45 protein-coding genes (2 of these 45 cut by a window edge) are annotated in these 57,671 nt (G+C 66.7%); 18 read left to right on the forward strand and 27 right to left on the reverse strand.

Going from position 1 to position 57,671, the window contains the following annotated elements; genetic code table 11:
• On the forward strand, positions 1-280 hold the end of the coding sequence (locus OZ403_RS08500) for an ankyrin repeat domain-containing protein (protein WP_268783883.1). The gene continues 692 nt to the left of window position 1, outside the view; the window shows 280 of its 972 coding nt (coding positions 693-972); the start codon falls outside the window, past its left edge; the stop codon is at positions 278-280.
• A 41-nt stretch (positions 281-321) separates the two neighbouring features.
• Here OZ403_RS08500 and OZ403_RS08505 read toward each other — a convergent pair whose 3' ends face one another.
• Positions 322-1,356: a DUF3592 domain-containing protein gene (locus OZ403_RS08505; RefSeq protein WP_268783884.1), complete on the reverse strand. Its 1,035-nt coding sequence runs from the start codon at positions 1,354-1,356 to the stop codon at positions 322-324.
• A gap of 682 nt (positions 1,357-2,038) precedes the next feature.
• On the opposite strand from OZ403_RS08505, the gene OZ403_RS39650 reads away from it, so the two are divergent.
• From OZ403_RS39650 to OZ403_RS08520, 4 genes are all read left to right on the forward strand, one after another.
• Complete coding sequence (locus OZ403_RS39650) at positions 2,039-2,263, forward strand: hypothetical protein (RefSeq protein WP_442929764.1); 225 nt, start codon at positions 2,039-2,041, stop codon at positions 2,261-2,263.
• 481 nt (positions 2,264-2,744) lie between these two features.
• Positions 2,745-5,168: a TonB-dependent siderophore myxochelin receptor MxcH gene (mxcH, locus tag OZ403_RS08510; protein ID WP_268783885.1), complete on the forward strand. Its 2,424-nt coding sequence runs from the start codon at positions 2,745-2,747 to the stop codon at positions 5,166-5,168.
• Positions 5,169-5,226: 58 nt separating this feature from the next.
• Positions 5,227-6,516, forward strand: a complete 1,290-nt coding sequence (locus OZ403_RS08515; RefSeq protein ID WP_268783886.1) for a hypothetical protein — start codon at positions 5,227-5,229, stop codon at positions 6,514-6,516.
• A 78-nt stretch (positions 6,517-6,594) separates the two neighbouring features.
• Positions 6,595-7,659 carry an alpha/beta hydrolase gene (locus OZ403_RS08520; RefSeq protein ID WP_268783887.1) on the forward strand — a complete coding sequence of 355 codons (1,065 nt, stop codon included), beginning with the start codon at positions 6,595-6,597 and terminating at the stop codon, positions 7,657-7,659.
• Positions 7,660-7,786: 127 nt separating this feature from the next.
• Here the strand turns inward: OZ403_RS08520 and OZ403_RS08525 are convergent, their stop codons facing one another.
• The 4 genes from OZ403_RS08525 to OZ403_RS08540 all read right to left on the reverse strand — a co-directional run bounded on the left by OZ403_RS08525 (position 7,787) and on the right by OZ403_RS08540 (position 10,770).
• The gene (locus OZ403_RS08525) at positions 7,787-8,326 is read right to left on the reverse strand and encodes a GFA family protein (protein WP_268783888.1); all 540 of its coding nucleotides are present in this window, start codon (positions 8,324-8,326) and stop codon (positions 7,787-7,789) included.
• Positions 8,323-8,964: a TetR/AcrR family transcriptional regulator gene (locus OZ403_RS08530; protein ID WP_140788896.1), complete on the reverse strand. Its 642-nt coding sequence runs from the start codon at positions 8,962-8,964 to the stop codon at positions 8,323-8,325. The genes OZ403_RS08525 and OZ403_RS08530 overlap by 4 nt, the downstream gene beginning before the upstream one ends.
• A gap of 160 nt (positions 8,965-9,124) precedes the next feature.
• Positions 9,125-9,463, reverse strand: coding sequence for a winged helix-turn-helix transcriptional regulator (locus OZ403_RS08535; RefSeq protein WP_268783889.1), 339 nt, complete (start codon positions 9,461-9,463; stop codon positions 9,125-9,127).
• A gap of 260 nt (positions 9,464-9,723) precedes the next feature.
• Positions 9,724-10,770 carry a hypothetical protein gene (locus tag OZ403_RS08540; RefSeq protein WP_328285513.1) on the reverse strand — a complete coding sequence of 349 codons (1,047 nt, stop codon included), beginning with the start codon at positions 10,768-10,770 and terminating at the stop codon, positions 9,724-9,726.
• A 273-nt stretch (positions 10,771-11,043) separates the two neighbouring features.
• Here OZ403_RS08540 and OZ403_RS08545 point away from each other — a divergent pair, with 273 nt between their 5' ends.
• Positions 11,044-12,084 carry a hypothetical protein gene (locus OZ403_RS08545; protein ID WP_268783891.1) on the forward strand — a complete coding sequence of 347 codons (1,041 nt, stop codon included), beginning with the start codon at positions 11,044-11,046 and terminating at the stop codon, positions 12,082-12,084.
• Positions 12,085-12,187: 103 nt separating this feature from the next.
• Here OZ403_RS08545 and OZ403_RS08550 read toward each other — a convergent pair whose 3' ends face one another.
• The 4 genes from OZ403_RS08550 to OZ403_RS08565 all read right to left on the reverse strand — a co-directional run bounded on the left by OZ403_RS08550 (position 12,188) and on the right by OZ403_RS08565 (position 19,505).
• Positions 12,188-14,647 carry an ABC transporter permease gene (locus tag OZ403_RS08550; protein WP_268783892.1) on the reverse strand — a complete coding sequence of 820 codons (2,460 nt, stop codon included), beginning with the start codon at positions 14,645-14,647 and terminating at the stop codon, positions 12,188-12,190.
• A gap of 193 nt (positions 14,648-14,840) precedes the next feature.
• Complete coding sequence (gene rph / locus OZ403_RS08555; RefSeq protein ID WP_268783893.1) at positions 14,841-17,525, reverse strand: rifamycin-inactivating phosphotransferase; 2,685 nt, start codon at positions 17,523-17,525, stop codon at positions 14,841-14,843.
• Positions 17,526-17,942: 417 nt separating this feature from the next.
• Positions 17,943-18,308 (reverse strand): hypothetical protein, encoded by a 366-nt coding sequence (locus OZ403_RS08560; RefSeq protein ID WP_268783894.1) that lies wholly within the window; start codon positions 18,306-18,308, stop codon positions 17,943-17,945.
• 378 nt (positions 18,309-18,686) lie between these two features.
• Complete coding sequence (locus tag OZ403_RS08565; protein ID WP_268783895.1) at positions 18,687-19,505, reverse strand: AadA family aminoglycoside 3''-O-nucleotidyltransferase; 819 nt, start codon at positions 19,503-19,505, stop codon at positions 18,687-18,689.
• 371 nt (positions 19,506-19,876) lie between these two features.
• On the opposite strand from OZ403_RS08565, the gene OZ403_RS08570 reads away from it, so the two are divergent.
• Positions 19,877-21,346, forward strand: coding sequence for a serine hydrolase (locus OZ403_RS08570; RefSeq protein ID WP_140853425.1), 1,470 nt, complete (start codon positions 19,877-19,879; stop codon positions 21,344-21,346).
• Positions 21,347-21,440: 94 nt separating this feature from the next.
• Here the strand turns inward: OZ403_RS08570 and OZ403_RS08575 are convergent, their stop codons facing one another.
• On the reverse strand, positions 21,441-22,571 hold the full coding sequence (locus tag OZ403_RS08575) for an alpha/beta fold hydrolase (RefSeq protein ID WP_174258695.1): 1,131 nt from the start codon (positions 22,569-22,571) through the stop codon (positions 21,441-21,443).
• Positions 22,572-23,251: 680 nt separating this feature from the next.
• On the opposite strand from OZ403_RS08575, the gene OZ403_RS08580 reads away from it, so the two are divergent.
• From OZ403_RS08580 to OZ403_RS08590, 3 genes are read left to right on the forward strand one after another with little or no spacing between them, the layout of a single operon-like run.
• Positions 23,252-24,409, forward strand: a complete 1,158-nt coding sequence (locus OZ403_RS08580; protein ID WP_268781588.1) for an IS4 family transposase — start codon at positions 23,252-23,254, stop codon at positions 24,407-24,409.
• Between the two features lie 4 nt (positions 24,410-24,413).
• Positions 24,414-24,590 (forward strand): hypothetical protein, encoded by a 177-nt coding sequence (locus tag OZ403_RS08585; RefSeq protein WP_268783896.1) that lies wholly within the window; start codon positions 24,414-24,416, stop codon positions 24,588-24,590.
• 55 nt (positions 24,591-24,645) lie between these two features.
• Positions 24,646-26,070, forward strand: coding sequence for a hypothetical protein (locus OZ403_RS08590; protein ID WP_140853426.1), 1,425 nt, complete (start codon positions 24,646-24,648; stop codon positions 26,068-26,070).
• Positions 26,071-26,257: 187 nt separating this feature from the next.
• Here OZ403_RS08590 and OZ403_RS08595 read toward each other — a convergent pair whose 3' ends face one another.
• The 10 genes from OZ403_RS08595 to OZ403_RS08645 all read right to left on the reverse strand — a co-directional run bounded on the left by OZ403_RS08595 (position 26,258) and on the right by OZ403_RS08645 (position 41,231).
• Positions 26,258-27,712 carry a dihydrolipoyl dehydrogenase family protein gene (locus OZ403_RS08595; RefSeq protein ID WP_268783897.1) on the reverse strand — a complete coding sequence of 485 codons (1,455 nt, stop codon included), beginning with the start codon at positions 27,710-27,712 and terminating at the stop codon, positions 26,258-26,260.
• The gene (locus OZ403_RS08600; RefSeq protein WP_268783898.1) at positions 27,709-29,022 is read right to left on the reverse strand and encodes a Dyp-type peroxidase; all 1,314 of its coding nucleotides are present in this window, start codon (positions 29,020-29,022) and stop codon (positions 27,709-27,711) included. Before OZ403_RS08600 ends, OZ403_RS08595 begins: the two co-directional genes overlap by 4 nt.
• 1 nt (position 29,023) lies before the next feature.
• The gene (locus tag OZ403_RS08605) at positions 29,024-29,728 is read right to left on the reverse strand and encodes a hypothetical protein (protein WP_237081060.1); all 705 of its coding nucleotides are present in this window, start codon (positions 29,726-29,728) and stop codon (positions 29,024-29,026) included.
• Positions 29,729-30,049: 321 nt separating this feature from the next.
• Positions 30,050-30,583, reverse strand: a complete 534-nt coding sequence (locus OZ403_RS08610; RefSeq protein WP_140788914.1) for a hypothetical protein — start codon at positions 30,581-30,583, stop codon at positions 30,050-30,052.
• Between the two features lie 847 nt (positions 30,584-31,430).
• Positions 31,431-32,747, reverse strand: coding sequence for a Kelch repeat-containing protein (locus OZ403_RS39655; protein WP_442929765.1), 1,317 nt, complete (start codon positions 32,745-32,747; stop codon positions 31,431-31,433).
• On the reverse strand, positions 32,744-33,421 hold the full coding sequence (locus OZ403_RS08625) for a hypothetical protein (protein WP_237078142.1): 678 nt from the start codon (positions 33,419-33,421) through the stop codon (positions 32,744-32,746). The genes OZ403_RS39655 and OZ403_RS08625 overlap by 4 nt, the downstream gene beginning before the upstream one ends.
• A 254-nt stretch (positions 33,422-33,675) precedes the next feature.
• On the reverse strand, positions 33,676-34,590 hold the full coding sequence (locus OZ403_RS08630) for a hypothetical protein (RefSeq protein ID WP_268783899.1): 915 nt from the start codon (positions 34,588-34,590) through the stop codon (positions 33,676-33,678).
• Positions 34,591-34,855: 265 nt separating this feature from the next.
• A complete protein-coding gene (locus OZ403_RS08635; RefSeq protein ID WP_268783900.1) occupies positions 34,856-35,749 on the reverse strand; it encodes an RNA polymerase subunit sigma-70 in 894 nt (297 codons plus the stop codon).
• On the reverse strand, positions 35,746-38,892 hold the full coding sequence (locus OZ403_RS08640) for a tetratricopeptide repeat protein (RefSeq protein WP_268783901.1): 3,147 nt from the start codon (positions 38,890-38,892) through the stop codon (positions 35,746-35,748). Before OZ403_RS08640 ends, OZ403_RS08635 begins: the two co-directional genes overlap by 4 nt.
• Before the next feature lie 1,316 nt (positions 38,893-40,208).
• Positions 40,209-41,231: a LysR substrate-binding domain-containing protein gene (locus tag OZ403_RS08645; RefSeq protein ID WP_237078144.1), complete on the reverse strand. Its 1,023-nt coding sequence runs from the start codon at positions 41,229-41,231 to the stop codon at positions 40,209-40,211.
• A gap of 74 nt (positions 41,232-41,305) precedes the next feature.
• Here OZ403_RS08645 and OZ403_RS08650 point away from each other — a divergent pair, with 74 nt between their 5' ends.
• Positions 41,306-41,671, forward strand: a complete 366-nt coding sequence (locus OZ403_RS08650; protein ID WP_237078145.1) for a cupin domain-containing protein — start codon at positions 41,306-41,308, stop codon at positions 41,669-41,671.
• A gap of 68 nt (positions 41,672-41,739) precedes the next feature.
• Positions 41,740-42,606, forward strand: a complete 867-nt coding sequence (locus tag OZ403_RS08655) for an MBL fold metallo-hydrolase (RefSeq protein ID WP_237078146.1) — start codon at positions 41,740-41,742, stop codon at positions 42,604-42,606.
• 381 nt (positions 42,607-42,987) lie between these two features.
• Here the strand turns inward: OZ403_RS08655 and OZ403_RS08660 are convergent, their stop codons facing one another.
• The gene (locus OZ403_RS08660) at positions 42,988-43,341 is read right to left on the reverse strand and encodes a VOC family protein (protein WP_140788924.1); all 354 of its coding nucleotides are present in this window, start codon (positions 43,339-43,341) and stop codon (positions 42,988-42,990) included.
• 169 nt (positions 43,342-43,510) lie between these two features.
• Positions 43,511-44,335 (reverse strand): helix-turn-helix domain-containing protein, encoded by an 825-nt coding sequence (locus OZ403_RS08665; RefSeq protein WP_268783902.1) that lies wholly within the window; start codon positions 44,333-44,335, stop codon positions 43,511-43,513.
• Between the two features lie 228 nt (positions 44,336-44,563).
• Here OZ403_RS08665 and OZ403_RS08670 point away from each other — a divergent pair, with 228 nt between their 5' ends.
• Positions 44,564-45,169: a hypothetical protein gene (locus OZ403_RS08670; protein ID WP_268783903.1), complete on the forward strand. Its 606-nt coding sequence runs from the start codon at positions 44,564-44,566 to the stop codon at positions 45,167-45,169.
• A gap of 231 nt (positions 45,170-45,400) precedes the next feature.
• On the opposite strand, the gene OZ403_RS08675 is transcribed toward OZ403_RS08670, so the two are convergent.
• The 4 genes from OZ403_RS08675 to OZ403_RS08690 all read right to left on the reverse strand — a co-directional run bounded on the left by OZ403_RS08675 (position 45,401) and on the right by OZ403_RS08690 (position 51,690).
• Positions 45,401-46,873: a S28 family serine protease gene (locus tag OZ403_RS08675; protein ID WP_237078148.1), complete on the reverse strand. Its 1,473-nt coding sequence runs from the start codon at positions 46,871-46,873 to the stop codon at positions 45,401-45,403.
• Positions 46,874-47,358: 485 nt separating this feature from the next.
• A complete protein-coding gene (locus OZ403_RS08680) occupies positions 47,359-48,411 on the reverse strand; it encodes a hypothetical protein (protein WP_268783904.1) in 1,053 nt (350 codons plus the stop codon).
• A 1,433-nt stretch (positions 48,412-49,844) separates the two neighbouring features.
• The gene (locus OZ403_RS08685; RefSeq protein WP_268783905.1) at positions 49,845-50,609 is read right to left on the reverse strand and encodes a hypothetical protein; all 765 of its coding nucleotides are present in this window, start codon (positions 50,607-50,609) and stop codon (positions 49,845-49,847) included.
• 199 nt (positions 50,610-50,808) lie between these two features.
• A complete protein-coding gene (locus OZ403_RS08690; RefSeq protein WP_140797661.1) occupies positions 50,809-51,690 on the reverse strand; it encodes a LysR family transcriptional regulator in 882 nt (293 codons plus the stop codon).
• Between the two features lie 121 nt (positions 51,691-51,811).
• Between OZ403_RS08690 and OZ403_RS08695 the strand changes: the two genes are divergently transcribed.
• The 4 genes from OZ403_RS08695 (at position 51,812) to OZ403_RS08710 (ending at position 55,054) form a co-directional block, all read left to right on the forward strand.
• Positions 51,812-52,498, forward strand: coding sequence for an ankyrin repeat domain-containing protein (locus tag OZ403_RS08695; RefSeq protein ID WP_268783906.1), 687 nt, complete (start codon positions 51,812-51,814; stop codon positions 52,496-52,498).
• Positions 52,498-52,959, forward strand: coding sequence for a nucleoside deaminase (locus tag OZ403_RS08700; protein ID WP_268783907.1), 462 nt, complete (start codon positions 52,498-52,500; stop codon positions 52,957-52,959). The genes OZ403_RS08695 and OZ403_RS08700 overlap by 1 nt, the downstream gene beginning before the upstream one ends.
• 458 nt (positions 52,960-53,417) lie before the next feature.
• A complete protein-coding gene (locus OZ403_RS08705) occupies positions 53,418-53,969 on the forward strand; it encodes a TetR/AcrR family transcriptional regulator (protein WP_161604857.1) in 552 nt (183 codons plus the stop codon).
• Positions 53,966-55,054: a DUF418 domain-containing protein gene (locus OZ403_RS08710; RefSeq protein ID WP_237078151.1), complete on the forward strand. Its 1,089-nt coding sequence runs from the start codon at positions 53,966-53,968 to the stop codon at positions 55,052-55,054. Before OZ403_RS08705 ends, OZ403_RS08710 begins: the two co-directional genes overlap by 4 nt.
• A 1,140-nt stretch (positions 55,055-56,194) precedes the next feature.
• On the opposite strand, the gene OZ403_RS08715 is transcribed toward OZ403_RS08710, so the two are convergent.
• The gene (locus OZ403_RS08715; RefSeq protein WP_161605135.1) at positions 56,195-56,524 is read right to left on the reverse strand and encodes a hypothetical protein; all 330 of its coding nucleotides are present in this window, start codon (positions 56,522-56,524) and stop codon (positions 56,195-56,197) included.
• A gap of 109 nt (positions 56,525-56,633) precedes the next feature.
• Between OZ403_RS08715 and OZ403_RS08720 the strand changes: the two genes are divergently transcribed.
• Positions 56,634-57,671, forward strand: the 5' portion of a protein-coding gene (locus tag OZ403_RS08720) for an FG-GAP repeat domain-containing protein (RefSeq protein WP_268783908.1). 1,887 nt of this gene lie beyond the right edge of the window; 1,038 of the gene's 2,925 nt are visible here — the first part of the coding sequence; its start codon is at positions 56,634-56,636; its stop codon lies beyond the right edge, outside the window.

Genomic DNA, 57,671 nt, shown 5'->3' on the forward strand with positions numbered 1-57,671 from the left:
GGCCAACGGCTGTAGTGCGGAGGTCGTCTCGCTGTTGCTCGCCAAGATGGCTCCACAAGCCATCGCCCGCGAGCCGGGCTCGTACCTGTACGCCCAGGCCCTGCGGGGGGACTCCTCCTGTCCGGAAGCGGAGGCGGTGCGGGTCCTCCAGGCGCTCCTCGCGGGTGGGGTTCGCATCCAGGGCGCGGAGGAACACGACATGCACAGGGATTTCCTGCGGGAGCAGACGGACCGGAGCCCCGCCATCGCGAAGGTCCTGGCGCAGGCGGGCCTCCCGTGACGGAGACGCTCCCGCCGTCCTGGGTGGCGGGAGCCTTCCCGTCAGGCGGAGCGCCGCTCGTCCGGAACGACCTCACCCAGCTCGAGGCGCGTTCGCAGCCAGCGTGACAGCGCCTCTGCCTGCTCCTGGCGGGGGAAACTGGCGATGGCTTCCTGGCGCCCCCCTCCGTCGGCGGTGGAGAGCTCGAGCGTGAGATGGTAGTGGCTCACCTGCCCCCCCTTCTGTGTGGGAGCCTGGGGTTCGACGCGGAGCGACCGCACGTCGCGCCACCGTACGTCGAGCACGTGCTTCCGTCCGGAGAAGGGCGGTAGGGAGAGGCTCCGCTCCTGGGGATGGAGACGCAGGTCGTAGTGCCCGGCCTCCACCCGTGCATGTGACCACCGCCCGGCGAGCACACCGCAGACGATGACGACCCCCCAGGCCCCCACGGCCACGGGCAGCGGTGCATGGAGGCCCACAGTGACTCCTGCGAGCGCGACGCACGTCAGGGAGGCGCCCGCCAGAACCAGGGACACCAAGGTGGCCGTCCACGGCCCCTCGAGCGTCACGCACTCGCTGCCGTCTTCCCGGAAGAAGGTGGACAAGAGCGGCGGTTCCGGCTTCCAGGCCCCCACCACCAAGGTGCCCAGCCAGAGCATCACCAGGTTGAAGGGCATCAGGAGCATGAGCGTGAACAGCGCCGACCCATCCATGCCCGGCTGCAACACCGCCTCCGAGGGCTGGCCGGGCCGGTAGTACACGGGGATGGTGGCCCCGAGGGGGTAGCGTGCCACCAGCTCCTCCGCGAATCCGCGGTCCCCCGAGCGCCACATGGAGGGGCGGGCCTTGCTGCCCTCATAATGCTGCCCGTCGACGGAGTAGGTGTAGGCCACCTTCAGGTCGTAGGTGGTGGCCTTGTTCGCGCGCACCGCATCCACCTCGCTCCGGGTGATGGTGCCCTGCACGGAGGGCCAGCTCTCCGTCTGCACCTGGAGGACCATGTTGGAGACGGTGAAGTAGTCCGCGGCCACCGTGATGGACGTCCACAGCGCCACGAACGCGAGCATTACGGCGGAAGAGACCACGCGAAAAAGCATGGCCCGAGTCTACAGGGATACCCTGGATTGAAAGAAACGGGCCCGGGCCACCCCGAGCACCTGCCAGGACGCTGCGGACGCCACCCGCGTGACGTTTTTTGCCCAGATGCCCAAAGGGGGGAGTGGTTCTTCCTGGGCTACCGCTTCAGCCCGGGGCGCAGGGCACTCCAGGTTGGCTCTGGCTGGTGGGCGAGACTGCGCGCCGTCTTTCTTGTCACGGACGTGCGCGTGCAGGACTGCTCGGATTGGGACTCCGCTACCGATTGGCTTCCGTACCTCACTTCCGGGGACCGTCTGACGCGGTGTTGCGCTTGGCGCGTGAACGAGGAGACAGATGGGAAGCTCGTCGTCCGAGCCTTGGGGCCATCATGGACAGCGCACCAGTCGCCACCCGCGGTGCTTCAGCCCTTTTGAGTTTCGTTCTCGCAGGCTTGCTGCTGAGCCTCCTTCGAGCCCATCTCGCGAGCGCACATGACGACGAATCCATGCCTCCACTTCGTGGCGTACGCGTTGAGGCGCCCTTCGTCGCGATGCTTTCGGTGACCTGAGATGAAATGAGCACGCACACGGGCGCGGTTGCCTCGTGGTGCGCGTCGTGTGCTGTGACTATGCCAGCGGCCGTGTGCTTTGGACGGTCTCCGAAGGCGTGAAGGGTTGGGGGCGGAAGCCAGGCATCGTCGCCATGGACCCTTGCTTGCGAATCCAACAAGGCGAGGTGTTCCTGAGCCTTTCGACGGTGACCGCGTTCGACGCGGCGAGCGGCCGGCAATTGTGGAGGACCTCGGTGGCACCCGACCTCGAGTCTACTCCGCCTACGGACGGTGGCTTCTTCAGCTCCCTCACGGGCTCCGCCGGCCCCGTACGCGCGGAGTATTGGAACTGCAAGAGCGCCCACCCGCAGGACTGACGCGTGTCCGCGAAACAGGCGAGGGCCCCTCCGTGGTGACTGTCACCATCCTCCTGGTGACTGCAGTCACAGCGCGGGGCGCTTGACGCGAGTTCCCGACGTCTGCGTTCCCTTGCCCACCTCGCGCCCATTGGCGTTTGAACACCTCCGGCATGGGGTGCCTGTCATTCCCGCCCGGGACGTCCTCTCCAATTGACCCCCACCGCCGCCACTGATAGGACGTCATGACGTTGAGAATGAGTATCAATATCGACATCATCCTCGCGCCTTCGAGCCCTGTCTGTACACCGTGAACATGCCCACACTTCGTCGCTGGCGGGGTGCCCCCGCGCCATCCTCTCTGGTCCCCACGCTCGCACTCCTCTCCATGCTGTCGATGGGAGTCGCGCGAGCCCAGGATGCGAGCGAGACCCCGGCGCCGGCGACATCCGCTTCCCCCTCTAGCGGGACACCGCACCCGCAGACGCCGGAAGGTGAGGGCGTGCCTGCGCCATCCGGCGGGGTCGTCCCTCCGGTGTTGCTGGCCCAGCCAGAGGCTGTCTATCCGCCCGAGGCGCTCGCCGCGGGGCTTGAAGGCGCGGTGAAGCTCCTCCTGACGCTTGATGCGGAGGGCCGGGTCACGCGCGCGGAGGTGGTCGAGGGACTTGGGCACGGACTCGACGAGGCGGCCGTGAGCGCGCTCGAGAGCGCACACTTCTCCCCGGCGATGCAGGACGGCAACCCCGTCCCCTGCCAGTTCGAGTTCATCCACCACTTCGTCCTCGCCCGTCCTCCCGAGGTCGCGCCGCCAGGCGCCGAGGATGTCGCCCAAGCCGCGTCCGACACGCCCGCGGAAGAGGCGCCCGCGCAGCCTTCCGAGGAGCCCGAGCCTCCCGCTCCCCCTGGCTTCACCTCGGTCGTCCGCGCCAGGTCGACCGAAGCTCGCGCCCTGGTGCGCGGCTCGGAGGCGGTGGACGTCGTCGAATTGGAGAAGGCCCATGAGCGCGCCGAGGACCTCGCGGAGGTGCTGACGCGTGCCTCTGCCGTGCAGGTCCAGCGGACGGGCGGAATGGGGAGCCGGACCCAGCTCTCGCTCGGGGGCCTCTCCGGCGACCAGGTGCGAGTCCTCCTCGACGGCGTCCCCATCGAGTACTCGCCCTATGTCTACGGACTCGGAAGTGTTCCGGTCTCGCTCATCCGGCAACTTGAGGTCTTCAACGGCGTCGTCCCGGTGCGCCTCGCGACGGACGCGCTGGGCGGTGCCATCCACCTGCGCTCCGACCTCGCGAAGCCCGAAACCGGTGCGTCCCTGTCGCTCCAGGGTGGGTCCTTCGGCAGCTACCGAGGGACTGGCAGGCTGACGTGGCGGGCCCACGAGCACGTCTTCGTGCGGGCCGCGGGGTTCCACGACCGCGCGCAGAACGACTACGTCGTCACCGTCCCCGTGGATGACCCGGCGACGGGGCGCGTCTCGCCGCGCGCCCTGCGCCGCAACCACGACGCCTACCGGGGCACCGGAGGCGATATCGAAGTGGGGTTCGAGGCACTGCCGGGCATCGACCGGCTCGTTCTCAATGGCTACCTCGGCCGCTACGACAAGGAGGTCCCACACGATCAGTTCATGATCCAGCCCTATGGCGCGGTCACCTCCGCGCAGGAGAGTTGGGGCCTCGGGCTTCGCTATGAGGTGTCGCCCCATGAGCGGCTGAAGGTGCTCGCCATCGCCGGATACAACCAGCGTGTGGGCGAGCTTCTCGACGCCTCCGACTGTCTATACGACTGGTACGGCGCCTGCCGTGCGACGCGGGCGAGAGCCGGGGAGATTGGCTCGACGCCCCTGGAGAACACCCAGACGCGCCAGACGTTGTTCGGGCGCGTGCGGCTCCTCGGGACAGTGCTCGACCCGGAGGACCTCGAGGTCTCGCTCGGCGTCGACGACAGCGACCGAAGCGGCGAGAACGCCTACCTCACCCGTCTGCAGCAGGAAGACCCCCTCCGGGTGCCGCTCGCGCTCACGTCCGCCTTCGGAGGTCTCTCCCATCGTCAGCTTCTCTGGGACGGCAGGTTGGAGAACACCGTGTTCGTGAAGGGCTACTTGCAGCGCTTCGCCTCGGGGACGAGGCAGGAGGCCGCGGAGAGCCGGTGGGCCGGAGGCTTCGGTGACACCTTGCGCTTCAGTCTGACGCGTGGGCTGCTCCTCAAGGCGTCCTATGAGCGGACAACGCGGATGCCAAGGGTGGACGAACTCTTCGGCGATGGGGGACTGCTCGTGGAGAACTCGGCGCTCGTCCCCGAGTCGAGTCACAACGCCAACCTGGGCGTGGAGCTCCTCCCCATCGTCACGTCCGTTGGCCGCTTCGGTGCCAACGCGGTTGCGGGCGTCCGCGACGTCGAGAACCTCATCCAGCTCTTCCCTGGCGACGCCACGCAGGCCTACGAGAACGTGGACCACGCCCGCTCCTTCTCGGCGCACGCGGGCCTGGACTGGGACTCACCCGGCGACTGGGTGGGGCTCACCGGCACCGTCACCTGGCTCGACTTCCGCAACCTCGCGCGGGACGGCCAGTTCGCCCGCTTTCACGGGGACCGCATGCCCAACATTCCCTGGCTCCAGGCCTCGGCGACCGCGCGCTTCCAGAAGCGTCAGCTCTGGAGCTCCCAGGACGCGCTTGGCCTGGAGTGGACGACCCGTTTCGTCGAGTCGTTCTACCGCTCCTGGGAGAGCGCCGGGCGGGGCGGCGACAAGGCGCGGGTGCCCACCCAGGTGCTGCACTTCGCCGCGCTAACCTACCGCTCCCGGTTCGAGGGACGCGCCTTCTCCTTCTCCTTCAATCTCCAGAATCTCACCGACGCTCCCGCCTTCGACATCGTCGGTGTCCAGAAGCCGGGCCGCGCGTTCTCCGCGCGCGCCACTGTTGATCTCTGAGCGCTCGATGAGGCGCTTCGAGTCTCCTCGCAGGAACCCTCCGCCAAAAGGAAGCCCGATGAAGCTGAAAACCGCACTCCTCGCCCTCGCCGTGTTCGCCACCGCCTGCTCGGATTCGGAAGACCCGAAGCCTTCGGATGGCGGCACCCAGGTGGACCCCGACGCTGGAACCGCCGAGCCCCTCTACGCCGCCATCACCCAGGTCGCCATCGCTGGTGGAAACACCCAGAGCTACCTGGTGACGTTGGACGACATCGAGAAGGCGCAGACCGTCGGGATTGGCGACGCAATCGAGCTTCCCGCGGACGCGTACATCGCCGCCGGCCTTCCGGGCACCGGCAAGTTCATCGTCAGCAGCTCGAGGCTGCCGACGGTGACTCCCTACACCCTCAACGCTGATGGCTCGCTCAAGGCCGGCGATCCGCTTTCGTTCACCAGCCAGGGTGTCGCCGCGACCGGTGGCTATCAGTCCCAGCACTACTTCGTCAGCGAGACGAAGGCCTATTACTTCGACCACGTGAACTACAAGCTGGTCATCTGGAATCCCCAGGACCTCTCCATCATCACGTCCAAGGACCTGACGTCCCAGCTCAAGAACGGCGACTTCACGTTCCGCTATTCGCAGAGCCTGGCCATCACCGCTGGCGACGACGTCATCATCGCTGGCGGCTGGCACGCCGCGGACGTGCGGACGGTTCCGGCGAAGACGGCGCTGGTCATCGTGGACACGCAGACCGACGAGGTGACCGTCAAGGTCGACAATCGCTGCGGCTGGGCGCGCGACGGCGTCAAGCACACGGATGGGAAGATTTATTACGCCACCGAATCCCTGGGCAGCGGAGCGCACTTCGTGTCTCCCGGGACCACCGGCGCGCCCTGCATGGTCCGCTTCGATCCCGCGACTGGCGAGTTCGATGCGTGGTCCACCACGCTCGATTCCTTCATCAACCCCGGGACGGAGGGGGACATTGCCGCCATGCTCCTGCCTGGAGCTCCCGGCAAGGGCTACCTGCGGGTGATGAACAAGGCCGCCGCGCAGTCCGCCTGGGACGCCGCGGTGGCCGCCGAGCGGCCGTTCAACGGGCAGAACGCCGCCGTGGGCGCCTGGTGGAGCCTGTGGGAGGTCACCCTCGGCGACGCGCCGACCGCGACGCCCGTCGTCCGGGACGACCTGGTGCCCACCAACGGTCGCACCATCCCGCAGAACCCTGGTGAGCTCCTGGTGCTGCCGGAGTTCATCAATGACAACGCCCAGACGCGCTTCCGCCTCATGAGCCCCGAGACGGGGCTCGGGGACGCGAAGACGGTCGTCGAGGGCCAGGTGCGCGGCCTCCTCCGGATCCGCTAGCCACCCGCCTGCCGTTCGGAGCCCCCGCCGTGCATGGGCGGGGACTCCGGTTCATCTGTCATCACCGGGTCTCCCACCATGAGTCTCTTCATCCCCCTCGCGCTGGCGCGCTCCCTTGGGCTGCGCTTGCTGAACCCGCTGCTCGCCGCACGCCCCGCGCGCTTGAGCCGAGGCGTGGGCCCCCTGAGGCGCATCCACGTGCTCCTCGCGGCGGGTCTGCTGACCGCCAGTTGCTCCTCGGGGCCGGCATCACGCACCGCGCCGGTGGCTCGGGTGGACGGGACGCCGGTGACGCTCCAGGACACCTTCCAGTTCGATCTCGACTCGACCCACACCGGACGGACCCACCGGTTGTACGTGGCGGTGCCCGAGGGCCCCGCGCCCGCCGCCGGCCATCCGGTCATCTACCTGCTGGATGGCGGCGCGCACTTTCCCACCCTGGAGCGTCTCACGCGCGCCCTCCCCAGGCTCGCGCGGGGCTTCGGCGTCGCGGCGGCAACGCCGGTCATCGTCGGGCTGACCTACCCGGGTGACCCGGCCCACAACGACCAGGCACGCGGTGAGGACTACACGCCACCCGCCCCGAATCTCTCGAACACGGGGGACCGGTTCTCGAAGAAGCAGGGTGGGGCGGATCGCTTCCTGGACTTCCTGAAGAAGGAACTCGAGCCCGCGCTTGCATCGAGATTGCCGATCGACGGCTCGCGCACCGCGCTGATGGGCCACTCCTATGGCGGCCTCCTGGTGCTGCATGCGTTCTTCACGAGGCCCACGTCCTTCAACGCCTTCATCGCGGGGAGCCCGTCCATCTGGTGGAACGACCGCTACGTGCTCACCGAGAAGAAGGCCTTCCTGGAGCGGTTCGCGCGGACCCCGGTGAAGGCGCGCGTGCTGCTCACGGTGGGAGGGCTGGAGCAGAAGCCACGCAAGAGCGAGGGGACGCGGGGCATGTTCGCCGCCGAGCGGCGGATGGTCGACAATGCCCGCGAGCTCGCCGTGGAGCTCGCGGCGATGGGCGGCGGCGATTTCGCGGTCCAGTACCTGGAGTTTCCCGGCGATGATCACTACAGCGCATGGCTCCCCATGCTGAGCCGTGGGCTGCTCTTCTTCTCCGCTCCCTCGCTGCTTCCGGGTGCCGACTGAGCCCGCACGGGCCCTGGCCCCCCTCGTCGGACCCACGCCGCGTGCATCGTGTCGACCTCCTCGCGGATTGTGGAACGGAGCGGTGGCGGTCGACACGGCACCCTCCGTCTTGTGCTTCTCGTTGCTGTCAGACCTGGAGCGTTCCGTTGCTGATGGCGATCTTCGGGCTTCGGAGCCCCATCATGATCCACGCACTGAGAAGCTTGATGAAGAATGAGAGCGTTTGGCTTTTGCCGTTCGGGACGTCATCAGGCAGCACCACGCCGGGCGGGAGGTCGCCTGTCATCGTCCGCATCTCGAGCCGGGGCAGCGTTCCCGTGGGCCAGAGACAGCCATAGAGGCTGAGCCAGTGGCCGTTCTCGAACTCGAGGAAGACTGGCGTGTTGCAGCAGGTGGCGACGAACCGGCGGGTCTTCGCCTCGGGCGTGAGGCGGAACTCCTTGAGGCGGTCGGTGCCCTCAAGGAATCGGACGCGATCCTTGCGGTAGAGCACGAAGCGCGTGGCGCCATGGGATTCCAGGACCTGCCGGGCCGCGGGGAGGGCCTGCATCCTGGCGCCGGCCGCACGGCAGCTGTTGCAACAGCATTCGACGCTGACGATGTGCGCTCCCTCCACCTGGAGATGGACCTGTCCGCAGGCGCAGCTGAGCTGAGGGGGCTGTATCATGGCAGTGCTTTCTCCTTGAGGGGGCAGCCGAAGAGGAGGCGGATGTAGCGGTCGAGGTGATCGAGACTCTCGCGAGCCAAGGCGGATTCGTTTCCTGCCTTGGCGAGAACGAAGGCGCCTTGGATGACCGTCTGTGTGTGGTGAGCCAGGCTCTTGGCCGTCCATCCGCCTGAGATGCGTCGTTCCCTCATGGCGGCGCGAATATCCGGCTCGAGCGTCTCGGCATGCCGGAAGATGCTCGCGGCGCAGGCCTCGCGGATGTCCGGCGAGCTCGCGTAGACCTCCTGCACCATCGTGCCCACCAGACAGGTGAACTCGGCCAGGTTCCCCGCGATGATGGATTTGCGGAAGGCCACGTAGGCCAAGACGCGAGCGAGCGGGTCGTCCGGTGTGTGGTAGGGCGCGCCCTCGAAAAAAGCGGTCGTCGTCTCGGCCCAATGCTCCGCGGCCGCCACGCCGAGCGCTTCCTTGCTCTTGAAGTGATGGAAGAATGAGCCCTTCGTCACCGCGGCGGCTTGACAGAGCTCGTCGACCGAGGTCGCGGCGAAGCCCTTCGTGCGGATTGTTGCGAGCGCGGCCTCGAGAAGGCGTGTCCTGGCGTCACCTCGCTCAGGCTCGTGTTTCGGCGGGCGTGGCATGGGAAACACCATACCGTTCGGTCGGTATGGGAGCAAGCCGGTGAACGTTGGAGGGGCCCTGGTGTGCCCAACGGGGCCCAGCCTCAAGCTCCGCCTGCGCCGGGAGAACGAGGGCTGGTTCAGCCATTGCGGCTACGCGCTGGCCCCTCAACAGCTTCAGTCAGCGGCGCTCGGCTGTCGCCAGGGTCGCGTGATTCCGTCCCCACTCCGCCAAGGTGCTGACGGCATGGGTGGGCACGGCGCCCGTTTGCGTCAGGGCGTATTCCACCTTGGGAGGTACCACGTCGAACACCGTGCGACTGACGATGCCGTCGGCTCCCAGCTCCCGTAGCTGCTCGAACAGGACCTTCTCGCTGATGCCGGGCACCCGCCGCCTCCGTTCTCCGAAGCGCGCGGGGCGGAGATGCAACTCACACAGCATGGCTGACTTCCACTTTCCGCCGATGACCGTCAGCGCCGCGTGAAGTCCGCAGTCCGGGGCGTACTGCTTTCTCACCATGCTCCCTCCTTCCCGACACGCATGACTCAAGAATTTGTAAGTGCTTGTCCTGAAACGAAATTCATTCAAAACTTCGCCGTCGGCATCTTCCGTCAGCCCATCGACGCTGGGCATGGCACGGAGGAGAATGCCGCTCTATTCAGAGTTTTGCACAGGGCGAGATAGGCAGCCCGCGGCGCCGCTTGTTCAGCTCACATTCATTCTCGTGGCGGAATGACGCGCTGCCGCGGGTACGTAGAACATGCCGCATGTGTGACCTGCTATTTCGCGCGGCGCGAGTTCCGGCCGCTCAAGAGCGAGAGCGTGGAGAGCAGGCCCAGCACCGTCAGTCCTCCCCCGGCCTGGGTGCAGCCCTTCTTGGTGTCGACCGGCTCGGGGAGCGGGTCCTCGTTCTCGATACCGCCGTCAAACTCGGAGCCCCCATCCGCGCATCCGCGCATCTGGCTGATTCCCGCGTTCGCGACCCGTGCCGCGCAGCTCAACTCGAAGTCCACGCTCACGGGGGGAAGCGTGATGTTGGCGTGCTCCAGCGTCGCCTTGAGCGTGGCCCGGTGTCGTCCGGGCGGGAGGCTGTCGATCGGCGGCCGGTGATAGGAATCAGCGCAGCTCACGTAGTCGCAGAAGGTATAGAGGAAGAGCAGCTGCCGGTTGTATTCGTAGCGACGCGGCTCGAGGCTCTCCTCGCCGGTGGAGGTCAGCCCGCTGTGCTTCGCATACGACCAGGGCTCTCCGTCCACCTCCACCGTCCAATGCACCCACGGAAGGAACGGCACCAGTTCTGGTGACGGCGTAAAGCGCAGCGTGGTGGAGTTCCCTTCCACTTGCCTGTCGCCGCAGCTCGATGCCCCGTACACGTTGAAGATACCCTGGCTCGGCGTGTCGGCCGTCAGGGTGCCGGTGGTCGTGGGTAGAGGGAGGGCGGGGCCGGCGGTGAAGGTCACGGACTCGGTCTGGGTTGGCTGGAACTGACAGACACCCTTTGCCTCGATGCGGTACGTGGTGCCTGGCACCAGCGGTGCGTCCGGGACCAGGACCTGCGTCTGATGCGCGCCCGGCGTGACGGTCGCGGGCACCTGCGTTCCATCCGGCAGCAGCAGCCGGACGGTGGACGGCTCCACGCTTTCCAGCAGGGGCGGAACCGTCACCATTCCGGGGACGTTCGCGGGCACCACACCGCCGTCCTCGGGGAGGGGAAAACGCACCCCCACCATGCAGTTGGGCGCGACACAGGCGAGCGCCGGCGTGGGAATGAGCATTCCCATGAGGAACATCCCTACCGCACTCCATTTCCACGTGTGTTCGTGCATTCCTCAATAGACACCGGAACCTGGGGATCGGGCTATCGCCCAGGTGTGGCTCCGGATGGGCGGGGCCGGAGAGAAGCGTGTGTTAGCAACCGCGTCATTGCATGCATCGTCTTGAAGATGGGGCCCGAAGAATGGTGGATCCTCAATGTCGATCATGAGCGCGATGGACATGCGGATGACCGGTAGCGCGTGATGTCGCCGGGCTCAGTCAGCCTGCCCTCGGGGTACGCTCCAGGGGCCCATGGATACCGGGCATCTCGAGGAGTGCGTCGCATGAACCCAGGAGTCTCCATCGTCGCCGACGACACCCGGAGCTGGGGACTGGAGACCCGTGGCCCTGGGCTGCTGCTGCACGTGCCCTCCACGGGCCGCTGGGCGCGGCGGCCATCGGTGCATCTGGAGTCCGCTCCGGACTACCGGATCCGGTTGCGCGGCGGGGGACAGACGCTGCTATGGACCCGCATCGATTCCTACTGGGACCGCGCGGTCTTCGTTCGGGGAACGGCCGCCGCTCCCCAAGTCCTGCCGCCGCTGTCCGCACCCGAGGTCCGGGCCGTGGAGGCCCCACCCGGCTCCGAGGCGTGGTGGGAGGCCTGGAATTGGCGGGTGGCGCGAGCGCTCGTGGAAGCGCCCCTGCCAGTGCTCCACGCTGGCAACTGGTGTCTGCGCCCCGTGCGCGCCATCGCGGCGGAGAAGGCGGAGCGGCACCCTGTCTCCCCCATGGAGTGGGGCTTCGGGCAGCCTCCGATGCCACCGCACTCGCTGGCCTCCATGACGCGGTTCCTGTTCGCGTGGAAGGAGGACTGGTGGGAGTCGCTGCCGGAGCAGCGGCCGGGCGCCGTGCTCGGGCTGCGCGCGCTCTCCGCTTCCGAGGATGGGCGCGTGAAGAGCTGGCGAAAGCGCGCGAGGGACGGGACGTTGCCGCCCGTGCTGCTGCTCTTCGTGGACATCCTGGCGAAGTGGGTGGTGCTGGATGGCCATGACCGGCTGCACGCCGCGCTGCTCGAAGGCGTGGAGCCACCGCTGCTGGGCTTGTGGCCGTTCATTGACCGGCCTCGTCCCGGGAGCGCCGTCCGCGAGGAGGGCGCCCTGTTCAGCGCGGAGTTTCAGCTGCGCGCCGGAACGACGCCGGAGACCGTCGACCGCGTCAACCGCATGCTGCTGCTCAACTTCACTCCCGGCCCGCGGGGCACCGTTTCACGCGCCTGGCCGCTCCCGGGCGGACGGGAGACCTGGCACGAGGAGGTCTCCGCCCGCCGCCGTAGAGGCCAGCTCCCGCTCCTGGAGGACTCCGACTGGCGCTGGCTTGCTTAGCTCCCCACACGGGGCCCTGCGCGAGACCGCGACGGGAGACATGGGAAGCATCCGTGACGCACGATTGGACGCAGCAGCCGGACTTCGGGTAGGCACGGGCGCTTCATGCCTCCGAGCGAAGCACGGTCATCGGGTCCACGCGCGAAGCACGTCGGGCCGGCAGCCAGCTCGCGAGCAGCGCCACGCCGAGCAGGAGGAGCGCCACCACGACGAAGACGAGCGGGTCCGTGGTGCTCACTCCGTACACGAGCCCCGCGAGCACCTGGCTGAGCCCCAGGGCCCCCAGCACGCCGAGCACGATTCCCAGCCCCGCGAGCCGCGCCGCCTGCCGGAGCACCAGCCCCAGCACGTCTTCCGTCGTCGCGCCCAGCGCGAAGCGGATACCGAATTCCCGCGTGCGCTGCGCCACCGCGTAGGACACGACGGCCGCGAGGCCCGCCACCGAGAGCAGCAGCGCCATCGCACCGAAGGCGCCCAGCAGCAGGAGGCTGAAGCGTCTGGGTGCGAGCGAGCCCGCGAGCAGCTCCTCCACCGTGGACAGGCGCGAGGGCAGCTCGGGGGCAAGCTCTCGCAGCACCGGCCGCGCCGCGGTGACCAGGGCCGCGGAGCCCATCGGACCGTGCACGGCGAGGTGGAAGCGGGAGGAGGCCCGCAGACGCTGCCTGGAGCCGCCATAGAACATGGGCCTGGGCGCGTCATCCAGCCCTTGCTCCCGCACGTCCCCCACCACGCCGACGATGGTGAAGGGACGCAGGTCTCCGTCCATGTTGCCGAACTGAATGAGCTTGCCCAGCGGGTCCTCATGGGGCCAGCGGGCCTTCGCGAGCGATTCGCTGATGACGGCCACGTGCGGCGCGTCGACGTTGTCGCGCGCATCGAACAGACGCCCGCGCACGAGCGGGATGCCGAGCGCGGCGAAGTAGCCCTCGCTCGCCACGCGGTACTCGGCGGAGCCGGTGCGCTCGGGCTCGCGCGCCAGCCGCCCGAAATCGTCGAAGTCCCCCACCTCGTCGGGGCGGTTGAGCACGAGGAAGGTGCCATCCCCCGCCGGGCTTCCCTCGAGCGGGAAGTTGCTCACGGCGCCCACCGCGCGCACGCCGGGCAGCGCCGCCAGTCGCGAGAGGAGGTGCTCCTGCAACTGCACGTTTCGCCGCCCCTGCGCCTCGTCCTTTGCCGGAGGGAGCACGAGGCTGAGCACCGCGACATCCCCGGTGCGATACCCCGGGTCCAGCGAGAGCAGCCCCATCAGGCTTCGCCCGAGCAGCGCAGCGCCCACCAGGAGGACCAATGCGAGCGCGAGCTGCCCCACGACGAGGGCTCGGCGCGTGCGCTCGGCGCTCCCTCCTCCGCTATGCGTGCGCCCGGCGCCCGCCAGCGTGGCCCCCGGGGGCTGCCGCGCCGCGCGCAACGCCGTCAGCAACCCCAGCCCCAGTGCGAGCAGCAGCGAGAGCCCGAGGGTGAAGAGGAGCACCGTGGCGTTCACCCCCACCTCGTCGACACGTGGCAGGTGGCCCGGCTCCGCCGCGAGCAGCGCGCGCACGCCCCAGGCGGAAAGCAGGGCCCCCAGTGCGCCTCCCGCCAGTGACAGCAGGAGCGACTCCATGAGGAACCGCCGTATCAACGCGCCGGGCCCCGCGCCCAGGGCCACGTGGATGGCGAGTTCCCGGGAACGGGTGGCCGCGCGCGCGAGCAGCAGGTTCGTGACGTTGGCGCCCGCCACCAGGAGCAGGAAGGCCGCGGCGCCCGACAGCAGGTAGAGCGTGGGCCGCACGCCGCCCACCAGGCTCTCTTGGACGGGCTCCAGGGCGATGTCATGCATCTGTGTGTCGCGGCCGTACTGGGCCTTGAGCTCGCGGGCGATGTGTGTGAGATCCACTCGCGCGGCCTGGAGGTCGACGCCGTCCGCCAGCCTTCCCACCACCCGCCAGTTGTGCGCGGTGCGGCTGGGCAGGGGAGCCTCGAGCTCTCGCGGAACCCACAGCTGCGTGCCCACCGGGTAGTCGAAGGACTCGGGCATCACGCCCACCACGGTGAATGCGCGCCCCTCGAAAGTGAGGGTGTCCGGCAGGGGCAGTGGCCGTGCGCCCAGGTAGCGCTTCCAGAAGGCGTGGCTCACCATCACCACGGGAGCACCTCCCGCCTGCTGTTCCTCCTCGTCAAAGAGGCGGCCCTGGACTGGCCGCACCGCGAAGGCGGGGAAGAAGTCGCGCGAGGCGCGCGCCAGCGTGGCGAGGGCCGGCTCGTCGGCGCCCGTGACGGCGACGCTCGCCGCTCCCGACACCTGGGCCAGCGCTGAAACGGTGCGAGCGCGCGTCCGCACATCCTCGAAGTTGGGGTCCGAAAACCGCATCGTGTGGCCGTCCGCCGCGCGCTGCGACAGCTCCACGAGGCGCTCGGGACGCGGGTAGGGCAGGGGGCGCAGCAGAACCCCTTCCACCACGCTGAAGAGCGCGGTGCTCGCTCCGATGCCCACCGCCAGCATCAGCACACACCCCAGCGTGAAGCCGGGACTGCGGCCCAGCGAGCGCAGGCTCTGACGCAGTCCACCCAGAACGGAATCCATCGCGACGTCTCCTGGAGCCGGTTGGCGGCTTCCGGAGCGGCTACGTTCTGGCCGGCGGACGATTGCGTGTCCCCCTGCCCATGGTGGTCGCATGCGAACAGGCGGGAGCCATCATGGAACCGTGAGGCGGTGTGCCAGGTCCCATGTCACAGGGTCTCATGGCCCCCATGCAGGCGGGGAATTCCTGGCCCGGCTAGGGCAGGAACTCGACGTACCCGTCCGTTCCATGCACGCGGATTCGCTGCCCATCCCGTATCAGCCGGGTGGCATGCTCGACTCCCACGACGGCCGGCAAGCCGTACTCCCGGGCGATGACCGCGCCATGGGTCATCAGGCCCCCTACCTCCGTCACCAGTCCCTTGATCGCGACGAACAGGGGCGTCCAGCTCGGGTCCGTGTAGGCGGTGACCAGGATGTCGCCCGCCTCGATATCGGCCTTCGCCATGTCCAGGATGACGCGGGCTCGTCCCTCGATGGTCCCGGCGGAAACCGGTAGGCCGACCAGCGCGCCAGCTGGCAAATCATCGCGTCGGTACGCCCCGGGGATGACTTCGCCATCCGAGGTGAGCACCCGGGGCGGCGTGAGCGCTTGATACGACCTGAACGCGTCCTTGCGCTGGCGGATGAGCGGGTCATCCACCTGGTTCGTGCGCACGACGGTGTGGAGCTCCTGGAGCGTGAGGTAGAAGATGTCTTCCTTCTCACGAAGCACGTGGGATTGAACGAGGCGCTCGGCTTCTTGCAACAAGGCCTGCTTGTAAACGAAGTAGCGGTTGACCATGCCGTACTTCGGATACTCCCGGTACCCGATGAAGGTCCGGACCCGGTCGATCATCCGCCTGGTTTCTTCGGCCTTCCGCTCCCCGTCCGGCAAGGCCCGCAAGCGCTCCAGCAACTCCTGTTCCTTCTTCCTGGCCTCCTGCCGCCCTTGCTCGAAGCGCCGCTCGCCGGCGCCCGGCTCGAAGTTCTTGATGTTGCCGAGGATGAGGAGCACGAGCGTGGTGGGGCGTTCGCTCCAACGCGGCTTCGTGATGTCGATCTCGCCGACGCAGCGCATGCCGTACTTGTCGAGGTAGGCCTGGATGGCGTCTCGTGCTTCCCGTCCGCCCGCGAGCGTGGCTAGCTCGTCCAGGAATCCCTCGTCCTCGACCTGCTGCAGAAAAGCCACCACGTTTGGATGCGGGCGAATCACATCCGCGACGTCCAGGAGCGCCAGCCCCATCTCCGACGTGACGTTGTGGGGCGCGGACTGCGTGAGCGTGTCGGCCGCGTTCTTCTCGCCCAGCCACGCCTGCAGTTGCTCGTTGAGCCACCAGGTGGCCTCGATCGCCGCCATGATGACCTGAAGGCTTCGTGGATCGAACACGAGCCGCTTCAGCTCTTGGATGTCCGCCACGATGAAGTCGAGCAGCGCCGGTCCGGACTTCGTCCGGATGTCACGCTTCAAGGTGGTGATGGAAGCCTGGCTGCGCCCGATCAGCTCGTCGACAATGGCCGCATCGGTCTCGAGTGGGGCCGGCGCGCCGTCAGCGGGCGCCTTGCCGGGACCTTCGTCTGGGAGTGACTGGATGAAATCGCCGCGTCCGAGGACGGTCTCCAACGCGTCCCGGAGCAGCGGATCGGATTTCCCCAGGGCTTCCAGGAGGCCTGCGCGGCTCGCTGGCGAAGCCAGTCCCTGGGTGACGTCGACGAACAGCCTCCCGCCGGCCTCGTACATCGGCCGCAAGGCTGTCAGTTGGAACAGGGAGAGCCCCAGGGGCTTCATGGCGTCAGTCATCATCTGCTGATGACCGACGGAGACGTAGACGTGATTCTCCCGGTCACCGGCCGAGGGGATGGGGAACAGCGTGGTGATAGGCCGGCTCTGGACGAACTGGAAGCCATCGTCGATCAGGCACCATTCGATGTCCTGGGGGCAACCGAAGTGCGCTTCGATCCTCCGGCCCAACTGCGCGAGCCGTACGACCTGCGCGTCCGTCAGCGCGGCCTGCCGCTGCCGCTCCGGCTCGATTGCTTGTTCGTGCGTCCCGCCTGCCGGCGAGGCGTGGATGGCAAGCTGCTTGGTGGCGACCGACTTGGCGATGACCTCTCCGTCCCGCACCTTGTAGACGTCCGCGTTCACCAGGCCGGAGACCAGTGCTTCGCCCAGGCCGAAGCTGGCCTCCACGGAGGAGACCTTCCGGTTGGAGGTGACAGGGTCGGCCGTGAACAGGATACCGGCCGCCTCCGGGAAGACCATCTGCTGCACGACCACTGCCATGCGGACCTTCCGGTGGTCGAAGCCGTTCCGCAGGCGGTAGGTCACGGCTCGCTCGGTAAAGAGCGAGGCCCAGCACCGGCTGACGTGCTGGAGGATCGCCGCCGGCCCCACGACGTTCAGGTACGTGTCCTGCTGGCCCGCGAAGGAGGCCGTCGGTAAGTCCTCCGCCGTCGCGCTCGAGCGGACGGCGTAGGCGGCTTGCTCGCCAAGCTGGCCGAGCGGGCGGGTGATCGCCGCCGCCAGCTCGTCAGGGATGACGGTCTCTTCGAGGGTTCGGCGGAGCTCAGCGCTGAGCGCGCGGATCTGTTCCCGGTCGTCCGGCTTCAGGCGCGACAGCCGTTCGAGCCGTTCGTCGATCGACGGCGCATCCGCCATGACCCGCTGGAAGGCGTCCGTCGTCACGCAATAGCCAGCCGGCACGTGAATGCCTTCGAGCCGCGAAAGCGCCCCCAGATGCGCGCCCTTGCCGCCAACGACCGCGACCTGCCCCTGGTCGATCTCCTGGAGACCCATCACGTAGCGGCTCATACGCGCACCTCCCTCTGCGAAAGGGTGGCACTGTACTCCTGTGACCGCGGAAAGAGATGCACCGACTCTTGCGCGCTCCGGGGCCCGCATGTCGCGTCTCTCGGGCCTGTCCTTCCGTGCGTTCTGACGCACTCGTGACGCGGCGGCCGAGTTTGGGATGGGTACAGATAGGGGGCAGGCCGCGGGCGGATATGCGCAAGAAGCGGCTCGCGGAGTGGGCGACCAGGAGCACGAGGTGCAGCCCTTCGTCTCGACCAATAGAGGCGAGGCCCTACGATGTTGCGTTCGCTCTGCGCGCACAGGCGAGCACGTGGCGCTCGTCTCTTTCCCGCTGCGCGTTGGCGATGGTTGCTTCCTCGCGAGGTTTGTTCGCGCCCCGGCGGCTCGTCGTGCGCATCGCTCGCCGTCATGACGCGCGCCTTGATGCAGCTTTGCGCACCCCATGAGGCAACGACCGAATTTGGGGTAGGCACAGGGACGCTCAGCGTCCCTATCCGTCTTATGCTCTCAGCGAGCGCGTACCGTGCAGGAGGTCTTGATGTAGTCCACATCGTCATAATAGGCGCATGTGAAGTACACATCTAGCTTTGAGGTCGCGGTGCAGTCCTGGCGACCGGTCTGGGCGGTGAGGTCTGTGTCCAGATTCACGCAGTCGCAGCTCTTGCAGCTCTCCTTCTTATTCAGACACACATGGCTCGTCACATCGGTCACGATGGTCGCGCAGTATTGAGTGGCGCGCTTGCAGCTTATGTCGCCACACTCGATGGTCTCTGGGAACGAGTTGGTGTCCCCGCCCCCATCGTCCTCGTTCGAGTCACCACAGCCCACCGCCAGCATGGAGAGAAGCATCAGGTACCGCGTCGTCGCCTTCATGTCGTCCGCCCGAGGAGTTACAGGGGGCATGAACACCCCCTCCTGATGGGAAGAGACGGGCTGGGCGACACCGTTGCATGAAATCGACCGCTCCCCTCCCGGCGAGAGATGCCGGAGGGGCACACTGAGGGCACATGTGGAACCGGGGGCAGAAGAAAAGCTCAGCTTCCCAGGTTGTCCCAGACGGGATTCGAACCCGCAGAACCGAACAACCCAATCCCGAGCCAGGATCGCCTTGACCCGCGACTTTCCTCGGGATTCGGCGCTCCGCTGTCCTGCCCTGTCCTGCTTCTGCTGCCTCTTCACATCCACCTCACGAGGGGGAGGTTACTCCCCCAGAGAGGTGCCTCAAGAAATCCTGAGGCGGAGGAAGGTGGTTCAGCGAGCTGCCGGATTGCCGGTCTGTAATTCCAAATACACTCGTTCGATGGCCGTTCTGGCACAGTGCACGAACGCGGCGACTTCCGGGCCTCTCCCTGCCAAATCGTCCTGCGTCTCTCCAAGGTAAGACGCCCGCGCACTGCGCACGACGCCTCGATGTTCATCCGGCAGTTGTTCAATGACCCACTGGGCCGCAACGTCCTTGGGGGCGATCCCCTCCGTCGACAGGCTGAACCAGATGCGAGCCAGCGCAAGCACCACGTTCCTTTCGTCCCCCCGCCAGTCCGCGGGTCCGTTCCATTGGAGAACGGTGTCGTAGAACGCTCTCGCCAAATCGGTCCGGGGTACGGGGTCGAAGAGGTCGGTTGCTGGCGCGCCCAACAGGCAGATGCTGTGTCTCCTTGCCTTGGCCAGCAAGATTGCCAGGTCGGGGTCCACGATGGCGGGCTGGACGTGGCCTGCTTCCAGTTCTCCGCGCAACCATTCCCCGAATTGAAGTTCGCGCGACGGCGGATAGCGCCATGGGACGACCGCATCCTGGACGACAACGGTCACTTCGAGAGGGCGGAGCGATTCACGCGTCATTGGCCATGCCGAGACCGACAGCAGCTCCATGAGCAGCGCGTGTCGAACGGCTTCGGTCAATGGGGCGCTGACGGTGACCAGCAGATCGATGTCGCTGTGTGGTTTCAGCCCTCCATCAACTGCCGAGCCGAAGAGGTGTATGGCCTGCAGCGAACTGGCGAGGTTACGGCCAATCACCGAGCAGGCGCTTGAAACCTGGTGCGTGATTTCAGCCGGTACGGATGCGTTCATGTCGGCCACCACTGGTATGGTCCTTGGCTCTACAGTTGTAGCTCGGAAGATGCCCCACGCGCTCCCTGGTTGAAAGAACAAGGAGACGAGGCTTCCCCTGTCGTCAACACTCGACGCAGGGACGCAGGCGCGCGACGTGCGCTTGGTCAGCTCGCGGCGGAGATGGAGGAGATAGAGGCCCGGCTGCAGCCTCACTTCCGAAGCTGGGAAGCACATGCCTCCGCCGTGGGGTACGTGAAGGCGCTGCTGGGACACGGCGCCGGCAAAATCGAGAATGCGCGGGTGGGCGACTTCCTCTCCCCCACGAAATCGAATCCGCGCTCGTTCGTGTCGGTCCCCGGATACGTGAATCCGCGTGGGAGAGGGACCGCATGATGCAGAGGTGGACGTACATTCGAGTCGCAGTGGGACTGGTGCTGATGCTCGGGGTCTCCCCGGCCATGGCCGCGAGCAAGAAGGAGTCGATAGACAAGCTCGCCACCAAGTACCACGAGTTCCGGCAATTCAATGGAACGGTGCTCGTCGTGGGCGAGAAGGGCATCATCCTCAAGAAGGCCTACGGGCTCGCGAACTTCGAGTGGCAGATTTCCGCCACCCCGGATACGAAGTTCCGCATCGCCTCCATCACCAAGCAGTTCACGTCCATGGTCATCATGCAGCTGGTGGCCGAAGGCAAGGTGGGGCTGGATGACTCCCTCAGCAAGCTCCTCCCTGACTACCGCCAGGACACCGGCTCGCGCGTCACACTCACCCACCTGCTGAATCACACCTCCGGCATCCCCAGCTTCACCAACCACCCGGACTTCGTGGCGAAGGCATCTCGTAATCCCTTCCCAGCCGCCGAGCTCATCAAGCAGTTGGCCAGCGGCGACCTGGAGTTCGAGCCCGGGACGAAGTACGCCTACAACAACTCGGGCTACTACCTGCTCGGCGCCATCATCGAACGGGTGACGGGCAAGCCCTACGCACAGGTGGTCCAGGAACGAATCTTCGACCCGGTGGGGATGAAGAACTCGGGCTACGACGTCTCGGCGACGGTGCTCCCCAAGCGCGCGAGCGGCTACGTGTCCACGCCCGACGGGCTCCGCAATGCCCCCTACATCAATATGGATGCCCCCTTCGCCGCGGGTGGGTTGTACTCGACGGTGGAGGACCTGTACCTGTGGGACCGGGCGCTCCATGGGGACACGTTGCTCCCGCCAGCGCTCAAGCAGCGGATGTTCACCCCGGGCCTGCAGGGCTATGCGTTTGGCTGGGAGGTTCAGTCCGCCAAGCTGGATGACGGCAAGACAGAGGTCGCTCTCCAGAGCCATCGAGGCGGCGTCGAGGGGTTCTCCACCATCATCTCCCGCTCGCCGGAGACGAAGGAGGCCGTCATCATCCTGTCCAACGTCCGTGGTTCCAACGTGCAGGGGCTGGCGTCCGGCATCTGGAGCCTCCTGCGCGGAGTCAAGCCACAGGCCCCCCGCCGGTCCATCTCAGAGGCCGTGATGACGGCGCTCGCGAAGGGCACCATCACCGAGGCCATCGCCACCTACCGCACCCTCAAGGCCCAGAAGCCTGATGAATACAAGTTCAACCCCGGAGAGCTGAACCGGCTCGGCTACCAGCTCATGAAGGAAGGCCGCCTCGCGGACGCGGTTGAGATTTTCAAGCTCAACGTGGAGATGTACCCCACGGATGGGAATGTCCACGACAGCCTCGGTGAGGCCTACCTGGCTCGGGGGGACAAAGCGCTCGCCGCCGAGAGTTATCGCCGCTCACTGGAGTTCGACCCGAAGAACGCCGACGCTGTTCGAATTCTCAAGGAAATCGAGCAGCCCTCGGCCAAGAGTCCCTGAAGACATACTTGCGCGGCCAGCACGCGATGGAATCGACCGAATTCTGGATAGGCAAAGGCGGGAGCGGGCGGAGCCTTCCCCTCTGTGGCCTGCTCTATTTGGTGCTGGCGGGCGCGACATCGCCGGCGCGCTCGGCGAACGGACGGGCATGGCGGACGAGTGAGAGCAGCACCTTGCCCGGCTCCTCGGCCATCAGCTCGTGCGCCGACTGCTCGAACCAGACGAGCTGCTTCGACGGCGCCTTGACGCCCGCGAACCATTCGGCGGCAACCATCGCCGAGACATTGTGGTCGTGGCGTCCGAGGAACAGGATCAGCGGCGTCTTGAGCCGCTTCACATGCGACAGGTCCGCCGTCAGGACCGCGGAAAGGAGCCTCTCGACCGAGAGCTCCTGCGCCTTCCAGACCTGGCGAACCTCCTCGTCGGTGTATTCGGGCGACAGATTCACCGCTGCGCCCTCGAAGCTCGCATCCGGACGCCGATAGGCGGCACCCCCGAAGAAATTGAGCCAGCGGCGCTGGAGCCGGATGTCCTTCAACGGCACCGGCTTCTTGCCAACGGCATAGGGCGCGATCGATTCGAGGTCGCGGATCGCCTCTTCGTTCTTCGTCGCGCGCGCCTGTTCCATCGTCCAGGCCCAGCCGCGCCGCTCGCTCTCCCGCGCATCGATGCCCTGGGCGGCGCCGATATAGGCGTGGAGCCATTCGGGGTGCCTCTCCGCGAGGGTGAGCCCGAGGAGGCTCCCCCAACTATGGCCGAGGACGAAGATCTTCTCCTTGCCGAAGGTTTGGCGCGCCCATTTGACGAGCTCCTCGGCATCGGCGTGCACCTGCTCGACTGTGAGCGTCGGGGCGACCATGGCCGGATCGTTCGCGACATACGTCTTGCCCGAGCCGCGCTGGTCCCACTGGATGACGGTGAAGAATTCGTCCCAGCCGTGCGCGACATACCAGCTCGTCGGCATCGCCACCCAGCCGGGGCCGCCATGGAGCACGAGCAGCACCGGATTGCGCAGGTCGCGGCTGCGGATCGAGACCCATTGGTCGATGCCTCCGAGGCGGAGCTTCTCGGTGCGCTCCATCCCCTCGGGCGCCACGATCTTGCGGAGCTCCGCGATGATCTTGACAGCCTCGGCTCGGTCATGAGGGCCCGGCGCCTCCTGCGCCTGTGCCTGAATGCTCCCCAGAAGCAGCGCCGCCAATGCTAGCCACGATTCTTTGCGCATCACTCCCCCTCGACTCTGCTCGTGATGCCCGTGGATAGCACACGCCCGATCACCGAGCCAATGCCCGGCCGCTCATGGAAGCTCTGGCTTCGTCACCGGTGAGCGCCAAGGTAGATGTCGCGTGAGAGGGCTCAACCAGGTGTGTCCCAGCCTGGATGGGGAACGCCGAAACCATCGCACTCTTGGCGAAGCTTCGTGCACTTGCATCTGGCGGAGTCCGCGGGAATAGACTGACTTGTCATTCCGACTGCGACGTTTGGCGTGCTGCTGGGATTCGTGGTGGTGAGTCACCGGGACCTGCGAATCCTCTCCCTCGACGTAACAGAGGCCTGCCCGTCCATCGCTTTGCCCTGGAGTACGGCCAGGGGCAACATGGGCAGGAGCTGCTCTCGTGGATACGCTGAGGGATGTCGCTGCCTGTTCAGTGCAGTCGAATTGGCAATGGCGGAGGAGAATCTACCCGCGCGGGACACGCGTGAGGTCGTCGATGGGCACACCGAACCGGCGCCTCGCTCACTCACCTTGACACACTGCTCATGGTGGTCGTTGCGCGCCTATGACGCGGCGACCGAATTGGGGGCCCCACCTGAGCGATCCCCTCATTTCAGCGAGCTGCTCACCAGCCGCCTGCCAGCCGGCTCCGTGCGAGGTGGGGGTGGTGGGAGGCAGAAGGAGAGGCCATGCTGGTACGCAAGGTGGCCATCAACGAAGAGCAGGTGCGGACGTTCCTGTCGAACTTGTTCGAGGAGGACCTGCACGCCAAGCGGGTGTTGTCGCTGTCGCACGCGACGTTGGGCGTGGTGCACGCGGCCTCCTTGTCGGTGCACGCCATTGGCCAAGCGCTGGCATGGGCACGGGGCGGCGTGCAGAAGCACGGCATCAAGCAGGTGGACCGGCTGCTGTCCAACGAAGCCGTGGACGTGTGGAAGTTGGCGGCCGCATGGGTGCCGTACGTGCTGGCCGAGCGCGACGAGGCGCTGGTGGCGCTGGACTGGACGGACTTCGACGCCGATGACCACACCAGCCTGGTGGCCAGCCTCGTCACCTCGCATGGGCGCGCCACGCCCTTGTTGTGGCTGACGCTTCAGAAGAGCGCCCTGGCGGGCAACCGGGCCCAGGCGGAGGATGAGTTGCTGCTGCGGCTCAAGGAGTGCGTGCCCGACGGGGTGAAGGTGACGGTGCTGGCGGACCGGGGCTTCGCGGACCAGCGGCTGTACGCCTTCTTGGCGCAAGCGGGCTTCGAGTACGTGGTGCGTTTTCGCAAGAACGTGCAGGTGGAGGTAGCCGGCGGCTCGCGGTGTCCGGCGGTCGAGTGGATGCCCACCAGCGGGCACGCGAAGAAGCTGACGAATGTGCACGTCACGGCGGACCGGATGCCGGTGCCGGCGGTGGTGCTGGTGCACCAGAAGGGCATGAAGGAGCCGTGGTGTCTGGCCACCAGCCTGGGCAGTGCCAGCGCGCGCCAGGTGGTGGACCTCTACTCCCGACGCTTCTCGTGTGAGGAGACGTTCCGGGACGTCAAGGATTTGAGATTCGGCATGGGGCTGTCCGCGGTGCGCGTGAAGAGTCCCGAGCGGCGCGACAGGCTGCTGCTGGTGAGCGCACTGGCTCAGGTCCTGCTGACACTGCTGGGCGCCGCCGGAGAGAGCCTTGGCATGGAGAAGGGATTGAAGGCCAACACGGCCAAGACGCGCACCTACTCACTCTTCCGTCAGGGCTGCATGTATTACCAGGCCATCCCCATGATGAGGGAGGAGCGACTGCTTCCGCTCGTCGAGCGCTTCGCCGAACTCCTTCACCGCCACCCCGTCTTCCAGGAAACTCTCGGCTTCATATGAGGGGATGGCTCAGGGGCCCCACGGCTTCCATGGCCGGCCCTACCTGGGCGTGCTGATCGCATCGCCTCCCGCGCTCCAGGTGCTGCGCCAGGTCACCACCGTGAGCCCCGTGCCTGCTCCATTCCACCGTCGACCGGGCGATGTCAGTATGTCCTACGCGCCCAATCGTTTCCGCGATTGACGCGGCAAGGAGGCCCGAAACCAGCCTCCAGGGACTGTGGCTCAGGGAGGATGCGATGCGGCGGTTTGGAATGATGCTGGGGCTCTTGTGGGGCGTGGGGTGCGCCACCGCCACGCGAGGTATCGCCACCCAGTACAATCCGGAGACGGGGCGGTACGAGACGCCCACGCACGAGGTCGTCTATCAGGTGCCCGCCGAGGACGCGATGATGACGGCCCGGTACATCCTGGAGAAGAGCCGCTATGACGTGATGGAAAAGGAGGGGGGACTGGAGATGTACTCCTCCTTCATTCCGGACGTCATCCCCCCCGAGCGCTACTACATCCAGGGGAAACGGCTCGGGCCCCGTCAGGCACTCGTTCGAGTCTTTCGCATCAGGTACACTCAGGAGGGGGGAGGCTATACTGCGGAGGTACCCGGTCAGTCCGGCGTGCAGCTCTCCGTGCCGGGTGCCTTCTCCAATATCCCTGGGCTGGAGGGCTACCGGCCGGCGCATGGCTACCGCGACCTGGGTATCGAGCAGAAGCTGCTGGAGCGGCTGGAGATGGCTCCCGCGCTGGAGTTGGTGGGCGGCAATTCCCCCGTTCCCATTCGCTCGGTGGTGATGGAGAGCTGGGGCGAGAAGGGTGGGACCACGGCCACCTCCACCGCTCCCGCGTGTGGTGTTCCCGTGGCGGGAGCCTCGTCCCTGTTCTCAGCGGGAGGCGTCCTGCTCGTGGCGGACCCCCTGGGCACGCAGGAGGTGCCGTCCGCGGCGCTGCGGATGTTGTGCGAGGCCTCGGCCCAGGAACTGCCGGTGACGCTGGCGCTGTCCATTCCCGTCTCCGAGCAGCCGCTCCTCGATAGCTACCTCGCCAGCGACGGCGATTCAGCGGCCGTTCAGGAGCTCCTCTCGGGGAGCGCCTTCTGGCGCCGGGCATACCAGGACGGGCGCAGCAGCCGCGCCATGCTGTGGCTCGTCGAGCAGGCCCGCCGCTTGCGCGTCTCCGGAAAGGACGTGGACGTGGCCGCCATCGACTCCGACAGTGCCCACGGCAATGAGCGCGAGGCGCAGATGGCCCAGCACCTGCTGAACGCCCAGTCGAAGCGCCCCCAGGCCTGGACGCTGGTGCTCACGGGCAGCGTCCACGCGCGCACCACGGAGGTGAGCTGGGATGGCGACTTCGAGCCCATGGGCTCTCGCGTGGTGCGCGCCCTGCCCTCGGTGCGTGCCCTGGATGTGGGCTTCCAGCGAGGCACCCAGTTCGCCTGCCGCTACAGCGTCTGGGACGAGGAGTTGGAGTGCAACGTCTTCGGCATCAGCCCGACGATCGAGGCACGGCAGTCCTCCAAGCAGGCCGTTGGCCTGCAGCTCTTCACCTCCCATCAGCCCCACGGCTTCCACGGCCGGCTCTACCTGGGCGCGCTGAGCGCATCGCCTCCCGCGCTCCATGCGCCGCGCCAGGACACCACCGTCGACCCCGTGCCCGCCACGAAGTGACTCGCGGTCTTCCGTGAGAGGCGCCCATCCCCGAGGCTTGCCCGGGGCGACCGCCTCTTCTGGGTCGTTCTCCAACGCCACGGCCCGGAGCGTGGAGCCAAGGTGATGGAGCTGCGGGAAGTCTTCGGGCTCCACCACCGGGACGTGCGCCGAGCTGCGTAGAGTCTCGCCCCCACTCGCAACGGCCTCACGGACCTGCCGCGCCATCCTGCCTACAAAGAAGCTCTGCGATGGGAGCCCGGTCCACGTCGACTTGCAGCTGGCGGGCAGCGATGGCGGCCGCACGCCCCAGGACCCCGGTATAGGTGGGAAACGATAGCGGAACGTGGGCCAGCTCATCCACTCGCATTCCCGCCGCAATGGCAATTGCCGCAGTCTGGACCAGGTCGACCGCCCGCTCACCCACGACGTGGCAACCGAGGATTTTCCGCGTAGCACGGTCGACGACGAGCTTGCAGAACCCGGTCGTTCGCCCATCGATGATGGTCCGGGTCGTCGTGTCGAAGCGCACCACGGCCACGGCGACGTCGTGCGTTTGACGCGCCTTCGCTTCGGTCAGGCCCGCTTGCGCGTACTCGGGATTGGTAAAGCTGCCAATGGGACACACCTCGTCCGCGACCGTAATCATGGGCGCTCGCGCTGTGTTGGAGCCCGCGACGAACCCGTCCTGCAATGCCTGGGGGACCAGCATCCGGCGCCCCGTCACGTCTCCGGCGGCGAAGATGTGCGGCACGGAGGTTCGCAGATGCGCGTCGACGCGCACGAAACCTCGGGAGTCGGTCTCCACTCCCGCGGCCGCGAGGTTGAGTGCGGAGGTGTCCGCCGTCCAGCCCACCGCGACGACGACGAGCGCGGCCTCGACGCTGTCTCTCAGGTTGTCTCTGGCGAAGACCATCCGCACACCACCAGGTGCCTCCTCGAAGCGTTCAATGGCGCCAAAGTCCTCGCGCACGACCATGCCGGCCTGACGAAAGGATTCCGCGACAGCGGTGGACACGTCTTCGTCCTCGGTCGGCAGGATGCGCCCTGCCGCCTGGAAGAGCTGCACCCGCGTGCCGAACGCAGTGAAGACCGACGCTACCTGTGCTCCCGTGGCGCCCCCGCCAACGACCACCATGGTCGGCGGAACGGTCGTCAGGCTCCAAGCGTCACTGTGGGTCGCCGTGAGATCGAATCCCGGGACCGGGAGGCGCCGGCTCACGCCGCCGGAGCAGAGGATGAATTTCTCCGCTCGAAACAACAGCCGGCGCTGGGTCTCGACAGTGTGCGGGTCCACGAAGCGCGCCGCGCCGGCGTGCTCGTATACGGTGACCCCCGCCGCGGCGATTTGTTCGCGCAGGGCCGCTCGCGCGCAGACCTCTCCGGCGACCTCGCGCACGCGCGTCAGCAGCCGTGCGTAGTCCAGCACGGGCTCGCTCACTGCGATGCCATAGCGCCCCAGTTGCCGAGCGTCTCGGAGCAACCGTGCCGCCTGCGCCAGCGTCCTCACCGGAACCGGCCCGTCGTGGGCCGCCATGCCGCCGAGTGCGTCGCGAGTGACGAGGGCGGTCCGGGCGCCCAGGTCGCCAGCGCGGAGCGCCGCGAGCAGCCCCGCGGGGCCGGCACCGATGACCACGACGTCCATGTTTTCCGAGCCGTTCATGTCCGGAGGTCCGCCAGCCACCGCAGAGCCCGGAGCCCGGGCATGAAGCAGTACTCGCCTCCACGGGTGACCACGAACCGAGGAAGGCCTTGCATGCGCCTGGGGATGGGACGCTTTGGGACTGAGAACACGCCCGTCCCGTCGTTCGCGCCGGCGAGGGGGTCCTTCGCATCGCCCAGCCCGAGAAAGTCACCGCCGTTGATCCATTCCGATTGCACGAACTCGAACTGCCGTCCGAGGTGCGCGCCGATGAAGGCAAACATCAACCCTCGCTCGGCGCCGTCGTCCTCGAGGATGCCCTCGGGCAGTTCGGGCCCGTAGGCCGTTCCGCGCCGGATCATCCGATGGAGTCTGACCACGCCGGCGACGGACGCGTCGCGGGGATTCGCTCGCCGGACGTGCGACGCGGGAGGCGTCTTGTACCCGGTCGGGTCATCTGAATAGAGGAAGGCGTTGTTCCGTGACGAATCGGCGCCAAGGTCGGGATCGTCGTGGTGTGGGCACAGCGCCAGCGGCGCGCCGCTCCGCCACCTCCCCATCATCTTCGCTGCCAGAGACTCCTCGTCCTCCCGGCTGCTCGCGGTGGCCTTCAGGTACTGCCTGAACGAGGCCACCCGCTGATGAAGCTTGCGGAAGGCGACGTACGTCCCATTGCGGCCCAGGACGTCAGGCCAGGGCATCGGGGACACGCCGCCTGTCTCGTCGGGGTAGCCGAGGACGAATTCGCCTGCCTTGAGCGGTTCCTCGTGGGGATTGCTTCCTGGAATGCCGCTGCCCTCGACGGCCGGATGACTGATGCCGTCCTTGAAGCCGAACGGCTCCTTGCCGGTGCTCAGTGCGTGGCAGTCCTGACGCCAGATTGCCTTGATGCCGCCAAGCTCCCGCAGCGCCTTGCGCGCGCGCTCCAGCGCCGTTTCGAGTTGAACCTGCGTCGGCGAAAGCGCCGTCAGCACGACATGGACATCGCTCGTTCCCAGCGGTGGCTCCCAGTGTTCGGGGCTGCTCTCGCCGTCGTCTCCCAGTGCCTTCGCCCGGGCGGCCATCCCCTGTCGGAACTCCCATGCGAAGCTGTCCATCGAGTTTCGTGGCACGCCCAGCGCCTCGAGCCCGTGATACGTGAGCGCGACGCTGAGCCAGCAATCGGCGATCGGGCTGCTCGGATGGGCGGCCGTGGCCACCACCGAGCAGAGCCGCCCCATCAACTCCCGCCCCGCGCTCCGGTCATCGATGCGGAGGAGGATATAGGTCGCGACGTAGGGAGAAGGGCGGGGTCGCAGCACTCCGCTCTGGATGTCGTCCAGTTCGAGCATCTCAGTGGGCCGTGGCGAGGTTCTTCCAGAAACGCACGAGGCTCTCATCCGCCCCGAACAAGGTGCTGAAGATGGTGGAGTCGGCGACCAGTACGTCGCCGGCCCTGCCGTCGCTCGGCGGCATCCACACCAGCGCATTGAACTCGGTGTTTCCCTCGTTCGTGAAGGGATGGGGCCTGGTCAGGTCGATCGGCTGTTTCGCCAGGACACGAACGGAATGGGAGTCCTCCGTCGTGACCGCGTAGTGCGGCAGGTGCATGTGGAAGTTGAAGTTCTGGACCCCGGAGAGCCAGCCGCGCGTATCCAGGTCTTCCATCACTGTCAAAGGGACGCTTCGGCTCGTTCCTTCGACAACGGCAGGGCGCAGACCCCAATGATTCTCGACGGGGACTCCCAGCCCCTTCATCAACGAGCGCGTATATCCGCCGAAGCGTTGCTGACGAGGCACCAGCGGGTCGCCATGATGGGCGTGTTCCAGGGCGCGCTCCTCCAGGTCCGGTGAGTGTCCGACGTCGTGGTGTGGGCCTATCACCAGGCAGGTGCCTTCGCGCTCAAGGAATGCGCGGACCGCTTCTATCTCCTCCGGGGCGGCCACCTGTCCGGTGACGTTGTGGTCCAGGCCGAAGACGAGCAGCGTGTCCGCATCGGAGAGGACCCTCTCGTCGAGTGGCAGAGGGAAGCCCGCCTGATCGACCCGCTGAAACATGGGGACCCGGTGCCCGGTGACCTCCTCGATGACCCGTTGGAACTTCACCCACGCCCAGAAGAAGAGCTCCAGTGAGCCCGCGACTCCTTGCTGGAACCTCAGCGGGTCTGCCCACTGTGGGGACTCGTAGACGGGCCAGAGGGCTCGGCGAACCTCGGTCATCGTCGAGAACCGGTTGTCCATTTCGGCAGGGTTTCGATTGGCTTCTCCGGGGTAGCTCCAGGACGTGTAGACGCTGACTCGCCGATGCCCCCGCAGGTATCTCCTCGGCGCGTGGTTCTGGTTGTACGTCCGCCCCGACGTTTCGCTCATGACATGCCTCTACTGCATCTGCTCGAGCATCTCGGCGAGCGCGGCCTTGATCTTCAGCGCCTTCTTGATTTCATCGCCCGTGAAGAACGGGTACTCGCCGTACTCGAGAAAGCTGTTGCACTGGTGGTCTCGGATGAATTTGATGAACGCAGGCGTGTTGGTCTTCCAGTCCGTGGGAAACCCTTCGAGGTTCTCGAAGGCGGTGTTGATTCCGGACTGTGTGAAGAGTACGACCGCGTCCTCGGTGTATTTGTCGAAATCGGTGTCGAAGATGCCCTGATACATGAACCGGGTGTCGTCATCGAAGAGCACCCAGCGGAGGTAGTGGAGCTTGAGCGGCGCGAGAAGGTCGGGGTTGGCCTTGAGTGCTTCGGCGACCCTCTGGCCGTAGCCGCGCATTGCATCGGCGCGCCCCGGCTTGACATTGGCAACAATCGTGAAGCCATAACAAGCAGGGGTCTTCGGAAAAATCGGACCGTACTTCCCCCGCTCGAGGTGATCAGTCGACCTGGGAATGGCCATGGCCTGGGGCTTGATCTCCATCGCGAGGCTCCTTCTGTGCGTCCACTTCAAAGCTTGTGGTGGGGCCTAGAAGCTGCAAGCACGTAGACGCTAGCGGAACGAGCACACGCTGCCCCGTCGCCTCGGCGCGCTGGGCCGCGAAGCCATTTCGGATCCGGCATCACGCCCTTCGGTGAGGCGCTGGTGCCGTCACCGTTCGGAATTGAAAGGCACAGTCGCACAGCCTGGGGGTTGACGGAGCACTTGGTCGCTCCGCTGCGAGATGGAATCGCCGCCCACACAATGTGAGGTGGAGCGCAGGTACCTGCACCTGAGTCCGACGGCAAGGTATGGGATGGCGACGCAGGAGCACCAGGCACGAAGGCGCCGCGATGTTCATCGCGAGGTCCGTGTTAAGCAAAATGGCCCTGTCATCTCTGGCAGGGCCTTTCACGAGAAACACAGGGTCCCTCTGCGTCTTCTACTCGGGTGAAAACGAGGCGGCGGCGAGGCATACTGCGAGGATGCGCATCGTCGCCGTCTCGGACACGCACCTCCTCCACGACGAGCTCGTGATGCCCCCGGGCGACATCTACCGAGATAGGGACACGCTGGGGATTCGCGAGGTGCCAGGTGCAGCACGTTGTTCGTGGCCGAATCCCTATGCAGAGAGTGTCATCGGCTCGATACAGCGGGAGCTGCTGGACCCCTGTGCGAGTACTACGGCGGAATGCAGGCAGCCCTCCCGGAGGAAGTCTGGGTGGCTTACGAAAGCCAGACGTCGAGGCAACTGGCCCGGACGCTGGGTGGGTGCTCGGCCCGAGAAGCTGAAGAAGTGGGTTCTTTGAAACTCACTACGCAGCGATCGAGTACGAGACAGGCACAGGCGTCAGGGGACATACCGCTCGGCGGTGTTCAGTACGGCACCGCCGTCGGTCCCCCCGATGATGAGCACACTCCCTGATTCCAGCCATGTGGCCGTGTGATAGACGCGCGCCGATGACATGGGGGCGATGAGCTCCCAGGAGCCATCTCGGCGGAATATCTCCGCGGAGGCATGTGGCATTGCGTAGGGGCTGGAATACCCGCCCGCAATCAGCACCTCGCCCGAGGGCAATGCGGTCGCCGTGTGAAAGAAACGGGCTTCCATCATTTCTCTCTGGGGCGTCCACGAAGTGCTGCTCAATTGAAAGAGTTCCGCTGCCTTGAGGACGCTCCCAGGTTCACCCTTGAGGGAGCCGGTAACCAAGATTCTTCCAGGAGGCAGCATCGTGGAGGCGTGCCCGTTGCGCCCATGTTCCATCTGCGCCGGGAGGAGTCGCCATCCCGCAGCCGGCTGAGTCCAGTCGTAGACCTCGGCCGTCGTCTCCGCTCCATCACCGTTGAAGCCACCGATGGCCACCACCACGCCCGTTTCCAGGAGGGTGAGCGTCAGTGCGTTGCGTTTGACTTTCAAGTTCCCAGCATCTGTCCAGGAGTCGCTGCCCGGGTGATAGAGCGCGGCGGTGTTCAGCCCGTCGAGAGGCGAGTCCCCGCCACCCGCCACCAGTACCTTCCCCGAGGGAAGCAGGACGGCGGCATGGCTGGCGCGTGCTCCGAGTGGGATGGGATTGGCAGGAATCCACTCATTCGCAGCCGCATCGTAGATTTCGGCACTGTTCAGCGCGCCACCTCCGGGGCCCCGGCCACCGACCACCAATACTTTTCCATTCGGTAACAGGGTGGCCGTGTGGTCCATGCGCGCCGTCCCGAGGGTTGGCCCAGGACTCCAACTGTTTGATGAGACGGTGTAGAACTCCGTGGTGTTCGTGGGGGTGTTGCCCGAGCTACTCCCACCAACGACGAGCACTCGACCATTTCCCAGTTTCGTGGCCGTATGTCCTGTGCGCCGCGTCTGCATCGGTGCCACCGACTTCCACCCCGGCGGTTCGCGCCCGCCATCCGGAGGTTCCCCGTCAGTGCCTGCGTCCGAACCGCCGTCCCCTCCGCCGTGCGGCCCGCCGTCCTCGCCGTGCGGCCCACCTCCATCGTTACCTCCATCCAGGCTGCCATTGCCATCAGGGCCCGCATCCGATGCGTCATCCAGGCATACGCCAGGTTCCCTGTTGCAGAATTGGTCCACCGCCTCATCGACGTCGAGGCACGCAGCGAGATGGACGCTGAGCACCAGCAATCCAAGGGCTGTCGAGCGAAGCAGGGGCTTCATGGCCACCTTCCAGACACGAACGCGGACGTCCCATCCAGCCCGAATTGTAGGGGGCCTGGCTCCTCTGGCGACCCCAGCAGGTACATTCCCGTGGCGGCGCCCAGACCCACCAGGCCTCCCACCAGCAGCCCCACGGAGACTGTCTGCAGCCCGCGCGCGCTGCTGGCCACGCTCCGGGCCTCGGCCTGTGAGCCGATGTGCTGCGCCTTGTGAGCCAGCTTCGACTTCTTTCCCTCCGCCAATCCCCAGAAGACGCCCGCTGTGGCGACGAGGGCCCCTCCCGCCACCGCGGGGATGAGCGCTTGGTCTCGCAATGAGGAGTGCGAGCCGGACACCTCTGGCACTGGAGACGATGAAGACTCCGGGAGTCTCGAGGCCACCGCGGGAAGCGGCTCTCGTGGCGCCTGAACCCGCTGAGCCTCTGAGGGGGCCTCCATCTTCAGGGGCTCACGATTGACGCCTCGCGCGGCCAGCTCGTCCAGGACATCCTGGCGCATCGATTCGAAGTGCCGCTTCAGCTTGGGTGAGACAAGCAGCGGCAACTTCGCGGCGGGGTTCAAGAAGAGGGCCGCCTTGAAGGTGGCTTCGGAGTCGCTCAACCGCCCGCTCAACTCCACCATGATGACGCCCTCGTAGAGCGCCAGCACGACCTGATCCTCAGGCCTCTTCGACATCGCCTTGCCGTGGACAACCTCCTCCAGTGCTCGCTCGTACTCGAGGTCCCCTATCAATCGGTGGATGGAGACCGCACAGCGGTGCACGTCTGGGGAAACGTCGCCTCGGGCGCTCAGGGGGAGAAGGGAGAGCCCGAGGCACATGAGCCAGACGCAGGTGTCATGTCGCGACAGGCCGCTCGACAAAACGACTCTTGCATTGTCGTAGATGGAAGGATGCATGATGTCCTCTCGCGCATGGCGTCCGACTTCGTTTACTGCTTCGACGTCACCGGGGATGGGGCGCTGCCATCCGGACTGGGGGGGACGGTGTTTCCGCGGGCCGCGTCGGAAGGCACCACCCCTGTGTTGGAGCCCTGGCGCTGGTGGAACCAGGCGTCGGTGGACGAGTCCATGTATGTCTGCCCAAAGGGACCATGGGCGACGTCCTGCGCGTCCATCGTTTTCATTGCGTCGAACGGAGCCCCAGGCGCTGCTCCGCTCCCGGCAGTCTGGATGACTTCCTGCGGCGGCGGGGGCGTCAATCCCAGCAACTTCTCCAACTCTGCCTTTCGGCTCGTGCCCTCGAAGGCCGAGTCGAGTTCGTTCTTCGTCGGCTTGACCTTGTCGATGTCCTTCTGACTGTAAGGGGGCGTCTTGGATTCCTCGACGGCCACCGCGTTCGCCTTGCGCATGGCCTCTTCGGCGCTCTTCGCGGCAAGGGCTGCTTTCTCCTCCGCGTCTTGGAGTTTCTGAGCCGCCATCCTGGATGCTTCGGTGGCCTCTTTGAGCTTCTTCTCCGCGGCGGCGAGGTCTTCCTTCGACTTTTTCGCCTCTGCGGGCGTCTGTCCTGGCCTCTCCGCGGCCTTGCGTGCAGCGGCGGCGGTCTTCTCCGCCTCGGCCTTCTGCCGTCGCGCGGTATCCGCGTCGCGCCTGGCCTGCGTCAGGTTGTCCCGGGCGGCCGCCGCGGCCTTGCGCTTGGCTTCGGCGGCGAGCCGCGCCGTCTCCGCCTTCTGCCGGGCCTCCTCCGCGCGGCGCTGTGCTTCGGCGGGGTCGACTTTCGGAGCTCCAGAACCACCGACCGCTGTCACTGAACCCATGGGACATCTCCTCTCGATGGGGCTTTGCGCCCCCTTGTCAGGATTGAAACAGGCGCCGTGCACGTGATTGGAGGGCCGGGCATGAGGCATGCCCGAGGTGCGTACGTCCTGCGCGAGTCGATGCGTGTCTGCCCCTGCAATCGAGAAGAAAGAGGGAGGTGGCCCACCGACGTCCCAAAAATCTCGGGAGACGACGCTGGCGGAGCCGGTGGCTCAGCGCTCTCGAATCAGGGTCGTCAGCCTCTACGCACGTGGGCACCGCTGGCGGCGGCGTTGCCCTGGCAAGTCGGCGGGACGTGGGCGCGTCAGGCGTGCCAGCAGTCGGGCACCCGACGGCAAATGGGCGCCGAGGGCTTCAGTCCAGCAATCCCACGAGGCTGATATCCAGTCGGCTGCTGACCAGCCCCAGGAGGCTCTCCAGGGCGAGCTGGTCCTGCTTCATCCTTGGCGCGAGCTCCATGCGAACGCGCTCGAGCAACTGCTCGCGGGCATCAGCGACCTTGCGCGCGACGCCGGAGCGCGAGCCGCCGTACATGCGCGTCAGCCGGTCCATCGTGAACCCATGGAAATGGTGCAAGCGCAGCAGGGTCCGCTCCTGTTCGGAGAGCACCGCCACCGCTTTTCGGAGCGACTCGACGAGGAGCTGGCGCGCATCTTCGCGCAGCAGCGCGTACTCGGGGTCGCTCGGGGCCAGCATCCGCGCGAGTTCCTCGGGAGGCTCCGCGACGAGCTGATGGCGCTCGTCCTGGCCCATCAACTCCCCGGCGATGCGCGCGGCGATGATGCTCACCCAGGTCCGCAGGGGCCCTCGCCCCCCATAGCTCGCAATCCTCGGTGGCGTGTTGCTGCTGCCCACCAGCAGCCGCTCGCGCAGCATCTGCAGCACTTCCTCCACCAGGGGCGGAGACACCTTCCCGAGCCGGGCGGGGACGTGCCGGAGGATGTGTTGTTCGAAGGCCCTGAGGGCCGCCGGGTCCCCGCTGGTGCAGGCGCACGCGAGATACAGGTCGGCACCTTGGAGGATGCGCATCACCTCCGCGGCCTGTCCCACAGGCAGGTGCCGGGCCAGGTGCCGCACGAAGGTCTCTGCCGGGAGTGGCAACGTGGGCCACTGGGTCCGTGCTGCCTCGACGTGTTTGTCCAGCAGCGCCTCGAATCCCTCCACGGCCTCCAGCTCCGCCCGCTGCTCCCGAGACACGTACGCCCGCAGCATCGCTGCCAGGGAGCCTGTTCGCTGTTCGTCGCTCATCGTTTCGCCTCACGCCGTTGCCAGGCCAGCACCGTCTGGAGCTCCGACTGGCCCCGGACCCCCACGGACTCCAGCCGCGTCCGGGCCTCCTCGGCCAGCGCGAGCGCCCGTGCCCGCTCCGGGGAAGAGCGCGTTTTCATGAGCGCCCGGGCCAAAAGGAAGGCGGTCTTGCCGGCGACCCGCGGGTCCTTGACTTCGCCCCATTGGGTTTGGATGCGCCGGGCGCGCTCGAGCAGGGGGACCGCCTCCGCCGAGGTGCCCAGCGTCAGATGCGCCTCCCCGGCGCAGGCCAGGGCGCTAGCGCCGTCCGGGGACTCCGCGCCACCCGTCTTCTCGGTGACCTTCCTCGCCCGCTCGCAGTACGCGAGCGCCTCCTTCGAAGCTCGGGTCGCCAGGGCAAGCTCGGCGAGGGGCAGCAGCACGCTCACCGTCTTCCCGCCCTCCGGGCCATGTTCCTTTTCGAGCCGCTGTAGCGCGTCCATCAAGTCGCGTCGTGCCTCGGCATAGCGGCCCGCCTTCAGGTACACCTGTCCCCGGACTGTCAGCGGCAGGGCGGCGCGTGGCGTGTCCGGGCCCAGTGAACGCTGGACGCGCTCCAGGGCCTCGGTGGCAAAGCCCAGCGCCTCGTCGCCCTGGCCCGCCTCACTGGAGATGTCTGCCTGCTCTGAGAGCGCGAAGATGACGGTGACGTGGTTGGGGCCCCGGGCGCGCTCGAAGATGGCGCGCGCCCGCTCAGCCATGGAGCGTGCCTCCTCCAGTCGACCCGCGACGCGCGAGACCCCGGCGAGGTTCAGCAGAACCGTCCCCATGGGGGTGGTCTCTGGATTGGAGGATGCCTCCTGAAGGGCCAGGGCCTTGCGCCAGGCGCTGACGGCCTCGGCGTACCGGCCCACCTCCAGCGAGGCGGTGGCGACCCGGTTGTAGGACGTCACGAGGGCTGGATTGTCAGCGCCAAGGATGCGCTCGCGCAGTTCCAGGGCCTGGCGGTGGAGCTTCAGCGCGTCTTCATGGCGGCCTTGGTCGATGCGGATGCGCCCCAACTGATGGAGGAGGTTGGGCGTGCGGAGGCTGTCCGGGCGATTCCTCCTCCGCGAGAACTCCAGTCCCTGGAGCGCCTCCTGCTCCGCCTCGGCGAGTTGGCCGTACGACTCTCGCAGCGACGACAGGCGCGTGTGCAGGTCCGTCGTGATGTCCGGGAAGCGCTCTCGCCCCAGCCGCTCGACGGCGGCCCGGGCGTGCCGGATGAGCTTCTCCGCTTCGTCGGGGCGGGACTGCTCCTCGCCCACCGCCCAGATGAGCTCCAGCCAGGCCCGTGCCACCGTCTCGTCATCACGCGCGGCCTCGGCTGCCCACAGGGCCTGGTAGAGAAATGCCTCCGCTTCCTTCGGCTTGTTGAGGCCCCCGAGGACGGTGCCGTGGGCCAGGAAGACCTCGGCCTCCAACGGCTTGTAGCCGAGCCCCTTCTGCTCTTCGAGCAGGGCTGACGTCACCGCGAGGCCGTCGGTGAACCGGTGCGACACGAGGTGGGCCCGGACCTGCGCCAGCTTGTGCCGCGCCGCATCCACGCGGGAGCGGAGGTTGTCGGGCGGCTGGGGGCGGCTGGAGAGTCCGGGGGTATCGCGACATCCGACGAGACCCTCGAGGGATGCCGCCAGTTGGCGCGCGTTCTGCACCGTCTGCGCGTCCGCCTTTTCCAGCACCTCCGTGACGGCGGCGATTTGCCAGAGCCGCGCATCGAGGCACGCGGCGGTCTGCCTGGCCTGGTCCGCGGTGTCGCCCGTTGTGGCCCGGCAGGCCTCCGTGCGAAGCGCCTGCCATTGAGCGGTGTGGGCGTCCATCACCGTCGAGAACTGCTTCCAGGCCTGGGCTGCGTACGTCATGCCGGTGGCGAGGAAGGCTGTGCGGATCCGTTCGCGCCGCGCGGGGCTCCATGCCACTGCGAGCTTCTCCGCTTCCCGCGCACAGCTGGCATCGCGCCGCTGCGCCGTCGTCCCGTAGGCCGCGAGGATGCCCATCGTTCCGGCCACGGTCGTCGTGACGACAAGCGGCACGAGTCTCCGGTGCGGCGGTGGAGCGAGGGCCGCCAGCAGGGACTGCATGGTGGGGAAGCGATCCTCGGGCTTCGCGCTGAGCCCCCGGAGGACCGCGCGTCGAACCCGGGTCGGGACCTTCACCTCGCGCTTCGGAGGGCTCATCCTCCCTTGCTGCGCGGCCAGGACCAACTCCTGCATCGTCTCCCCTTGGAAAGGGCGCGCCCCAAAGAGGGCTTCGTGGAGCGCCACGCAGAAGCTGAACTCATCGGAGCGGGCATCCGCGCGCTGACCTCGCACCAGCTCCGGGGCGATGTAGGCCGGCGTGCCCAGCAACTGGCCCGTCCGGGTGAGCTGACCCGTGGGAGTGACAGGGGCCTCGATGTGCTCCTGGCGCGACGCGCCCTCTTCCTGGTGGAGGAGCCGGGCGATGCCGAAGTCCGTCACGAAGACCCGCCCGTCCTTCCCAAGGAGGGTGTTGGCGGGCTTGAAGTCGCGGTGCACCAGTCCCGCGGCGTGCGCGGCGGCCAGTCCTTTGCCGGCTTCAAGGAAGACGCGGAGCACCTCCTTCCAGGGACGCAGCTCCTTCATCCACTCCGCCAGGGTGGTCCCCTCCACCAGCTCCATGGTCAGGAAGACACCGTCTCCGTAGGCGCCCACGTCATAGAGGGTGACGACATTGGGATGCGAGAGCCGGGCCAGCGCCTGGGCTTCGCGCAGCAGCCGCTGCTGCAGCTCCTCTCGCTGGCTTCCCTTGGGGCGCAACACCTTGAGGGCCACCCGGCGACCGAGCTCTGGATCATCCGCCGCGTACACGATGCCCATGGCGCCGGCGCCGAGGCACTCTCGCACCACATACCGGGAGATCCTGGCGCCAAGCCGCAGTGACTGGGAATGCGTCTCTCCATGGGCTGTCGGAGCGCTGGATGGCGCTTGAGTGCCCACTCCCGCTGCCAGGGCCCACCGACAGTCGGGGCAGGTCTCGACATGTGCCAGGACGTGGGTCCGGTCATCTTCGGAAAGCAGCCCGGCAAGCAAGTCCGTCAGCGTCGTTTCCTGAGGGCACGACTGCATGGGTGAGGACTCCGCAACGCGTTCCGGCTGTCCGAACATAGCAGAGGTCGGGAGCTCGATTGTGCGTGCAGGCAGGTCTCCAGGAAAATTGGGACGCAGGTTGACCCGTTCCCTCTTTCCCCTCGATCGCACGGGCAGGACTGCGTTGACTCGCGCACGGAGCGGAGATGGATCCCTCTCAATTCTCGATTCCCAAGAGAGGCTCTCGACGTTCCGTGAGTTCAGCGTGGGCGAATTCCTGCCTTGTTGCTGCGCGGTCCACTGTGTTCGGCAAAGGACAATCAAGGCCGTGGCGACGGCCTCCCGCTGACATTGTCTCACCCGCTGGTGGTTCTGGAGTTGCAAAAGCGGAGGATGCCGTCAAGAAGTCGGGGGCGGCGCGGCTCTCCGATGCGGCAAGGCACAAGGTCAAGGCGGCGCAGGAGGAGTCCGACACCGCGGAGAAGACGAGCAAAGATGCCACCAGAAGGACAGCGCACGCCTCTGCTCTCTGGCCGCGCCACAACGATAGTTCCCGCTGGATTGCGACGTGTCACACGCTCTATCCAGTAGCCTGGAATTGAGTACAACCCTCTCTCATTCCCAGTAGTACTCGATACAGCGGTACCACGCCGACACCGCCTGAACCCTCGCTCGCGAATCACATAACATGCGCGAGCGCCACGGAATCAGGGCAAGCTCAAATCTCCCGTCATTCCGTTTCGGGCACCACTCCACATCGAGGTACGTTCGTATTCGAAAACTCAAGTCCCTGGACTTGATGCCCACGTGCTCCCTGGCCGCGCCCTATGGCTGCCGAATTCCGCAGGTGGCGCGGCCCTGGACGGTGTCTCTGTCTGTGAATCCGTGAGCGGCCAGGTCGGGCTGGAAGGGCGGGTGCAGGGCGGTATGGTAGACGCTTCGGTGCTCCCAGTCCGCGCGGAACTCCGCCGGCCCCCTGTGTTTTCCTTGAAGTCCTTGCCCGTGCTTTTCGTTGCCACGCTCGCAGTCGCCACGGTGGTTCACGCCGGGAATCCTCAGGGAATGCTCTCGATGTGCCGCGACGACGCGCGCACCGCCGTACGTCGGATACGGGAGCGTGGACCGGAGGAGGGGGCACCCCTGCTCCGCACCGTCGATGAGGTGTGTATCCGGGGGAAGATGGCCCCGGAGATGCGGGGGCTGCCCGATTACGAGGAGGTCGTCCGAAGCGACGAGGAGGCGATGCGCTTGACGCAGGCCGCGGCCGACGCAGTGAGCGCTTGGCGGTGCTCGATGCCCGCCCGCGGGGGAGCCCGTGGGCACGCTGGAGTTACGACGGCTTCCGTGGCTCTCCCGCCAGGGGGCCTCGAGAGCGTCTGTCATGCGCGCCTCGCTCACTCGCCTTGACGCGCTGTCGAATGTGGCTGTGACGCACCCATGACGCAGCGAGAGCGTTTGGGCGGCACTGCTCGCCGTGAGGCAGCCCGTGGCCCTGCTTTACCGTGGAGGGAGAAGCGCTCGCGGAGCAGCTGGATGAAGTGGGTCAGTGGCGCGGGGCGCTGGCGGGATGCGCGGGTGACGGCGCTCCAGCGGCGTCGGATTCCCTGAGGAGTGAGCCGGACGGTCTGCAGTCCATGGTGCTGGCCCGGCAGCATCCATTTGGGCAGCGCCGTCACGCCGATACCGCCACGCACCAGCTCGATCAGCGCCTCGGTGAGGGGGACGGGGGAGACCCGGTGCGGCTCGATGCCCGCGGGCCAGAGCACGCGCGTGAAGACATCGAGCTGCTCCCGAGGCGCGGCATAGGTGAGCAGGTGCTCCCGCACCAGGTCCTCCGCCGTGACATGTCCCCGCCGCGCCAGCGCGTGGTCCTCGGGGACCACCAGCATGAGCTCGTCCTCGAAGAGTGCGGTCTGTGCCAGGCGGGCCTGCGGCGGGACGTCGGTGGTCAAGGCGAGATCCAGCTCGCCATTCAGCAGCGCCCCAAGAGGCTGACGCGTGGCCTCCAGGACGATGCGCAGCTCGACGCGTGGGTGCTCGGCCTGCCACCGCCCGAGGATGGGCGGCAGCCAGCCATACACCGTGTAGCAGCCCGTGCTGAGCCGGAGCAGGTCGTCCTGCGGGTGCGCACGGCAGACCGCCTCGGCCTGGGCCACCTCGCTCAGGACCCGCCGTGCGGAGAGGAGCAGCTTCTCGCCTGAGCCGGTCAGGAGCAGGCGGCGCTGGCGGCGCTGGAAGAGCTGCACGCCCAGGCGCTCCTCGGCATCGCGGAGTTGGTGGCTCAGCGCCGAGGACGTGAGGTGAAGCTGCCGGCTCGCAGCGGCCAGGCTTCCAGTGTCGGCGACCGCGGCAATCAGCTTGAAGTGACGGAGCTCGAGCATGCCGGTCAGCTTCACATGAACCAAATTCAGCATCATCGAGAAATCGTTTCGCTGCGCTTATGGAACGGGTCTCCTTAACGTTGGCGTCCCAGAGCCAGGAGCACGGACGGATGCCCCAGTCAGACAGCTTTCCGAGGATGCAGAGCCTTGTCGTACCTCCATGGTCGTCCGTGCAGATTGACGACATTGAACCGGTCGTCGTCGGCCCCGGCTGCCTTCGGAGGGACTTGCCGAGTACTCGCGACGTGAGGGTCTGGGTCGTGGACATGGCTCCCGGGAGTCAGTGGCCCTTTGTGGACGTCCACGACACCGGAGAGGAGGTTCTCGTGGTGAGCGGTGAGCTCATCGAGGGGGAGCAGCGCTTGGGACCGGGCTCATACCTGTTCTTCCCGCCTGAAAGCCGTCATCAGCCGCGGACCGAGACCGGCGTGCGCCTCTTCGGCATCAACCTCGTGGCCTCCCCGGGGGCTCGGTGAGCCAGGACGCCCTGACTTCCTTCTCCCCATTCCGGATGGAACCCTCGAACACGGAGGGACGGGGCGAGATGGCTCGGCCCTCGCGGACGGGCCGTCGGGACTTCCTGCGTGCGGCGGTGGCGCTCTCAGCGGGCGCGGTCCTGCTCCCCCCTGGGACGGGCCGTGCGACGAAGCCTGTCGACAGCGCCGCGCTTCGCGCCCAGCGGTTGGCCTGGGCCGGAGTGCGGCTGCGGCTCGGACAGGACACGCTCTTCCTGGACCCGTTGAGCGACCCCACCGTGTGGGGGGCCGCGCTGAAGGACCCGCTCGTCCCAGTGGACGTGAGCGACGGGGGCCGCTTCGTCCTGGTGACACATCGCCATTCCGACCACTTCGACCGGGTGGCCGTCCGTCAGGCGCTGGGGGATAGCGGGACGCTGGTGTGCGCCCCAGACATGGCCGCGGCGGCTTCCGCATCGGGATTCCGCGTGCGGTCCGCCCCGCTCTACGAGCCCATCTTGCTCAATGACTTCACCGCCACCGCCGTTCCCGCGGCGGACGGCTATGGGGATCCCCAGGTTTCGTGGGTCGTCTCCGGTGGAGGCCGCCGCATCATCCACTGCGGCGACACGCTGTGGCATGGCTCCTGGTGGCACATCGGGCGACAGTTCGGCCCCTTCGATGCGGCATTCCTGCCTATCAACGGGGCGCGCTTCGGTTGGCGCAAGCCCGTGAGCGACGTGCATGCCGTCCTGACGCCGGAGCAGGCGGTGGCCGCGGCCGTGGTGTTGGGAGCAAAGCTCCTCGTGCCCATCCACTACGGCCTCGCTGCCTCAGAGGACTATCAGGAGGTCCCGGACGCGGAAGCGCTGCTTCTGGCCGCCGCGCGCACGCGGAAGGTGAACGTGGAGCTGGCACGTCCGGGGGAGTGGCTGACCTGGCAGGCCCGGACCTGACAGCGGGGCTCAATCGGGCCATTCCTTGGAGCATGAGCTGCTCGAGGTGGCATGCTGGGCGTCCTCCCATGTCAGCGCCCGGTCATCCACCAGTGGGGCGCCGTGGGCACCGGCAGCGATTTGGGCGTGCTCGCTGATGTATCACCCCCATGGCGCAGCGCCTGAATTCTGGGTAGGCACAGCTGCCCAACGCCGTCTGGATAAACGACCCCGCGCGGCGCACCACCTCTTGTTGGAAGAACGCGCAGTCATCTCACGAGCTCACTGTCTCATCCGCGTTGACAGGTTCCGTGGACGCCATGGTCGACCCCGACTTCGACGCGCGCTTCGCGTAAGGGCCATGGTGGCTCTTATGCTGGTGTTAGCAATGCCTTGCATGGCTCAAAGGTCATGGGTGAGCAGGTTCACCAGCCTTCCGAAGGGGTCGCGCACGAAGAATCTGCGCACGCCCCAAGGCTCGTCAGCCGGTCCATACTCTATCGGGATTCCCGCCTTCTTCACCCGGGTGAGGGCTGCATCGAGGTCGTCGACCTCGATGGACATGTCTGGCACTGGTGCGCCTGAGCCCCCTTGCGACATGAAGCTGATCTGCACAGTCATCGTTTCGCTTGAGCCGTAGGTTTCAATCCACCCCATATCCATCAGGACGTCGAGCCCGAGGACGTCCCGATAAAATTGTCTGGCGGCGGCTGGCGTCGTCACGTCCACATTGGTGACGATACGGAGGACCTTCACGATTGCCTCTTCTTTTCGTGCTTCGACAGGGCCATCTGCTTGCGAGTCTCTTCTCCTGTGAGCGCTTCAGTCTGGCTGCCGAGAAGCCACATGTGGCTGAACGGGTCGCGCACGCGACCCTCGAGCTTGCCGTACGGTCGGTCCTCAAGGGGAGGTGGTTGGACTTCGGTCAGGGTTCCGTTTGGGGACATTGGCGCAATGTGCCCCGGGGCGGCCCGCCTCGTATTGAAGGAAATTGCCGCTCGTCGAGAGGTACGTGGTTGCGGTCCTCACCCGACCGAGGGCTATACGCGACGGGAGTGGCTCCCGAGAATGCCCTGAACTCGCGGACCAGATGTGCCTGGTCCGAAAACCCGTGCTCACCGGCCAAGGTGGCCCAGGTCTTCTCCCCTCCGGCCGATTCGAGCACGCTCTGGAACCTGGCGATGCGCGCGAAGAGCTTGGGCTTGACGCCGACATGTACTTGAAACCGCTCAATGAGCCGGCGCGGCGAAAGCCCGAGTCGAACTCCTACCGCACGGACGCTCGCGCCGCCCATCAACAGCGAGCACGCGACCGCCACTGCTTCGTCGCGAGGCTTGGACGCGCGTCCCCGTGCGAGCAGCGCCGCCTCGAGCACGTCGAGCCGGGTCGCGGAGGTGGGGGCTTGCAGCAGGCGCTCACGAAGGATGGTGCCGTCACGCCCCCAGATTTCGTAGAGGTCGACGACCTTCCCGGTCAGCTCCGAGGCCGGCATGCCCAGAAACGGCGACGCACTCGCGGGGGCGAAGCTCACCCCGCAGATGGAGCGTTGGCAGGCAGTGTCGACGACTCTCGGTGCGGTGTGGGCACCCTGAATCGCTACACCACGAGTCTTGTGTGCAAGGCGGCCGTCGAGCCTGTAGTCCCGGAACGCGTCCTCATGAAGATTGACTAGGAGCTGCATACGGCCAGACGGCAGCACGCGCTCGAAGCCGTGGGCGAACTGCCCGTCGTACGTCCAGAGGGATTCCACGAGAGGAGCCAGAGTGGGGCTCCGAGGCTGGCGCGCGAGAATCATGGCAGCGCGACGGTAACAGAGCCGGGATGCACCTACTGTGACTCAGTCTCGCCGAACGAGCCTGTCCGACTCTTCAGGGGGGTACACCAATGTTGGTCGATTTCACGCAACGGTGTCCCACGGCCTGTCTCTTCCAGTCAGTAGGGGGCATGGGGGCTCCCCGAGGACTCCTAGGAGGACGACATGAAGGCGGCGACACGGTACCTGGTGCTTCTATCCATGCTGGTGGTGGGCTGTGGCGACTCAAGCGAAGGGGAGGGGGACGGAGGCGGAGGTGGAGGTGGAGGTGGAGGCGGCTCGGACTCCGCGCTCAAGTGTGACTCCGTGAGTTGGTGCAGTACGTGGGATGCGGACGGCGCGGAGGTGACGGATGCTCCCCCGCTGACTGGGGGGAAGCTGAGCGACGGCCTTTATCGCAGGGAGCGCGGTTCCAGCTATCCGTTTGCCATTCTCATCAAGGGGAAGTCCATTCTCTTGATTGAGGCGGACATGAGGAACGATTTGGGGACTTGGAAGGTGGAGAACGACCGTCTGGTCATGACCATGACGAGCCGCTGTTCCAACACCGAGAATGAAACCTCGAATGATACCTGGAACTGGACCCATGCCTTCGCGGTCAAGAACGGCGTTCTCTATACGAAGGATCTGACCTGGGACAGGCCCGTCGTCGCCTGGCGCAAGGTAGAGTCGCTGTGTGAGGAGTCCGCCTCGTTCAAGTGCATGGTGAGCAACTGCGCCTGTGAGTTCACGACGAACGGACCCCTCCTGGGTCGGAAGAGCTGCTTCTGAGCTCGGACATCACGGGCCTGGAGTGAGGGTAGCTCTCCCAGCCACGGAGGGGCTCCGCCATGGGGCCTCCTGAAGCACGTGGTCCGCTGCCGTGAGTTTCAGTTCCCTGGCGCCCGCCGTGAGGGGGGTGGGCATCACCGGCGGGTCCCTCGGGGCCTGGAGCGACTCCGCCCTCGTCCTGCGGTTGGACGCGTCGTTGTCCAGGCGGATGAAGCCCGATGACGGCGCGCCTCACTCGCTCGCATTGACGCGCTGCTGAAGGTGGCCTCGTGGCACCCATGACGCAGCGGGCTTCGAAGTCGCCGCCTCGGTCGCATGCTCGAGTGCCCGCGCGCGAACCTCCGCGGAGGGAACGCTCATCCCCATCCACGTGAAGAGGCGCTCCAGGACGAGGGCCCGCTCGGGCTCGGCAAGGCCTCCGATGTTCGCACTGTGGTTGCCCCCCGGAGCGAAAAAGCGGAACGCGTCGTTGTCCTCGCGCACGGAAAATGCCGTGGCCGAATACGGGTCATTCTCCCCGTAGATGAAGAGCATCCGCTTGCCATGGTTGCGGACCCAGTGCTCCACCCGAAGCATGGCCCGCATGTCGAACGGCTCCGTCACAGGGAAGCTCACGTACACGTCGGGCGTGTTCTCCCCTGGGTAGCGCAGAAGCCCTCGCAGGTGCTTCGCGGGGAAGCGCGACCAGCCCAACTGCGTCGCGGCTTGGTAGTAGGCGTACTCGAAGGGGGCGATGAAACGGTCCGAGTAAGTGAAGGCAACGCCGACGACAGCGTCCAGGAAGGCGAACGTCTCCGCCGCCGGCGCGCCGGGCGCGGGAATGCTCGCGCACGCGGACGCGGTGCCGTACTGCCAGAAGTAGAAGGATGCCTCGACGGCGGAGAACTCCAGCGCGCGGTCCGGACCGCCCACGACGGTGAAGGCGGTGTTCCACTTCGTACCTAGCGCGTCCACGAAGGGCAGCAGCTCCCCGCGGCGTAGCAGCACGTCCTGTTGGAAGGACTCCAGCTTCGCGCGGCAGTCCGCATCCCCCAGCTTCGCGAGGAAGTGGACATAGCGCACGTCGCGCAGCCCATGGTTGCTGGGCGCGACATACGGCAGGGTGGCGTCCACGTCATCCGGATAGAAATGGCGGTGATACACGGCCGTCACTCCGCCCTTGCTGCCTCCGGTGGAGAGCCAGCGCGCGGGGTACAGGGGTTTGAAGGCCTGGACGGCGCGGTGGCTGTCGCTCGCGGCCTGGTAGATGGTGAGCAGCCGCGTATCCCGCGATGCCGGCACTGATGTCCCCATGAAGCGGTGCTCCACGGAGAGCTGGTTGGCACCGAGCAAGGCGGTGGGCTCGGCCTGCCAGGGCCTGGTCGCCAGCATGTAGCCCTCGGTGGAGAGCACCATGGGCGCGTCCACCGAGCGGTGAAGGAGCGTCATCCGGAGTTGGAAGCGCTCCCCTTGGGGACGCTCGTGGTCTGCGGGCTGCTCGAGCTGCAGCACGAAGAAGCGCGTGCCCGGGAAGGGCGAGGGCTGCTCGAGGACAACGGTGAGCCCGGGAATGGATTGGAGCCGGGCGAGGATGTCCTCTTGCTCCGCCGCGGTCTCGAGCGCGGCCGCAGACTGCTCCGTGGGGGCAGGCTCTGCGAGGGATGTGTCCCCACACGCCTGGAGTACCATGGCCAGCAGCCAGGCCGCCCTGTGAGTCTTTGTCATGCGATACACCTGGGGGACTTCGAGGAGCCGTTCAAACGCATGCCGGGCACCGCCATATCGGGCAGGCCGGACACCAGCGGCGGAGTCCCGAGCACGAAGCCCGCCGCGCCCCCAACCCGGGAAGGCCGCGTCAACGAAGCATCAGTCGTTCCATGCGGTGCTGTCGGTCGTCGTGCGCGTGACGACCTCAGCCAGCGCGCGCATGTTCCTGACGAACGTGCTCGTCTCGAGATGCCTCAACGGTGAACTCCGGCCCGGGTGTGGCACGCCCGAGGCAGTGGAGAGGACGAAGACTTTGACGACGCGCTGCAGACGGGCCTCCCGCACCAGGTGGAGGCAATGCGCATGGTGGGAGGGCGCCCCCGTCGTGAGAGGGCGTTGGGAGCCGCGCGCCTCACCTCCTGCGAGGACAAAGGCCTCGGGCTCGATTTTGGGGACATCGGTGCGCGCTTTTCGCTCAGGGCCCGCGCATTGATGAGCTGCCTTCAGGGGGCTACACCCGTGTCCAGCAAATGCTTGCACGGTCGTCGCCACCCGGAAGCCTTCCGGCTCAGCTCCTCGCAAACCCCTCGGAGTTCGGACTCGTCCAGCCAGGATGAGAAATCCCGGGTCCCCGTTTCCCAGTCCACCCCGAATCGCACGGCCGCCTGATCATGAAGCCGGGCAAGCCGTAACAGAAGCACCTCGGGTGGCGGCTTGAGGGGGATGAGCGACGGGGCATAGTCCTCCGGGCCCGCGTTGGTGAATTCGTGATCCAGGGGTCTCCGGAGGAGCTTCGCCGGGCGAAGACCGTGTCGCCTGAGCAGGGCTTGAATCAAGCCAAGCCGCTCGCGGCGTGTCTGGGCCTGAAAGAGCGATAGCACCTCGGGAGGCAGGGTCTTCGTGGCCTCGGCCTGTATGGCCTTGCTGTCCGCGGTGTTTCCCGCTCGGAAGGCCAGACGCTGCCGTTCGATGAGCGCCGCGTAGGAAGCAACCACTTCCGGAGCGCGGGTCTGCAACTGATACGGCGGCAACGCGGAACTGCTTGACGGACGGAACCACCTGCTCCCCAGCAGAACGCGTGTCTCAAGCCTGTCCGCGCGGACTGGCCAGCGCGTGGCGACACGCGGCGCGGGAGTCCAACCCGCCGCCGCGGGATCCTGGTGGTTCACGTCCAGGATGGAGTGATACTCCTCCCCTGACTTCCACAAGGGGAAGCCCGCGCAGGGAGAACTCTTGGGAGGGAGTGCCACGCAAGCGTCGAACCGTGACCGCGGCATCGAGCCCAGCAGGGTCAGATCGAGTGCGTCGCCTCGGACATGCCACTCCCACTTCTGGAGTCGCGGAAGCCATGCGTATTGCCGAAGCAGCGAGGCCACGAAGGGCGCTTCCGGACCCGCGATCTGATGGACGGCGAGGAGCGCGTCCGCTGGCTCCTGGGTCCAGACCTGGAGATCCCGGAGGGTGGCCTGTACTTCCACGTCCTCGAGTCCAAGGCTGACCGCCAGCTCAACCTCGCGAGGTGCCGCCGGACAACCGTAGATGAGCAGGGCGAGCACCCCGCCCACACATCGGAAGGCACTGGACCTCGGGTGTCCCATGTTCCACTTGCTCCGCATCAAGATGACTCCATGGCTTGCCAGGGGTGAAGCCCATTTCTCGAGGGACGCGCCCCTCATTCCCAAGAGGGGAGTCGGATCGTTTGAAGGGGCTCAGATACGGACGCCCAGGATGACGCCGGGCCAGAGCCGGTCCGAGCCTACGACGAACTGCGACAGGTAGCTGACGCCCGGTCCTCGTCCTCGCGGGGGCGTCGAAGCGGTTCACGGTCAGGCCGGCGAAGAGGGCGAACCTGCGTCGCATCTCCCAGGCCGCGGTGACTCGCAGGCGGTACAGATGATTGCTCGGTGCCTCGCCGAAGAAGTTCCGCTGCCAGGTTCCGTGGGACACATCCGTGTCGAGCGAATAGCGCTCCTCGGTATCCAGCGGGAAGTGCCCCCCCATGCCCACCATCGTGAAGAGGCGGAAGCCTCCCTCCCACGACGTGCCCAGGGCGCTGGTCGCGAGGACGTGCACGCGCTGGCTGCCGCACTTGATGCCCACGCTCACCAGACCCACCGCTGTGCCGGTGACGCCGTCGGACAAGTTCAAGAGCCGTGGCTTCCTCCCAACCCTCATGTCCTGGCGCCCATCGTCGTCTTCCAGACCCCCACGCCACTCCGGCCGAGCCACGCGGAGCCCCCTGCATATCGCTTCTCGCGGCCCGAGCGTGAATCCGTCCGGGCGCCACGCGCTCGCCGTCCAGATGCACAGGCCGAGGTTGCCCCTTCCCGCACCGCGGGATGGGTGAGCTGGCACGGCCCGGGACGCGGATTGTGACCTGATGGGGCAGGGCGCCCACACGGCCTGGCGCTCACCTCCGCCACTTGCCCGCGGCCCGGGGAGCTTGCGTGGGTGGATGTGGGGGCGGTGCCCGAGCCTCTCTCGCCGCATCGCCAACACAGGAGACCTCGCGCTGCCCGGAGAAGAAGGCGAGGACGACGGAGACGTCGGAGAGGGAGGCGCGCCACGTGTGCCACCGCTCGAAGTCTTCGCAGGTCTCCCCTGGCACACCGAAGCCTGCGATGGAGTTGCCGCCGTCAAATCGTCAGCACGGCTGCGTCCTGCTCGACTTCGAGTTGCACCAACGCAGCGCCATACAGCCAGCGGGCGAGGGCGTCGCGGACGTAGACGCGCGCGAGTTCCTTCAGCACGGCGTCATTGTGTTGGCGGACATCAAAGAGCGCAGCATATGGCGCGTGGCTCCCATGCGCTGCTCCATCCCTGCTGATTGGCGCCCTCGGTCAGGTCATTGCGGAATGCGGTGTTGCCACTCCAGCGGGCTCGCATGGCTTCAGGTTCGAGTTTGGGGGCACTTTCGAGTGCTAAATGGGAAGTTTTGCCTCACCTGTTTTTGAAACCCCATGACGAGCGCTGCTCGGAATCGCCTCTGTCACGACTCGACGATGAACGTGGTGTAGTCCACTCCGGTGTTGCCGGTGATGGGGTCGTATGCAGTCACGGTGACTTCGTAGATGCCCTGCTGCTGGACGGACAGCGCTGCCTCGAAGGTGCTGGTCTTCCCGGCGTATTTCAGGGGGAGTTGGGTGAGCGGCTTCCCGTTATGCTTCACCGTGGCCTGTAGCTCATACCGGTTGGAGTCCCAGAGCCCATTGGGCTCGGTAGGGCAGCCACACATGAGTATGAGGTTGGCGCGAAGAGGGAGGGTGAGCTTCTTGTCGGCCGGGAGTTTGAAGAACTCGTGAGCTGACGGGGTCACCACATCCATCACGAAGCCGGGCAGCTCCAGGATGAGGCCATCGCCCTCGAGGTGCTTGCCGGGCAGCATCCAGAGTTGGGTCGTGCTGGTGGCGAGTGCTTGCCGCTGCGCGAGGGGCCCGGACACCTCCACCGTCACCAGCCGCGGCTCGGTGAGGTCCAGGGTGGCCGTGAACTTCGCGGAGGACTCGTCCGCGAGCGGCGCCCCCCGCACTTGTGGCTGCTTCATCAGCGTCTGGGTGTTGCCTGTCGAGCCGGCGGTGACGCCGTTGGCCAGCACCTGGCCCGACTGCGCATCCCGAAGCACCACCCGCACGCCCCCCATTGACGTCCCGACGAACTTGCCGTCCCGGGCGCGAGCCCTCACAACCAGCCGTGTCTCGGCTGCCAGAGCCGTCGTGGAGAACAACAGCAGTGTCCAGAGAATGATGCTTCGCATGACTCGCTCCGTGTCGGAAGGTCTTGAGCGGGAGCCGCATAACACGGCATGCGCACGAGAGGCGCGCACCCTGGTGGAGAAACGCTTCACGGAGGCACTGCCTCTGGGGCCTCGCGAGTGAGGAGTCGCCAGTTCAACGCTGATTCCCCGCGACTGAGGAGATGGTGACGGGCTGCCTCCCACGCTCTTCACCACGTCTTCAAGCACGAACCGCAGCTTCTGCACGCTGGGTGCAAAGGTCGGACAGCTCGTCGCGCAGGGTCCGGCCGACGGCGCCGAGATTCGAACGGGCGTAGAGGGCAAGCTCGAGCCCGTCTACGGCAGGAAAGCCATCCCTCTCGCCCAGCACGCGATGGCCGGACTGCACGCTGCTCGCAGGTAACAGACTGATGCCGAGCCCAGCGCTCACCGCCGCACAGAGGCTCGCGAGGCTGGCACTTGAGTAGCCAATCCGCCAGGCACGCCCGCGGCTCTCCAACGCGTGGATCATGTCCTGCCGATAGAGCGCCCCCACGGGGAACGCCACGAGCGGCAGAACATCCGTGCTACCCTCGCACCTCGCCGTCACCGGCTGCGCCGCGCTGTCGATCCAGCACAAGGACTCCGCCCAGCGCGCATGGGAATCGCTGTCGGCGCCCCACTGCTTGACCAGCAACAGATCGAGCTCGCCGTTGCGGTAGAGGCGCAAGAGGTGGTGGCTCAACCCACACTCGACCTCCAGACGCAGGCGCGGTCGCTCGGCTGCAAAGCGCGTAAGCAGCGGCATCAGCGCTTCGCCCCCGAGATCCTCGGGCACGCCTAATCGCAACACACCGCCGCTGCCGCCGGGGTTCAACGCAACGGACGCCTCCTCGGCCAAGCGAAGGATCCGCTGCGCATAGCCAAGCAGGCGCTCCCCCTCTTCCGTGGGCACTACGTGACGCTGGCCGCGGTTCAGCAGTCGGCAACCCAGGCTCTGCTCAAGGCGAATGAGCTGCTGGCTGACTGTCGATTGGGTCAGGTGCAGGCGCTCGCCGGCCCGAGTGAAATTTCCCGTTTCGACGACCGCGACGAAGCTTCGCAGCAAGAAGAGATCGAGCATTCGGGTGTCTCCACGAAGAGCTCTCGGTCGAACTATTCAGAACTCCACTATGAGTCATTCTAGTATTTCGTTTTCGGATGAAATGGCAGGGGATTAGAGCACCTCGTCAGGAGGTGAAGTCGTGTCCCTGGCGAACATCTGGAGGGTGATGCTCATGACGCTGTTCACGATGGCCTGCGCAGCTTCTGCGGGAGCGGGGAACGGCGGCTCTCCCAAGCCGCCCGAGGCGCTCTTGCAGGCCGCGGAAAAGGGCGATTCGGTGACGGTCTCCGAGCTGCTGCGCCAGGGGGCGGCCGTTGATGCCCGGGATTCTGCGGGCAACACGTCGCTCTTGCTGGCGACCGCCGGGAACCACGTGGCTGCCGTCCGCGTCCTCATCGAGGCAGGAGCGAACGTGAACCTCCAGAACCGCCAGCTCGACAGCGCCTATCTCCTGGCCGGAGCGCGGGGGTATTTGGAGATCCTGCGCCTGACCTTGACGAACGGCGCCGACTTGAAGAGCACCAACCGCTACGGCGGCACCGCGCTCATTCCGGCCTGCGAACGCGGCCACGTGGAGGTCGTGAAAATGTTGCTGCAAGCCGGCGTCGATCCGAACCACGTCAATCGCCTGGGCTGGACTGGACTGCTCGAGGCGATCCTGCTCAGCGACGGCGGGCCACGTCACCAGGCGATCGTACGTCTCCTGATTGACGGCGGTGCCGACGTCAACGTGGCGGACGGAAACGGCGTCACGCCGCTCCAGCACGCCCGCGAGCGCAAACAAGACGCGATTGCCAAGATGCTCGTCGCCGCCGGAGGTCGCTGATGGAGCCATCCGCCGAAGAATTCATGCGCGAGGCCATCGCCCTGGCCCGCGCCAACGTCGAGTCTGGTGGCCGTCCGTTCGGGGCCTTGCTCGTGCGCGACGGTCGGGTGATCGCGCGCGCGGTCAACGAGGTCAATCAAACGAAGGATCCCACCTCCCACGCCGAGCTTCTGGCCATTCGCAATGCGAGCCAGAGCCTCGGTAGCGCCAGCCTGAGCGGCTGCATCATCTACGCCAGCGGTCATCCCTGTCCGATGTGTCTGGCCGCCATGCACCTGTGCGGTATCCAGGGCGCCTATTTCGCCTACTCCAACGAGGAGGGCGAAGCCTTCGGCCTCTCCTCTGCGCCGCTCTATGCACAGTTGGCCCGCGGGCCCCAAGCCCAGTCCCTCGCCTTGCGGCCTCTGCGCCCGGCGGACGAGCATGGATTGTACGATGAGTGGAAACGCCATCAGGAATGACTGATAAGGAACGACACCAGACGCACTGATCTGCTCCCCAATTTTCGGACCAGTTGAAGCGTGGGAGAGTCCTCGCGGCCAGGAGCTAGGTCGGTCGTGAGGAAGAGCAGGTTTACCGAGGAGCAGATGGTCCGCATTCTACGGGAGGCGGAGACCCCTGGTCCCAGCGTGGTGGTGGCGCTCAAAGCTACGCGCCGGTGGCCGTGCACGGGGGCCGCCCAGCCTGAAGCTAACGTCAGGCTGGGCTGGGCCGATGACCTCACCCGCCTTGTCGCAATGCCGGATGCAGACTGGATGCCCCCATGACGTAGCGACCGAATTTTGGGTAGGCACAGGAGCGGGCGCGGGCCCGAGGTTTGCTTTGCGCCTTGAGTGAGACTAAAGTGTCTCATATGGGACGAAAAAGAACCAGTGCAGCTTCGCCTGTCGCGTCTGGCTCGGATACTCGAGCGAGCATCTTGAGCGCGGCAGCTCGTGCGTTCGCGGTGGACCCCTCCGCGCCACTCGTCGATGTGGCCCGGTCCGCGGGGGTCGGACGGGCGACACTTCACCGGTACTTCGGCTCCCGCGAGGAACTGCTCCGCGAGGCGGGGTTGGACTCCCTGGTGCAGCTCGAACAGGCGTTGAAGGCGCACCGGTTCGAGCGGCAGGCTGCCGATGTGGCTCTGGAGTCCTTGGTGGGCGCACTGGCCCCATGGGGCGACAGGCTCCGGTTCCTCCTGGTCGTCTCCGAGCTGAGCCAGGAGCCCTCGCTCAAGGCCACCGAAGCCCGGGTGGACGAACAAATCATGCGCATCTTGCTGCGCGCCAGGGACGAAGGCGTGCTGCGCCAGGACCTCCCGAGCGCGTGGCTGTTCGCCACCTTCGAGGCGCTTCTGTACGCGGCCTGGACGGCGGTCGCCCAAGGTGACCTCGCCGCGAACGATGCCGCTCGAACGCTTCACGAGACGCTGCTTCACGGCCATGGCACGGGGCACCTCGCTGGCGCGAGGAAGGCGCGCCCACGATGACCTCGAATCCCTCGGAGCGGCTTCACGGCATCGATGTCGCTCGAACCTGCGCCATCTGCGGGATGTTCGTGGTGCACGCGCTCCTCGTCTTGGGGCCTCCCAGTTCGGGTCTTTCGGGCTGGGAGCGCATCGTGTTCAACCTGACCGAAGGGCGCGCCGCCGCCACCTTCGTCCTCCTGGCGGGCCTGGGAGTGGGGCAGCTTCTCTCGCGGAGGGAAACCACCGACTCACGTCGCGTGCTGTGGCGTCGAGCCCTCTTCCTGGGGGGGCTGGGAGTTCTCAACCTCATCGTGTGGCCCGGCGACATCTTGCGGCTCTACGGCGTCGCGCTCTTGGCCGCGCCGTGGTTGCACCGCTGGTCATCCAAGGCTCTCTCGGGGCTTGTGGCCGCTCTCATCCTCACCTTTCCGCTCGCGGCCGTCTTCGTGGACTGGGATGCCCGTTGGGACTGGGCAACGCTCACGTACCGGGGCCTTTGGACTCCATCCGGCTTTGCCCTCAACCTGGTGGTTGATGGCTTTCGTCCCTTGCTCCCCTGGTTGGCGTTCTTCGTGCTGGGCCTGCGGCTGGCGCGTCTCGACTGGCGCGACAGTGCCACGCAGCGGCAGATGCTGTGGGCGGGCATCTGTCTGTTCGTTCTGTCGGAGTTCGTCTCAGCGGGGCTGGTGAAGCTCGCGATTCAAAGCGCGATGGGCGAGCGCCTGGGAGCAAACGTCGTGACGGCGCTCCTCGGCACTCACTCCCTTCCTTCCATGCCGCTGTTCATGCTCTCCGCGCTGGGGATCGCCAGCTTGGTCCTGGGTGGCAGCTTCGTCCTGGGGAACCACCTCCCGCGACGCATTCGGGAGGCGTTGGTATCCACGGGGCGTCTGGCGTTGACTTGGTATCTGGGCCATGTGCTGTTGTTGGTGGGGCTCGCCGTCGCGGGCTACGGCAACCGCCTCTCCGCGCTAGCCGCCATGGGGGTGGCGTTCGCTGGGTTCGCGGGTGTCATCGCTGTGTCGTACTTGCGAGGCGGAGCACCCATGCTGCTGGAGCGAATGCTCCGGCGCTTCTCCGCACCGAGGCCCCAGCCCCGGTCCTGACAAGGCGGCAGTCGTGCTGCCCCAAGGCGTCGCTCCTGCTGCTGCTCGGCGGAGAGACGGCGAGGCTGCCAAGCCATGAGAAGTGCACCTCCTCAATTCACGGCGGAGTGCTGGCGGAGGCAGAGCGCAGCGCGAAGCCCAGTGAAGTCGGGGCGCTCCTGCGCCGGGAATGGCTGTACTCCTCGTTGATGAGTGCGTGGCGGTTCCAGCGCGATGCGGGGGAGCTATCGGCTCGCGGTCCGAAGAAGCCTGCCGAGCTGGGGCTCGAGGATGTGTGCAGCCCCGTGCAGAAACCTGCACACCTTCTTGCGCCCTGACGTCGGGCGATCAGCGCAGTGGCTGGGATTTCCTTGGGGCCACTAAAACGATAGCCCTGGCATATCCAGTGCACTGGTCGCACAGTGCGCCGTTGCCGGGCGACTCATTCGGGCCGGTTCCAAGAGAGTACATGTCGATGGATTCAACGATGCCCCATTTACGCCTGCTGGGACTCATGCTGCTTGCGATGCTTCTTGCGTGCGGTGGGGACGACGGCGGGAAGTCTGCTGATAGCGATGGAGGCATCGGCGGTGACGGCGGGGTCATCAGCGATGGCGGTAGCGATGGTGGCACCGGAGAGCTGTGTCCCGAGGAAGGAGCATCGTGTCAGCCGAGCATCGCTTGTCGAATGGGAACGATTGCTTGCGAGGGGCAGGTCACCGCATGCGTACCAGCCGGCAATTCGCCAGACGGAACCCCCTGTGGCTCGAACGGGGTGTGCTCGGACGGAGCTTGCGGCGCATGTGTCGACGGGCTCTCGTGCGTGCCTGAGGACCCGTGTGTGCTGGGAGCGATTTCGTGCGCGAGCGGAACGCCGACTTGTTCGGCCACCGGTGAGCGTCGACCCGCCGGGAGTTCCTGCGGTGACGACAGGGTCTGTGACGCGCGGGGGGCTTGCGTCGCCTGTACCGCTGGCGAGGCGTGCGCCTCTTCGACCCCTTGCCGCGCCGCCACCATCGAATGCTCCACCGGAGCGCCGGTATGCACGGACCGCGGGAGCCTCCCGGATGGAGCGGCGTGCGGTGACGCAAAGGTCTGCCGCGCGGGCACTTGCGTGGCCTGCTCACAAGGAATGAGCTGCACGCCCTCCTCGAATCCGTGTCACGAGGGCCGGTTGGACTGCGCCACCGGCGAGTGCGTGGACACCGGCGTGCCTCTCGCGAACGGTGCATCCTGTGGCGCGGGCAGCGTCTGCTTCTCGGGGAACTGCAATGCCTGCTCCGAGGGGAGCGCCTGCGCCCCGGCCAACGTCTGCCATGTGGGCAAGATCTCCTGCGAAACCGGGCAGCCCGTCTGTGACGATACCGGAACACCCGTGACGCCCGGAGCGACGTGCGGCACGAACCAGGTCTGCAGTCCGGCAGGGAGCTGTGAGAGCTGCATGGAGTCCGCCAGCTGCGAATCGCCAAACCCCTGTCGTACGGCGTCCATCCGCTGCGCGTCCGGGGCTCCGGTCTGCACCGATGCGGAGAACAAGCCTGACGGCGCGAGCTGCGGTACCCACAATGTCTGCCTGAGCGGCACATGCGCCGCCTGTCCGGTGGACTACTTCTCGAGCGAGGTGGTCGACTCCGGAGGGGCGCCCGCCGCGATGGGGTTCGCGCTCGGCGCCGACGGCGTCCAGCACGCCGCGTATTACGACATCAAGACGCGGGCCTACTACTACGCTACGGACGCGAGCGGCGGATGGGTCCGTCAGCAAATCCTGGCGAACGATGGCTATAGCATCGGGGACGTCCAACTCGCGCTCGACCTACAGGGACACGTGCATGTGAGCGCCACGCGCGGACTCTCCCCGGAGCTCTGGTATGCGACGAATGCGTCCGGCGACTGGACGGCCGAACGGGTGTTCTCTTCCGTGTTCGGCTCGCACCGCATCGCGGTCGACGTGGCCAGCAACGTCCACATCGTGTTCAGGCGGCTCCAAGGCGGCGCATATCCGTATCATGCATCGAGGCAAGGCGGGCTCTGGCGTGTCGGTCGCATCGACGACAAGAACACGGAAGACTGGACGCCCGCTGTGGCCGCAGGGCAGGACGGGTCGCTCCACGCGAGCTGGACCGCGGGCGGCAAGGTGATGCACGGCCGGTTCCGTGGCGCGAACTGGGACATCGAGGAAGTGGCTGCGTCAGCCACCTCGAGCATGACGTGGGGCCGAAGGACGGCGATTGCCCTCGATGCCTCCAACCATGTGCACATCGCGTACACGTATGGGGAGACGGCCATTCGCTACGTGACGAACGCGAGCGGAGCGTGGGTGGTGACGACGGCCGCGAATGCGACGGTCTACAACCCGGACCCCACGCGATACGAGGACATCTTCCTCAAGGGTGGCGTGGCACCGTCCATTGCGTTGGACCAACAGGGCCATGCGCATGTGGCGTGGGTCGCGCTGCCGAGCGGTGACGAGCCCTTCCTGAACCATGCGACGAACGCGAGCGGCGCGTGGGTCAACACGCCCTACAGTTCGCAGCCGGCGGGCCAGAACGCCACCACGCTGTTCGTCGATGCCGGCGGAACGGTGCGCATCGGCTACACCGCTTCCAGCATCCCCTATTCGCCACGATTCGCCTCTCAG

The sequence above is a fragment of the Myxococcus sp. NMCA1 genome (assembly GCF_026810205.1).
GTDB lineage: Bacteria > Myxococcota > Myxococcia > Myxococcales > Myxococcaceae > Myxococcus > Myxococcus xanthus_A.

What these genes read in the sequence shown, in the direction of transcription:
- OZ403_RS08670 (WP_268783903.1), top strand. Translation starts at nt 44,564, where the DNA reads ATGAAGGCGGCGACACGGTACCTGGTGCTTCTATCCATGCTGGTGGTG.
- OZ403_RS08675 (WP_237078148.1), bottom strand. Translation starts at nt 46,873, where the DNA reads ATGACAAAGACTCACAGGGCGGCCTGGCTGCTGGCCATGGTACTCCAG.
- OZ403_RS08515 (WP_268783886.1), top strand. Translation starts at nt 5,227, where the DNA reads ATGAAGCTGAAAACCGCACTCCTCGCCCTCGCCGTGTTCGCCACCGCC.
- OZ403_RS08640 (WP_268783901.1), bottom strand. Translation starts at nt 38,892, where the DNA reads ATGTTCGGACAGCCGGAACGCGTTGCGGAGTCCTCACCCATGCAGTCG.
- OZ403_RS08625 (WP_237078142.1), bottom strand. Translation starts at nt 33,421, where the DNA reads ATGTCGAAGAGGCCTGAGGATCAGGTCGTGCTGGCGCTCTACGAGGGC.
- OZ403_RS39650 (WP_442929764.1), top strand. Translation starts at nt 2,039, where the DNA reads ATGGACCCTTGCTTGCGAATCCAACAAGGCGAGGTGTTCCTGAGCCTT.
- OZ403_RS08520 (WP_268783887.1), top strand. Translation starts at nt 6,595, where the DNA reads ATGAGTCTCTTCATCCCCCTCGCGCTGGCGCGCTCCCTTGGGCTGCGC.
- OZ403_RS08525 (WP_268783888.1), bottom strand. Translation starts at nt 8,326, where the DNA reads ATGATACAGCCCCCTCAGCTCAGCTGCGCCTGCGGACAGGTCCATCTC.
- OZ403_RS08590 (WP_140853426.1), top strand. Translation starts at nt 24,646, where the DNA reads ATGCGGCGGTTTGGAATGATGCTGGGGCTCTTGTGGGGCGTGGGGTGC.
- OZ403_RS08700 (WP_268783907.1), top strand. Translation starts at nt 52,498, where the DNA reads ATGGAGCCATCCGCCGAAGAATTCATGCGCGAGGCCATCGCCCTGGCC.
- rph (WP_268783893.1), bottom strand. Translation starts at nt 17,525, where the DNA reads ATGCGGGCCCCGGAGCGCGCAAGAGTCGGTGCATCTCTTTCCGCGGTC.
- OZ403_RS08570 (WP_140853425.1), top strand. Translation starts at nt 19,877, where the DNA reads ATGATGCAGAGGTGGACGTACATTCGAGTCGCAGTGGGACTGGTGCTG.
- OZ403_RS08565 (WP_268783895.1), bottom strand. Translation starts at nt 19,505, where the DNA reads ATGAACGCATCCGTACCGGCTGAAATCACGCACCAGGTTTCAAGCGCC.
- OZ403_RS08535 (WP_268783889.1), bottom strand. Translation starts at nt 9,463, where the DNA reads ATGGTGAGAAAGCAGTACGCCCCGGACTGCGGACTTCACGCGGCGCTG.
- OZ403_RS08595 (WP_268783897.1), bottom strand. Translation starts at nt 27,712, where the DNA reads ATGAACGGCTCGGAAAACATGGACGTCGTGGTCATCGGTGCCGGCCCC.
- OZ403_RS08630 (WP_268783899.1), bottom strand. Translation starts at nt 34,590, where the DNA reads ATGCCTCATGCCCGGCCCTCCAATCACGTGCACGGCGCCTGTTTCAAT.
- OZ403_RS08710 (WP_237078151.1), top strand. Translation starts at nt 53,966, where the DNA reads ATGACCTCGAATCCCTCGGAGCGGCTTCACGGCATCGATGTCGCTCGA.
- OZ403_RS39655 (WP_442929765.1), bottom strand. Translation starts at nt 32,747, where the DNA reads ATGAAGCCCCTGCTTCGCTCGACAGCCCTTGGATTGCTGGTGCTCAGC.
- OZ403_RS08600 (WP_268783898.1), bottom strand. Translation starts at nt 29,022, where the DNA reads ATGCTCGAACTGGACGACATCCAGAGCGGAGTGCTGCGACCCCGCCCT.
- OZ403_RS08605 (WP_237081060.1), bottom strand. Translation starts at nt 29,728, where the DNA reads ATGTTTCAGCGGGTCGATCAGGCGGGCTTCCCTCTGCCACTCGACGAG.
- OZ403_RS08635 (WP_268783900.1), bottom strand. Translation starts at nt 35,749, where the DNA reads ATGAGCGACGAACAGCGAACAGGCTCCCTGGCAGCGATGCTGCGGGCG.
- OZ403_RS08715 (WP_161605135.1), bottom strand. Translation starts at nt 56,524, where the DNA reads ATGGACGCCGTACGACAGGGGTTTGGCGATTCGCAGCTGGCGGACTCC.
- OZ403_RS08610 (WP_140788914.1), bottom strand. Translation starts at nt 30,583, where the DNA reads ATGGAGATCAAGCCCCAGGCCATGGCCATTCCCAGGTCGACTGATCAC.
- OZ403_RS08545 (WP_268783891.1), top strand. Translation starts at nt 11,044, where the DNA reads ATGAACCCAGGAGTCTCCATCGTCGCCGACGACACCCGGAGCTGGGGA.
- OZ403_RS08560 (WP_268783894.1), bottom strand. Translation starts at nt 18,308, where the DNA reads ATGAAGGCGACGACGCGGTACCTGATGCTTCTCTCCATGCTGGCGGTG.
- OZ403_RS08650 (WP_237078145.1), top strand. Translation starts at nt 41,306, where the DNA reads ATGCCCCAGTCAGACAGCTTTCCGAGGATGCAGAGCCTTGTCGTACCT.
- OZ403_RS08575 (WP_174258695.1), bottom strand. Translation starts at nt 22,571, where the DNA reads ATGCGCAAAGAATCGTGGCTAGCATTGGCGGCGCTGCTTCTGGGGAGC.
- OZ403_RS08690 (WP_140797661.1), bottom strand. Translation starts at nt 51,690, where the DNA reads ATGCTCGATCTCTTCTTGCTGCGAAGCTTCGTCGCGGTCGTCGAAACG.
- OZ403_RS08585 (WP_268783896.1), top strand. Translation starts at nt 24,414, where the DNA reads ATGGCTCAGGGGCCCCACGGCTTCCATGGCCGGCCCTACCTGGGCGTG.
- OZ403_RS08530 (WP_140788896.1), bottom strand. Translation starts at nt 8,964, where the DNA reads ATGCCACGCCCGCCGAAACACGAGCCTGAGCGAGGTGACGCCAGGACA.
- OZ403_RS08540 (WP_328285513.1), bottom strand. Translation starts at nt 10,770, where the DNA reads ATGCACGAACACACGTGGAAATGGAGTGCGGTAGGGATGTTCCTCATG.
- OZ403_RS08550 (WP_268783892.1), bottom strand. Translation starts at nt 14,647, where the DNA reads ATGGATTCCGTTCTGGGTGGACTGCGTCAGAGCCTGCGCTCGCTGGGC.
- OZ403_RS08505 (WP_268783884.1), bottom strand. Translation starts at nt 1,356, where the DNA reads ATGCTTTTTCGCGTGGTCTCTTCCGCCGTAATGCTCGCGTTCGTGGCG.
- OZ403_RS08685 (WP_268783905.1), bottom strand. Translation starts at nt 50,609, where the DNA reads ATGCGAAGCATCATTCTCTGGACACTGCTGTTGTTCTCCACGACGGCT.
- OZ403_RS08580 (WP_268781588.1), top strand. Translation starts at nt 23,252, where the DNA reads ATGCTGGTACGCAAGGTGGCCATCAACGAAGAGCAGGTGCGGACGTTC.
- OZ403_RS08655 (WP_237078146.1), top strand. Translation starts at nt 41,740, where the DNA reads ATGGCTCGGCCCTCGCGGACGGGCCGTCGGGACTTCCTGCGTGCGGCG.
- OZ403_RS08645 (WP_237078144.1), bottom strand. Translation starts at nt 41,231, where the DNA reads ATGATGCTGAATTTGGTTCATGTGAAGCTGACCGGCATGCTCGAGCTC.